Annotated in this window: 64 protein-coding genes and 1 pseudogene (1 of these 65 cut by a window edge); 8 read left to right on the forward strand and 57 right to left on the reverse strand. The window is 66.6% G+C overall.

Annotation, left to right across the window (positions count from 1 at the left end):
• The first annotated feature begins 204 nt into the window (after positions 1-204).
• Positions 205-672, forward strand: coding sequence for a hypothetical protein (locus tag AC1DJW_RS20925; protein ID WP_476902394.1), 468 nt, complete (start codon positions 205-207; stop codon positions 670-672).
• 28 nt (positions 673-700) lie between these two features.
• The gene (locus AC1DJW_RS20930; protein WP_476902395.1) at positions 701-1480 is read left to right on the forward strand and encodes a hypothetical protein; all 780 of its coding nucleotides are present in this window, start codon (positions 701-703) and stop codon (positions 1478-1480) included.
• A gap of 70 nt (positions 1481-1550) precedes the next feature.
• Here the strand turns inward: AC1DJW_RS20930 and AC1DJW_RS20935 are convergent, their stop codons facing one another.
• From AC1DJW_RS20935 to AC1DJW_RS21015, 17 genes are all read right to left on the reverse strand, one after another.
• Complete coding sequence (locus tag AC1DJW_RS20935) at positions 1551-1808, reverse strand: hypothetical protein (protein WP_056387422.1); 258 nt, start codon at positions 1806-1808, stop codon at positions 1551-1553.
• Positions 1805-2146, reverse strand: a complete 342-nt coding sequence (locus AC1DJW_RS20940; RefSeq protein ID WP_476902396.1) for a hypothetical protein — start codon at positions 2144-2146, stop codon at positions 1805-1807. Before AC1DJW_RS20940 ends, AC1DJW_RS20935 begins: the two co-directional genes overlap by 4 nt.
• Positions 2147-2200: 54 nt before the next feature.
• Positions 2201-2707 carry a hypothetical protein gene (locus tag AC1DJW_RS20945; protein WP_476902397.1) on the reverse strand — a complete coding sequence of 169 codons (507 nt, stop codon included), beginning with the start codon at positions 2705-2707 and terminating at the stop codon, positions 2201-2203.
• Positions 2700-3071: a hypothetical protein gene (locus AC1DJW_RS20950; protein ID WP_056387433.1), complete on the reverse strand. Its 372-nt coding sequence runs from the start codon at positions 3069-3071 to the stop codon at positions 2700-2702. Before AC1DJW_RS20950 ends, AC1DJW_RS20945 begins: the two co-directional genes overlap by 8 nt.
• A gap of 157 nt (positions 3072-3228) precedes the next feature.
• Positions 3229-3723: a phosphatase domain-containing protein gene (locus AC1DJW_RS20955; RefSeq protein ID WP_316963763.1), complete on the reverse strand. Its 495-nt coding sequence runs from the start codon at positions 3721-3723 to the stop codon at positions 3229-3231.
• Positions 3724-3751: 28 nt separating this feature from the next.
• A complete protein-coding gene (locus AC1DJW_RS20960; protein ID WP_256248814.1) occupies positions 3752-4036 on the reverse strand; it encodes a hypothetical protein in 285 nt (94 codons plus the stop codon).
• Positions 4033-4296, reverse strand: a complete 264-nt coding sequence (locus AC1DJW_RS20965) for a hypothetical protein (protein WP_256248813.1) — start codon at positions 4294-4296, stop codon at positions 4033-4035. The genes AC1DJW_RS20960 and AC1DJW_RS20965 overlap by 4 nt, the downstream gene beginning before the upstream one ends.
• A 2-nt stretch (positions 4297-4298) precedes the next feature.
• On the reverse strand, positions 4299-5000 hold the full coding sequence (locus AC1DJW_RS20970; RefSeq protein WP_476902398.1) for a hypothetical protein: 702 nt from the start codon (positions 4998-5000) through the stop codon (positions 4299-4301).
• A gap of 36 nt (positions 5001-5036) precedes the next feature.
• Positions 5037-5831 carry a hypothetical protein gene (locus tag AC1DJW_RS20975; protein ID WP_476902399.1) on the reverse strand — a complete coding sequence of 265 codons (795 nt, stop codon included), beginning with the start codon at positions 5829-5831 and terminating at the stop codon, positions 5037-5039.
• Between the two features lie 210 nt (positions 5832-6041).
• Positions 6042-6662 carry a hypothetical protein gene (locus AC1DJW_RS20980; RefSeq protein WP_142938885.1) on the reverse strand — a complete coding sequence of 207 codons (621 nt, stop codon included), beginning with the start codon at positions 6660-6662 and terminating at the stop codon, positions 6042-6044.
• A gap of 32 nt (positions 6663-6694) precedes the next feature.
• Entirely contained in the window at positions 6695-9451 is a 2757-nt protein-coding gene (locus tag AC1DJW_RS20985; protein WP_476902400.1) for an AAA family ATPase, read from the reverse strand.
• A gap of 328 nt (positions 9452-9779) precedes the next feature.
• Positions 9780-9989 carry a hypothetical protein gene (locus tag AC1DJW_RS20990; protein WP_476902401.1) on the reverse strand — a complete coding sequence of 70 codons (210 nt, stop codon included), beginning with the start codon at positions 9987-9989 and terminating at the stop codon, positions 9780-9782.
• Between the two features lie 107 nt (positions 9990-10096).
• The gene (locus AC1DJW_RS20995; RefSeq protein ID WP_476902402.1) at positions 10097-12031 is read right to left on the reverse strand and encodes an AAA family ATPase; all 1935 of its coding nucleotides are present in this window, start codon (positions 12029-12031) and stop codon (positions 10097-10099) included.
• A 149-nt stretch (positions 12032-12180) separates the two neighbouring features.
• Positions 12181-13872 (reverse strand): hypothetical protein, encoded by a 1692-nt coding sequence (locus AC1DJW_RS21000; RefSeq protein ID WP_476902403.1) that lies wholly within the window; start codon positions 13870-13872, stop codon positions 12181-12183.
• 103 nt (positions 13873-13975) lie between these two features.
• A complete protein-coding gene (locus tag AC1DJW_RS21005) occupies positions 13976-15220 on the reverse strand; it encodes an AAA family ATPase (RefSeq protein ID WP_256248805.1) in 1245 nt (414 codons plus the stop codon).
• 220 nt (positions 15221-15440) lie between these two features.
• Positions 15441-16520: a hypothetical protein gene (locus tag AC1DJW_RS21010; protein ID WP_476902404.1), complete on the reverse strand. Its 1080-nt coding sequence runs from the start codon at positions 16518-16520 to the stop codon at positions 15441-15443.
• 89 nt (positions 16521-16609) lie between these two features.
• Complete coding sequence (locus AC1DJW_RS21015; RefSeq protein ID WP_476902405.1) at positions 16610-17560, reverse strand: hypothetical protein; 951 nt, start codon at positions 17558-17560, stop codon at positions 16610-16612.
• Between the two features lie 171 nt (positions 17561-17731).
• Between AC1DJW_RS21015 and AC1DJW_RS21020 the strand changes: the two genes are divergently transcribed.
• Complete coding sequence (locus tag AC1DJW_RS21020) at positions 17732-18289, forward strand: LysM peptidoglycan-binding domain-containing protein (protein WP_476902406.1); 558 nt, start codon at positions 17732-17734, stop codon at positions 18287-18289.
• Between the two features lie 70 nt (positions 18290-18359).
• On the opposite strand, the gene AC1DJW_RS21025 is transcribed toward AC1DJW_RS21020, so the two are convergent.
• From AC1DJW_RS21025 to AC1DJW_RS21055, 7 genes are all read right to left on the reverse strand, one after another.
• Entirely contained in the window at positions 18360-18701 is a 342-nt protein-coding gene (locus tag AC1DJW_RS21025; protein ID WP_256248803.1) for a hypothetical protein, read from the reverse strand.
• Entirely contained in the window at positions 18694-18996 is a 303-nt protein-coding gene (locus AC1DJW_RS21030; protein WP_476902407.1) for a hypothetical protein, read from the reverse strand. Before AC1DJW_RS21030 ends, AC1DJW_RS21025 begins: the two co-directional genes overlap by 8 nt.
• Before the next feature lie 217 nt (positions 18997-19213).
• Complete coding sequence (locus AC1DJW_RS21035) at positions 19214-19741, reverse strand: hypothetical protein (RefSeq protein WP_316963748.1); 528 nt, start codon at positions 19739-19741, stop codon at positions 19214-19216.
• 169 nt (positions 19742-19910) lie between these two features.
• A complete protein-coding gene (locus tag AC1DJW_RS21040; RefSeq protein ID WP_142938874.1) occupies positions 19911-20318 on the reverse strand; it encodes a hypothetical protein in 408 nt (135 codons plus the stop codon).
• Between the two features lie 140 nt (positions 20319-20458).
• Positions 20459-21097 carry a hypothetical protein gene (locus AC1DJW_RS21045; RefSeq protein ID WP_256248800.1) on the reverse strand — a complete coding sequence of 213 codons (639 nt, stop codon included), beginning with the start codon at positions 21095-21097 and terminating at the stop codon, positions 20459-20461.
• Positions 21094-22215 carry a hypothetical protein gene (locus tag AC1DJW_RS21050; RefSeq protein WP_476902408.1) on the reverse strand — a complete coding sequence of 374 codons (1122 nt, stop codon included), beginning with the start codon at positions 22213-22215 and terminating at the stop codon, positions 21094-21096. The genes AC1DJW_RS21045 and AC1DJW_RS21050 overlap by 4 nt, the downstream gene beginning before the upstream one ends.
• Positions 22215-22748 carry a hypothetical protein gene (locus AC1DJW_RS21055; RefSeq protein WP_476902409.1) on the reverse strand — a complete coding sequence of 178 codons (534 nt, stop codon included), beginning with the start codon at positions 22746-22748 and terminating at the stop codon, positions 22215-22217. Before AC1DJW_RS21055 ends, AC1DJW_RS21050 begins: the two co-directional genes overlap by 1 nt.
• A 346-nt stretch (positions 22749-23094) precedes the next feature.
• On the opposite strand from AC1DJW_RS21055, the gene AC1DJW_RS21060 reads away from it, so the two are divergent.
• The gene (locus AC1DJW_RS21060; RefSeq protein ID WP_476902410.1) at positions 23095-24084 is read left to right on the forward strand and encodes a hypothetical protein; all 990 of its coding nucleotides are present in this window, start codon (positions 23095-23097) and stop codon (positions 24082-24084) included.
• A 20-nt stretch (positions 24085-24104) separates the two neighbouring features.
• Here AC1DJW_RS21060 and AC1DJW_RS21065 read toward each other — a convergent pair whose 3' ends face one another.
• From AC1DJW_RS21065 to AC1DJW_RS21210, 30 genes and pseudogenes are all read right to left on the reverse strand, one after another.
• Positions 24105-24764, reverse strand: coding sequence for a methyltransferase (locus AC1DJW_RS21065; RefSeq protein ID WP_476902411.1), 660 nt, complete (start codon positions 24762-24764; stop codon positions 24105-24107).
• Between the two features lie 177 nt (positions 24765-24941).
• Positions 24942-25160 (reverse strand): hypothetical protein, encoded by a 219-nt coding sequence (locus AC1DJW_RS21070; RefSeq protein ID WP_476902412.1) that lies wholly within the window; start codon positions 25158-25160, stop codon positions 24942-24944.
• 101 nt (positions 25161-25261) lie between these two features.
• Entirely contained in the window at positions 25262-25516 is a 255-nt protein-coding gene (locus tag AC1DJW_RS21075; protein ID WP_476902413.1) for a hypothetical protein, read from the reverse strand.
• Positions 25513-26810: pseudogene (locus AC1DJW_RS21080) on the reverse strand (replication-associated recombination protein A). The gene AC1DJW_RS21075 and the pseudogene AC1DJW_RS21080 overlap by 4 nt, the downstream one beginning before the upstream one ends.
• Positions 26811-26813: 3 nt before the next feature.
• Entirely contained in the window at positions 26814-27266 is a 453-nt protein-coding gene (locus AC1DJW_RS21085) for a hypothetical protein (RefSeq protein WP_142938869.1), read from the reverse strand.
• A 29-nt stretch (positions 27267-27295) separates the two neighbouring features.
• The gene (locus AC1DJW_RS21090) at positions 27296-27610 is read right to left on the reverse strand and encodes a hypothetical protein (protein ID WP_476902414.1); all 315 of its coding nucleotides are present in this window, start codon (positions 27608-27610) and stop codon (positions 27296-27298) included.
• A 29-nt stretch (positions 27611-27639) separates the two neighbouring features.
• Positions 27640-28050, reverse strand: a complete 411-nt coding sequence (locus tag AC1DJW_RS21095; RefSeq protein WP_476902415.1) for a WhiB family transcriptional regulator — start codon at positions 28048-28050, stop codon at positions 27640-27642.
• A 202-nt stretch (positions 28051-28252) separates the two neighbouring features.
• Positions 28253-28597 (reverse strand): hypothetical protein, encoded by a 345-nt coding sequence (locus tag AC1DJW_RS21100; protein WP_071416432.1) that lies wholly within the window; start codon positions 28595-28597, stop codon positions 28253-28255.
• A complete protein-coding gene (locus AC1DJW_RS21105) occupies positions 28594-29124 on the reverse strand; it encodes a hypothetical protein (RefSeq protein WP_476902416.1) in 531 nt (176 codons plus the stop codon). Before AC1DJW_RS21105 ends, AC1DJW_RS21100 begins: the two co-directional genes overlap by 4 nt.
• Entirely contained in the window at positions 29079-29420 is a 342-nt protein-coding gene (locus tag AC1DJW_RS21110) for a glutaredoxin family protein (protein WP_056387525.1), read from the reverse strand. The genes AC1DJW_RS21105 and AC1DJW_RS21110 overlap by 46 nt, the downstream gene beginning before the upstream one ends.
• A gap of 59 nt (positions 29421-29479) precedes the next feature.
• Positions 29480-30010: a hypothetical protein gene (locus AC1DJW_RS21115; protein WP_133830757.1), complete on the reverse strand. Its 531-nt coding sequence runs from the start codon at positions 30008-30010 to the stop codon at positions 29480-29482.
• A gap of 146 nt (positions 30011-30156) precedes the next feature.
• Complete coding sequence (locus AC1DJW_RS21120; RefSeq protein ID WP_476902417.1) at positions 30157-30426, reverse strand: hypothetical protein; 270 nt, start codon at positions 30424-30426, stop codon at positions 30157-30159.
• Entirely contained in the window at positions 30423-30623 is a 201-nt protein-coding gene (locus AC1DJW_RS21125; RefSeq protein ID WP_056387535.1) for a hypothetical protein, read from the reverse strand. The genes AC1DJW_RS21120 and AC1DJW_RS21125 overlap by 4 nt, the downstream gene beginning before the upstream one ends.
• Entirely contained in the window at positions 30620-30937 is a 318-nt protein-coding gene (locus tag AC1DJW_RS21130) for a hypothetical protein (RefSeq protein ID WP_476902418.1), read from the reverse strand. Before AC1DJW_RS21130 ends, AC1DJW_RS21125 begins: the two co-directional genes overlap by 4 nt.
• 104 nt (positions 30938-31041) lie before the next feature.
• Positions 31042-31560 (reverse strand): hypothetical protein, encoded by a 519-nt coding sequence (locus tag AC1DJW_RS21135; protein ID WP_056387540.1) that lies wholly within the window; start codon positions 31558-31560, stop codon positions 31042-31044.
• Between the two features lie 89 nt (positions 31561-31649).
• Entirely contained in the window at positions 31650-31949 is a 300-nt protein-coding gene (locus AC1DJW_RS21140; protein WP_142938863.1) for a hypothetical protein, read from the reverse strand.
• On the reverse strand, positions 31946-32119 hold the full coding sequence (locus AC1DJW_RS21145) for a hypothetical protein (RefSeq protein WP_156400143.1): 174 nt from the start codon (positions 32117-32119) through the stop codon (positions 31946-31948). The genes AC1DJW_RS21140 and AC1DJW_RS21145 overlap by 4 nt, the downstream gene beginning before the upstream one ends.
• A gap of 202 nt (positions 32120-32321) precedes the next feature.
• Positions 32322-33056: an HD domain-containing protein gene (locus AC1DJW_RS21150; RefSeq protein WP_476902419.1), complete on the reverse strand. Its 735-nt coding sequence runs from the start codon at positions 33054-33056 to the stop codon at positions 32322-32324.
• Positions 33057-33182: 126 nt separating this feature from the next.
• Positions 33183-33398: a hypothetical protein gene (locus tag AC1DJW_RS21155; protein WP_476902420.1), complete on the reverse strand. Its 216-nt coding sequence runs from the start codon at positions 33396-33398 to the stop codon at positions 33183-33185.
• Between the two features lie 98 nt (positions 33399-33496).
• On the reverse strand, positions 33497-35365 hold the full coding sequence (locus tag AC1DJW_RS21160; RefSeq protein ID WP_476902421.1) for an SNF2-related protein: 1869 nt from the start codon (positions 35363-35365) through the stop codon (positions 33497-33499).
• Positions 35366-35404: 39 nt separating this feature from the next.
• Positions 35405-35563, reverse strand: coding sequence for a hypothetical protein (locus AC1DJW_RS21165; RefSeq protein ID WP_476902422.1), 159 nt, complete (start codon positions 35561-35563; stop codon positions 35405-35407).
• Positions 35556-36191, reverse strand: a complete 636-nt coding sequence (locus tag AC1DJW_RS21170; protein WP_476902423.1) for a dATP/dGTP diphosphohydrolase domain-containing protein — start codon at positions 36189-36191, stop codon at positions 35556-35558. The genes AC1DJW_RS21165 and AC1DJW_RS21170 overlap by 8 nt, the downstream gene beginning before the upstream one ends.
• Entirely contained in the window at positions 36188-36517 is a 330-nt protein-coding gene (locus tag AC1DJW_RS21175) for a VRR-NUC domain-containing protein (RefSeq protein ID WP_476902424.1), read from the reverse strand. The genes AC1DJW_RS21170 and AC1DJW_RS21175 overlap by 4 nt, the downstream gene beginning before the upstream one ends.
• A 6-nt stretch (positions 36518-36523) precedes the next feature.
• Positions 36524-36973, reverse strand: a complete 450-nt coding sequence (locus tag AC1DJW_RS21180) for a hypothetical protein (RefSeq protein WP_476902425.1) — start codon at positions 36971-36973, stop codon at positions 36524-36526.
• Positions 36974-37138: 165 nt separating this feature from the next.
• Positions 37139-40363 (reverse strand): hypothetical protein, encoded by a 3225-nt coding sequence (locus tag AC1DJW_RS21185; RefSeq protein ID WP_476902426.1) that lies wholly within the window; start codon positions 40361-40363, stop codon positions 37139-37141.
• A 298-nt stretch (positions 40364-40661) separates the two neighbouring features.
• Positions 40662-40898 carry a hypothetical protein gene (locus AC1DJW_RS21190; protein ID WP_476902427.1) on the reverse strand — a complete coding sequence of 79 codons (237 nt, stop codon included), beginning with the start codon at positions 40896-40898 and terminating at the stop codon, positions 40662-40664.
• A 7-nt stretch (positions 40899-40905) separates the two neighbouring features.
• On the reverse strand, positions 40906-42834 hold the full coding sequence (locus tag AC1DJW_RS21195; protein WP_476902428.1) for a DNA primase family protein: 1929 nt from the start codon (positions 42832-42834) through the stop codon (positions 40906-40908).
• Between the two features lie 1119 nt (positions 42835-43953).
• Entirely contained in the window at positions 43954-44364 is a 411-nt protein-coding gene (locus AC1DJW_RS21200; protein ID WP_056387565.1) for a hypothetical protein, read from the reverse strand.
• A gap of 170 nt (positions 44365-44534) precedes the next feature.
• The gene (locus AC1DJW_RS21205; RefSeq protein ID WP_476902429.1) at positions 44535-45359 is read right to left on the reverse strand and encodes a lysostaphin resistance A-like protein; all 825 of its coding nucleotides are present in this window, start codon (positions 45357-45359) and stop codon (positions 44535-44537) included.
• Positions 45360-45378: 19 nt separating this feature from the next.
• Positions 45379-47304: a DHH family phosphoesterase gene (locus AC1DJW_RS21210; RefSeq protein WP_476902430.1), complete on the reverse strand. Its 1926-nt coding sequence runs from the start codon at positions 47302-47304 to the stop codon at positions 45379-45381.
• Positions 47305-47511: 207 nt separating this feature from the next.
• On the opposite strand from AC1DJW_RS21210, the gene AC1DJW_RS21215 reads away from it, so the two are divergent.
• Positions 47512-47847 (forward strand): histone-like nucleoid-structuring protein Lsr2, encoded by a 336-nt coding sequence (locus AC1DJW_RS21215; protein WP_056387574.1) that lies wholly within the window; start codon positions 47512-47514, stop codon positions 47845-47847.
• A 124-nt stretch (positions 47848-47971) separates the two neighbouring features.
• Here AC1DJW_RS21215 and AC1DJW_RS21220 read toward each other — a convergent pair whose 3' ends face one another.
• Together AC1DJW_RS21220 and AC1DJW_RS21225 are read right to left on the reverse strand one after the other, a co-directional pair.
• Positions 47972-48460 (reverse strand): SLOG family protein, encoded by a 489-nt coding sequence (locus AC1DJW_RS21220; protein WP_476902431.1) that lies wholly within the window; start codon positions 48458-48460, stop codon positions 47972-47974.
• Between the two features lie 168 nt (positions 48461-48628).
• The gene (locus AC1DJW_RS21225; protein WP_193593401.1) at positions 48629-48961 is read right to left on the reverse strand and encodes a hypothetical protein; all 333 of its coding nucleotides are present in this window, start codon (positions 48959-48961) and stop codon (positions 48629-48631) included.
• Positions 48962-51099: 2138 nt separating this feature from the next.
• On the opposite strand from AC1DJW_RS21225, the gene AC1DJW_RS21230 reads away from it, so the two are divergent.
• Both AC1DJW_RS21230 and AC1DJW_RS21235 read left to right on the forward strand, forming a co-directional pair.
• Entirely contained in the window at positions 51100-51567 is a 468-nt protein-coding gene (locus tag AC1DJW_RS21230) for a hypothetical protein (protein WP_476902432.1), read from the forward strand.
• Positions 51568-51619: 52 nt separating this feature from the next.
• The gene (locus AC1DJW_RS21235) at positions 51620-52933 is read left to right on the forward strand and encodes a hypothetical protein (RefSeq protein WP_476902433.1); all 1314 of its coding nucleotides are present in this window, start codon (positions 51620-51622) and stop codon (positions 52931-52933) included.
• Here the strand turns inward: AC1DJW_RS21235 and AC1DJW_RS21240 are convergent.
• Positions 52822-53199 carry a hypothetical protein gene (locus tag AC1DJW_RS21240; protein ID WP_476902434.1) on the reverse strand — a complete coding sequence of 126 codons (378 nt, stop codon included), beginning with the start codon at positions 53197-53199 and terminating at the stop codon, positions 52822-52824. The genes AC1DJW_RS21235 and AC1DJW_RS21240 overlap by 112 nt on opposite strands.
• A 164-nt stretch (positions 53200-53363) precedes the next feature.
• Between AC1DJW_RS21240 and AC1DJW_RS21245 the strand changes: the two genes are divergently transcribed.
• Positions 53364-53494 carry the beginning of a hypothetical protein gene (locus tag AC1DJW_RS21245; RefSeq protein ID WP_476902435.1) on the forward strand. Its footprint extends 343 nt past the window's final position, so the window shows 131 of its 474 coding nt (coding positions 1-131); the start codon lies at positions 53364-53366; its stop codon lies beyond the right edge, outside the window.

Raw genomic sequence — 53494 nt, forward strand, 5'->3', positions numbered from 1 at the left:
ATCTCCGGGAACCCCCGAAGCCGATCCAGCTCTTCATCCGAGAACACCTGAGTAGCCAAGAACGACCTCCACCAAGCCGACAAATTCCCAGCTCAGAAGCCTACCGGAGCCATATCCGCCCGTTTTTCGGCGGATACTACCGCGACCCCCACTTAGTGGCCCATTTGGGATCAGGCCTGTCCTCGTAGCTTCAACACGCTGGAGTTGACAGGGAAGATCAAGGGTGAAGGGCAGACGTACGAGCCCCGGCGAATTTGGCTGAAGGTCAAGAGCAGAAGCGCCCTTGATGTGGTTCTTGCGGCGGTCCTAGGTCCCATGGCGCACCCGCGGGCAGCGGTAGTGGGTTTGCCGGTTCACGGACGGCTGCGCATTGTCGGCCGGTCCACGTCCTTGACGGCTCGTGCGGGAAGGGATCTGGCCACATATCTTCGTCCTCCCCAGGGAAGGCATCCATGGCCGGAGGAAATCAGCGAACGGGTGCTGGACCGCTTTACCAAGGAGGGCGGCATCACTCGCCTGACTTTGGTGGAGCCGTTGGTGGTTGAAGTCTCGGCCGACATAGCCTGGTCGGGTCAGGCATTCCGGCATTCAGTCCGCCTCATGCGGGTCAGGCCTGAGTTGTCGCCGACGGAAGTATCCCTCCCGGAAGGCTTCCAGCGTGCCTGGCGATAAAGAATGTAGCCATGTGAAGAATGGAGTCATGCGACGAGAAGATGAACCTGAAGAGTTCGAGATTGCCGACTCGTATTTTCAGGAGCTGAGGACCTGGCTGGGCTTCCGGGATTCCCACGAGGCGTGGATCCCGGAAGCCGGAAGCCGTCTGGCGCAGGACGATGGGCTCATCAAACCCCACCAGGCGTCGCACAACATCGCCAATTCGGTAGTCAGCGCGATCGATCATTTGCACGCGCTGGACAGCATCATGCTTGGTGCCGGAGCATCACATACTCTTGCCCCGTTCTCGCTGGTCAGGGCAGCCATTGAGTGCGCCGCACAGGCCGCCTGGATTTCAGCGCCAGAAGAACAGGCGACCAGGATAGTTCGTTCGCTGTCTCTGTCGCTGAAGGTAGCCAAAGACCGCGAGACTGCGTACAGCGAACTGGCACGTCGCCATCCGAATCTTCAGGGAACGCTTCCGGACTTCGACAGCGACAAGGCGCAACTGCAGGCTATTCTCGATGCCTCCGGGGCCGCTGGAAAGTTGATTCTCCCCAGCAGCACGCACATACTCACGCAGGTCCGCGACCTGGTGCCCAGGACGTCCGCCTTGTCCGTATGGCAGCTGTGCTCGGGTTTTGCCCACGGCAGGCGCTGGGCCGCGGATGCCGTGCTGAAGCCGGCGCAGTCAACTTCTCTGCCGGATGATGTCATCGCCAAGGAAAACCGGCCGACCATGAGGCTGCTTGTCTGGGCCCTTACCCCGGCTATGGATTTGATCCGGTACAGCCTCGAGCGGCATTCCGAGCTGTCGCGGGCCTAAGCAGCCAATTTGTACCCGCTGAAGCAAGAATCAGCGGCCGGAGCGGGTTCTGCAAAAGATGCCGCGCGACTCAGTTATCCGCGATGGCGAAGATCACGACAATGATGATGATCGGGATGAGCAGCACGCCCGCGCCGGCGGCGAGGTGCTCCCAGCTGAACGGCGAGTTGAGGAAGGCGATGAAGCCATCCCACAGGCTACGGACGGAGCCCACGGCCCAGGCGAAGAAGCCGGTAGCCCAGCCGATGACGGCGGTGACCGAGACTCCGCTGAGCGCGCACAGCCCCACGATCGTTCTGGTGTTCCTGAGCATGGCCAGTCCCCTCATTTCCGGTCCTCGAACAGCAGGTAGTAGAGCCCGATGTGCGGGATGACGAGCACGGCGAAGGCCAGCCAGGCCCGTTTCGGGTCATCGATCACCCATGTGATCCCGTCTTTGACGGGTTCGGCGTACGCGAGCACCGGCGCAAGAACATCGGTGCGGAAGACCACATGGAAGATGCCGTAGGCCATTCCCAGGGCGATCGCCAGGGCAAGGCTCCGGCGGATTGTCAGCTGCGCCCGCGGGCTCATCCCCCGGCGTGGTTCCGCGACTGCCGGATCCCAGGTCTGGTGGTCCGTGTCGTAGTCGTGCATCACTTCATCCCGTCTCCATCGAATCATCATTCATGTCCATTCTATGAGAAAGGCTGAATGACGAACAGAAACGAGGCCCAATGGTCAGTCGAACTCGAAGTCTGCACCGACTGGTGCGGGTGTGTCGAGCCCCCTGCCCGCCTGCGGGGCATGGTTCTTCGCCGCGGATGCGCGGCGCTGGGCGGCGAGCTGGTCGAGGGTGACCCCGACGGGCCGCCCGAGGCGCTGGCCGGCTGTCCGGTAGACCTCACTGTCGCGGCGTGCGCCGATGGCGACGATCTCGCGCCGGGTGATGCCGCCGGGCGGCTCGGGCCTGACGTCGCGTGAGACGATGCGCAGCGGCGGCTTCTCATGGGGGTCCGCACCGACGTAGGTTGTGTCGCAGTCGGAGAGGTCGGCAAAGCGGGAGTCGTAGTCCAGCGGCTTAGTCGGGTGACGGCGGCCGTTGAGCCGGTGGAGCATGACGATGGTGGCCTCAAGGAGCGCCTCGTCCCGGCTGTGCGCATTCTTCAGGGCGCGCTGGTTGAGCCGTTCGATGTCCTGGCGGGCCCCGGGGCTGAGATGGACATTGATCCGCAGCCCCTCAGTCATCGTCGAGCACCTTGCGGATCATTGACCGGGCGGGTTCGCCCAGCTCATCGCCAAGCTCATCGAGGGTCAGGCCGGGCTCCTCGGAGGCGTCGGAGGCACGGATGCGGCGGGAGAGCTCCGCCTGAAAGGCAGTCTCGTCGGCGTGGACCCGCCGGAGCAGGTCGACGAAGTCGGCGAACGGGATCACGGCGGCCTCGGGGACGTTCCCGTCACCGAAGATCAGGGGCTCGGCATCCCCGGCGCGGAAGCGCTCTAGCAGGGTGCCCAGGTCGGCGGCGGTAATCTTCTGGGTCGGGGCGACGTTCACGGAGAACTTCGGCAGGGAGCCCTCGCGCGGGGCCTGGGGGGTCTTGTCGTCCGTCATGGTTCCAGTCTATTCGTGGTCGAATGGGATGCCAGTGCCTCATATTCCACCATTCCTGATGGACACTGAGTCGCTGGGGAATGGCGTAGCGGGGCAGTTGAAGAGAAGCAGGCCCGCGCCCTGCGGCCCACTGCGGGTCGAGGGCGCGGGCCATGCATCAGAACTCGCCCGAGCCGGGCTGGACGTCGAACACCGGCACGCCGAGTGCCTGCCAGGCGCGGATCACCCTGGGCCGGTCATCCAGCGCGAGCCGGACGTCCCACCGCCCGCGGATGAAGGCCTCGTAGATCTCGGGCTTGACGATGTCGTCCGGCCGGCGGTCGCCATGTCCGCGCATGAACAGAGGGCAGCTGGCAGTCCACTCCCCCACATGTTCGATGAGCCAGGCGTAGGTCGCGCGGCCGACGTCCCAGCCGTTGTCGTCCATGACCGGCCTGCCGGAGCAGAACACGATCTCAAGTCCGGCAGCGTGCAGGGCGCGCACGGTTTCGATCACTGGCGGGTTGGGCAGGTCCCAGGGGACGAGCCGGTACTCGTGGTGTCCCCTGATGAAGCGTCCGTCGGGAAGGGTGTGCGTTGCGACCGTCCCGTCGATGTCGACGATCACGGCCGGCGAGAGGACCGCGGCCGTAGCAGTGCTGATTTCTGTCATGGTGGGTCCCTCCTTCCGGGCGGTGAGGCTATTCAGTAAACGGACGCTCGGCCTCGACGTCGAGCGGGACGATCGTCCCGAAAAGTCCTGCAGCATGCTGTGACCCGTGCGGGACTGCCAGCAGGTCGGGACCATCGGGCATGACGCCGGACTCTCCGCATGTGGGACACGTCCATGTCCAGGTGACGGGCGCGTGCACAACGCGTCTGTCGATGATCACCCAGTCGAAGCGGTCAACCCAGTCCTCGCGGCCGAGAGGCTGGCAGAGATCGGCGTCGAAGAGCGCATCGGGCACTGGTGTCCGGCTGCTCATCGCACTCCTTCTTCGGCCGGTGCGGGACCGGGCTGGGCCACCCAGTACTCCCCGAGGGGCTGGATGGTCCCGTTCTCATGGCCATGGCAGGTCAGTTCGAGAGAGCCCGCCCATTCCTGGGGACCCTGGGTGATCGCGGTGCCAGCCGGCACCTGCAGCGGAGCGTGGTCGTGGCCGTGGTAGTCGCGGCAGGCCGACTCGTCGTCGTTCACGAGCTTGAGGGCGCAGCACGCGCAGAGGATGAAAACACCGCTGGCCAAGGTCAGTCCCCGCCTTCCTGGTTGTCGTACTGGCTGACATAGCCGATGAGAAAGTTGTCGTCGACCGGATCGAAGCCGTGCCGCTCCGTGAACTCCGTGTGGTACTCGGCAGGGTCCCGGTCTCCCGGGTGCGGCCGGACGGAGCCGATCGCGTTGGCGATCCACTCCAGTTCGTCGGCACCGGACCACTCCGGCTTGGTGCCGAGGCCGAGGGCAATGGCGTCGACGATGTCGGTGTCGGTCACAGGTCCGGGGTTGCCGTTGGTCCGGGACAGCGGCCTGCGGCAGTCGGGGATGAATCCCATGGCAAGCAGGACGGTCACCGGCAGGTGGTGGGCGTGCCAGATCGCGTCGGCGGCGTCGGTGGGGGAATCGCCCGAGGAGAGTCCGCCGGAGAGGTACAGCCGGTAGCCGGCGACCTCGATGGTGTCCGTCTCGCTGGAGTTCAGCGCCTCTTCGAGCTCGTCGATGACCTTGCGGCCGACGCGTTTGATGACCTCCGGGCTCGGCTCGCCCTCGGCGTCCAGGTGCATGTCGGGGTCGAAGTCCTCGACCAGCTCCTTGAGCTGGGACTCGGGGTCGTCGAACCGGAACGATTCAGGGTCCGCGGTCTCCTCGACCATCAGGCGGCCGCGTTCGAAGTCGATCGGCTTGGTGCGGTCGGCCGGGACGGCGATGGCCGCGGTGAGCATATCGGCGCTCATGGGTTCTCCTTGGGTCGGGATGTGGGTGGGGTCGGCTCAGGCGGCGGATTGCTGTGTCTTCGCGGCGGCGTGCTCGCGGTAGAGGCGCACAGCCAGGTCGACGCAGTAGCAGGTGAACAGGAAGTGGATGTCCCAGTCGCGCAGGTCCCACTCCCAGGTGTCGGAGCCGACGGTGTCCTCGTGCTCAGCCAGCCATTTGTGGGCCTCCGACTCGCTGTCGGCGTGCCAGCGGGCGTCTTCGATGATTTCCATGCGCCGCTCGGCAGGGGAATGTCGTGGGACCTCGATGTCGGCGAGCTCCATCCAGTTGTGTTCCTCTGTGAGCCGGTCGAACTTCTCGTCGGGGATGCCGTCGGTGCTCCAGAGCGCAGCGCGCGCGGCAGCGGCCGCGTTCCGGCGCTCGTGGTTCAGCACGGTGCCGGTGGCCGCGAGGTGCTCCTGGGCGTTCCAGTGGGCCTCGAAGAGCGCCAACTGTGCGTCCCCGTCAAGGCCGCGCAGTTCGTGCAGGCGAGCCAGCAGCGCCAACTGCTGATGGTGGACCTCCTGGGCCTCGGTGCCGAGTCCCTCGCTTTCTTCGAGGTGCTCCCGCACCAGCTGGATGAAGAGATCTGGGTCGTACTGCTTTACTTCGCGGGAGCGGCCGCCGCAGAGCTTCTCGGCCCAGTAGCGGAAGTCGATGCTTGGCGCACCGTCGGAGTAGTAGCCCTCGCTCTTGCCGGCCGACGCGAAGAACCCGATCATGTCTGGTTTTCGGGTGAACATGTAGCCGTCGGCGATGTCGCCGCTGGTGGCCAGGTGGCCGGGCCAGGTGGTGACGTCCCAGGACCACATGCGGGTCCCTGGGGCCTGGATCCTGAAGTGGCGGTAGAGATCCTCGTCGTGCAGAACGACGAGGACGTGCTCCCGGGTCTGGGCGAGAAAGTCGGCGTACGTATGGGCGTACGGGTTCTCGGGCTTTGACGGTGTTAGGTGCGGACATGGCGGGTCCCTTCCGGGTCTGCTGGTCAGGGTTGTGGTCGGGGCCGTCCGCTCGGGCGGTGCTCAGAGGATCGGCAGTGGCCGGCCGGAGGGCTTGTAGTGGCCGTCGGCCTCGTCGAGCACGGCCTCGGTGAGGAGCACGGTGGCGGGCATGAGGAACGCACCCACGAGCGCGGCGAGGCGCTGCTCGTCGGCCAGCACCCGCTCGGGGATGCTGCCGCGGGAGCTGAAGAACATGTCGGCACGCTCGATGAGGCTGGCCCGGCGGGCCTCTCTGGAGGTGAAGTGCTCGGCGACGGTCTGTCCGGGGCCGTACTCGGTGATCACCGAATAGAGCGCGGCGGGAACCTCGGTCTTCTTGCGGGTTGTGCTCACGTAGACCTGGACGCCCCATCGGCGGCAGAGCTTGGCGATGGCGTTAACCACGCTGTCCGGGGCGCTCTCCCACTGCCCGGAGCTGGACTGGTACAGCTCGTGCACTTCGTTCGCGGCGGAGGCGTCGATTGCGCCCAGGACGACGTCCGAGGCGGTCAGCAGCTGCGCGCACATGCGCAGCCGGAATGCTGGCGAGGGGTAGTGGTCGTGGAAGACGATCCGGTCGTCGTGGCAGATGACCAGGTCGTAGGCACTGTCGGGGCCCGGCACGAGCTCCTCTGAGCCGGCCTGGATTCCAGTGGCCGTCATGGCGTGCTCCTTCGAAGCTGCATTGGCTGTGTTTATGGGATGGGAAGTAGGAGGCGCGGGCGCTCCGACCTCTCGTGGAGGTGGAGCGCCTGCGCGTTCTTCTCGTCACGCTCGGTGAGGGCGTTGACGATCTGTTCGTAGCTGCTCTGGATCGGCGGGTTCTTCGCCGTGCCGTAGGAGAGCACGTACTGGCTCTTCATGGCGCGCGTGAACGCGACGTAGAACATCCGCTTGGTGTCCTGGGTCATCTTCGCGTCCTCCTTGTAGAGGACGACGACGTTGTCGAACTCGAGGCCCTTGGCACCGTGGATCGTCGAGACGACGAGATCGGCCTTGGACTCGAGGTTCTTCCGCTTGCGCTCCTGGTTCTTCTGCTTGTTCACGTTCAGCTTCTGCTGGTTGCGCGTGATCTCGAAGGACAGGAGGTTGTCGCGGAGCCGGTCGAAGAACACGTTCGCAGGCAGACTGCCCTGGTTGCACAGGGCCACCCAGCCGTTGATCGCGGCGCTGTTCTCGACCCACCACTCGGAGATGGTGCGCAGGATTGCCTTCTCGACGTTGACGTTTCCGGCATTCTTCGTCAGCTTGCCCATGTTGTCCTTGATCCCCTGGGAGACCACGAACGAGGCGTTGGCCGGCTGCACCTGCAGGACGTCGTTCCAGAAGAACTTGATGTACTTCGAGAAGATGTCCGTGGCGTAGACGCGGTCGCTGACGAGCGAGGCCACGTGCTTATTCGGGTAGGCCTTCTCGAGCACTTCCTGGATCAGCGCCACCTCACGGCGGGCGTAGGCCAGGAAGGCCACCTGCTCGCCGCGGTCCAGGCAGGCCTGAACGTACTCCGGGATCACCGTGTTGCGCACGAGCGGCCGCAGGTCGTTGGCGATGAAGCCGGTCAGGCGGGCCACCTCGTGGTAGTTGAGGGTGACCTTCTCCTGGAAGGAGTCGGCCGTGGGCACCGCCAGCGAGTTGGCCTGCAGCTGGATGTTGGCGAACTGGTTGGTCTCCAGACCGCCAAGCACGACGTTCGCGAAGTCGAGAATCTCCTGGTTGCTCCGGTAATTCGTCGTGAGCCGGAAGGTTGCGAAGACCCCCGAGCCCTCCAGCGTGTTGAGCGCCCTCGGGTTGGCCGAGCGGAACTCGTACAGCGTCTGGCTGGCGTCGCCGACGATGAACAGCGACTGGGCGTGCTTGGTGATGTACTTCAGCACGTAGATGAACTCGAAGACCGAGTTGTCCTGGACCTCGTCGATGATCAGGTACTTGCTCTGCACGTGGGCAGGCTCGGACATGTCATCGATCTTCTGGTAGCAGATGATGATCTGCAGCTCCAGCGAGGTCTGCTCGATGCGGTCGAGCAGCGCGATCACCTCGTCGAAGTGGTTCTCGACGAAGGTGTTTAGGGCCGTGAACGCGCCGGTCTTGTTCTGGTCGACCTCCAGCAGGCGGTGTCGGAACGTCGCCGCGAACTGGCTGTTCGGGTAGAAGATGTCGATTGAGTTGATGATCGTGTCGATGGCCGAGACCTTGTGGGTCGGGTGGTTCATCGAATAGATGTCGATGATCATCTTGGCGATCGTCATCGAGCCGACGTTCGGGTTCTTCTCCGTGATGTTGTCGGCGGCGGCGTTGGTGAACGACAGGACGGTGATGTCGCTGGCGGGCACCCCGCAGGTCTCGAGGTACTTGATGCGCTCGAGGATCACGGTCGACTTGCCTGTGCCCGCGCCGGCCTGCGTCATCACGAGCGGCTCGTGCGTGCTGAGCGCGTCGAGCTGCTGCTTGGACAGGTGCGGCGGGAAGACCGGGGCCGTGGCCGGCTGGGGCGGCGTGATGAGCTGGCCCTTCATGCGCTCCAGGTGGTCGAGGGTGTGGTTCATCAGCAGGCTGAGGTTCTGCTTGGACAGCTTCGCCGCGATCGGCGCGGAGAACGTGGTGTCCAGCTGCTGGTGGATCCGGCGGTAGGCCTCCAGCGGGACGTTGTAGTTCTCCAGGTAGCGCAGCTGCACCGCGAGCATGTTCAGCTGCTCCTCGGTGGGGCTGGCCGGCATGTCCTGCACGTACTGGCAGACGGTGTCCGAGATGGCCTCGGAGTCCCAGATCTGGGCCAGGCGCGTGATGCGCTCGTAGATCGGGTACTCGTCCATCCAGTCGCCGAGCTTGTCGAGGTTGGTGGCACTCAACCCTGCGGCCGAGAGCACATCCTCGATGACGTCGCGGGCATTCTCTGCGGGGCTGGTGTCCCACTGCAGGAACACCGCCGCGTCGTGGTTGCCGTAGCCGATGGAGCGGGACACCGATACGGCGCGCTCGGGCTCGGCCAATCCCTGCTTGAGGAAGTAGAGCTCCAGGCGGTACTGGATCACCAGGTCACGGCGGATCTTGTCGCCGGACTTGTCCTCGTACACGGTCAGGGCCTGGGGGGTCATGTCGAAGTGCACGTCCCAGGAGTTGGTCGGCGTGGCGATGTCGAGCTCGAAGCGGTCATCGACATGCGGTACAGGCAGCGTGAACGACCCGCCCGAGAGCAGGGAGCGGCGGGTGATCGGGGCCAGCGGCACCAGCGCGGTGGTGATGTCGTGGTGGGTCGAGCTCTGCTTGACCTCGATGTCGCGGTCAACCGCGTAGGCGGTGTTGGTCGCAGTGTTGATCGGCCGCAGGCTCTCATTGAGCAGGCCGGTCTTCTTGCCGGACCCGGTCAGGCGCGAGGAGAAGAACTTCGGGTCGACGGTCTTCTGGGCAGCGACGGCGGCTGCGGAAAGGTCGATGTCGTCAAGCAGAATAGGCATGGTGTCGTCTTTCTTCGAACGAATCAGTAGGCGGGTCGAGAGGGTTTGTCGAATGGAAGCCGCATAGACCATTCTCACAGGAGACGAATGGTCAGTCGAATGCTCGTAGACGAGCGCTTGGGTCACGGGCGCGGGCATGAGAGCGGGAGGGCTCGCCTCTGGCGACGAGCCCTCCCGCGCTCCTCTCAACCCACCCGTCAGGGGCCGTGAGGCCCCTGAATCCGGGCGCGGCGGCGTTAGCCCCGCGGACCCGGACACCGCGCGCTACCCATGCGCGCGGCGGTCAATCGCAGGCTCACCTCTTGGGTAGGCCCGGCGGGAAGCACCTTCAGTCGGCGTTCCAGGGATTGGCCTTGGTGACGGACCCGGAGGGGTCCACCTCGACAAGGCCGAGCATGAGTGCGAGATCACGGCAGTCGGCCGCGTCCGCCGAGTGGGCGGAGACCAGCAGCAGTGCGTCGTCGCAGATCTGCTCGCTCCTGTCTTCGGGCTGTGCCGCACGGACTGTGCCGACGGCGGTGGTGATCGTGGTGGTCATGGCAGTGACGTCCTTCTTCCTGTGTTCGAACGCGGTACGCGCACGCACGAGCGCCCCCACCCCGGGTATCCGGGACAGGGGCGCTCGAACGCAGTGTGGTGCCGGGATCAATCGACGGCCAGCGCCTCCGGCTCGTCGGAGACGGCGGCAGCGGGTGGGATGAACGCAGTCGACGCAGCCTGGGCGGCGAGCAGCCGGTCCTCGATCCACACGCGCACGGCCTTGCCGGCCGGACGCGCACCCTGGGAGTCGACGTAGGTTTCCTCGGCGACGGCACGCAGCTCGTCGTCGGGGATCGACGCGGGCAGTGTCTGGCCCAGGCGGGGCCTGGCGTCCAGGATCCGTTCGCGCCGGCGGCTGTACTCCGCCGCGAGGATCTCCCGGTAGGCCTGCTCGTCGACCGGGTTGAAACCCACGACGAGTGAGAACCGCCCGAGCAGCTCTGCGTCGAAGAACTGAGCCAGCTCCTTGGTCAGGGACCGGTGGGAGACCGCCGGCGGGGTCGAGCCGAAGCCGACCGGCTTGCGGTTCAGGGCTTCCCGCGCGGCGTTGGTCGTGCAGATCACCAGCGCCTTGGAGAAGTCCAGCACCTTGCCGTGGGCGTTGCGGATGTAGCCCTCGTCGAAGGCCGAGAGGAACAGCCGCTGCACGGCTTTGTCCGCCTTCTCGAACTCGTCGAGCAGGATCACCCGGTGGGGGTTGGACTCGAGCGTGTCGAACGGCAGCTCGCGGTTGGAGTCCGAGCCGACGTAGCCCGGAGGTGCCCCGACGATCTTCGCGGTGTCCGAGGGAGTGTGGAACTCCGTCATGTTCAGGATGATCGGCTCGGTGCCGGTCATCTGCTCGGCGATGATCTTCGCGGTCTCGGTCTTGCCCACGCCCGAGGCCCCGGCGAGCATCCAGGTCATCGGAGTCGAGGTCGGGAACAGGTCCAGCTCCTCGCGGGCCAGGCGGTCCACGAGATTCTCGAGCACGTCGTCTTGTCCCCGCAGGCGGCCCAGCAGGGTTGCCCGGAGGGTCGCGACGTCGAACTCAGGGCGCTGGGCGTTGCCGGTCATCAGGCGCTTGGCGACGTCCAGGACGCGCTTGGTGGTCAGCGGCACCTGCGGGATCGACCGCAGGGTGTTCACGAGTGCAGTGTCCCCGGCGGCCTCGGCCTGGACGATGAGCTTCTTCTGCTCCAGCACACGGTCGGCCATCGCCCGGTCCAGCAGCGTGATGGCGCTGTCGGGGCGGTGCTGCCCGGCACGGGAGTTCTCCTCCGCGATCCGGACCGTCTCCGCCAGGACGTCGTCAGAGACCGCGATCTGGTGGCGGTAGTGCGCCACCAGGCCCGGACGGACACTGCCGAGCACCGTGAGGGTCTGCTCGGCGGTCAGTTCGTCGACGATGAGCGGGGTGAAGCGCCGCGCGAAGGCGGGGTCGTCGTCGAAGGCCCGGGACTCGGTGGAGGTGGTGGCACCGATGACGCGCATGTCGCCGCGGGCCAGGGCAGGCTTGAGCACCTGCGAGACCTTGCGCAGCACCGAGTCGGTGTGGGAGGTGGATCCACCGGTGATCTGGTGGATCTCGTCCATGAACAGGATGACCTTGTTCTTGGGGTCTGAGGCGAAGTCGATGACGGTCTGGACCTTCTCCTCCAGCTGCCCGACGATGCCGGAGCCGGCGACGAGGTTGGTGATCGGCAGCTCGTAGACGGTGAAGCCCTTGAGCTGATCGGGGATGAGGGTGTCGCCCAGGGCGATCCGGCGGGCGATGTCCTCGACGATCCGGGTCTTACCAACGCCTGCGGAGCCCTTCAGAAGCAGGTTCGGCTTGTTCCGGCTGATCAGGACGGAGAGGACCTGCTCGATGAGCGCGTTGCGGAACATCGTCGGGTCGGCGTTCTTGAACTTCTCGTTGTAGTCGACGAGGAGCCCCTTGACGGCGTCGTCGGACTGGCTGCCCTGGCTGGGGATGCCGCCCATGGGCGGGAAGCTCGGAGGCGTGCCGCCGCTGTTCGTGTCGTCGTCGGAGCCCGACGTGAAGTTGTTGAGGCCCATCGCGGGGTCCCTCCTTCGGTGGGGTTCGCCGGGCGGTGCGCTGGGTGGGCGCGCCGGGATGCCTGGCAGGGTTACGGGTAGGTCTGAGGGAGGAGGAGACGCTGGCCGGTTCGGCCGGTCGGCGTCTCCTCCATGGCTGGAGGGCAGGGTTAGAGGACCATGCCCAGCAGCTTCTGCCGGATGCTCGGGTCGATGTGCTGCATGCCGTTCGCGTACGCCTCGGCGGAGCGGACCATGTACTTCCAGTCCATGGCCGAGCACGGGGCGTAGTAGAGGTTCGCCGGGTGCTCCTCGCGCCTGGACGGCGGAGGCCACTCGAAGTCGGTGATCATCAGCGACAGCCGGCGCTTGCGCTTCGGCGAGGCGTTGATGTAGTCCCAGATCTGCTTGAACTCCGTGCCGCCGGTGACCTTGGGCACTTTCCGGAACTCATTCCAGATCTGCCGCGTCGACTTGTTCTCTACTTTCAGCAACGTTTCCTGGGAGAGCATGTGGCTGAACGAGTTGAAATACAGGTTGACGTTGAGCTTCTTGGCGATCTTGATCAGCATCAGCACCGCCTCCTGGTAGTTCTCCTCGGAGATCGATCCGGAGGTGTCGATGTAGATGTGCAGGTCTGGCATGTACTGCACCGAGGTGATCCGGCCGGGCTTGTTGAAGTCGTCCGGGTTGCGTCGGTTGGCCTTGAGGAAGGTCGTCTTCATGGTCCGGTAGATGTTTTGCGACTTGTTGACCTTGCCCATGCGCTTGAGCACCCGGGTGATGTCCTTGAACAGGTCCAGCTTCGTGGGCGGGGCCTTGCGGAACTTTACCTGGGCCGAACGCGAGCCCGGCTGGCCCGGCTGCTGCCGTGCGCCCATGGCGGCAGCCCTGGCAGCTGCCCGCGGGAGCGAGGTCAGCTTGGACAGAGCGGCGTTGGAGACGACTTTCACGGGCGAGGCGAGGGACTGGTTGATGAGGTTCCACTCCCCCGTTACCTTCGCGGCGGTGGCGCGGGCGTGGGCCTCGACGTTGACCAGGACCAGCGACCGCGGGCAGAACAGCTCCCCAACGGTAAACGGCATGATGCCGGTGTCGAGGGCGGCCGCGCCTGTTGAGGCGGCCTTGCGCTGCTGGTCGACGTAAGTCATCAGCATGCGGATGACCAGCCGGGCGAAAGAAAACTCGTCGTTGCCGTCGGAGTCGTCCTTGCGCAGCAGCAGCGACTCGGTCAACCCCTTCAGCGAGAGGTTCGCGAAGTCGTTCAGCAGCCGGAGGGTGTCCGCCGGCATCGCGTTCGCGCCGGCCATCGCCTGCACCTGCTGGTTCAGCCAGATCTTGAAGCCGTCGAACGCGGCAGAGGACTGGAACCAGAAGCCGAGGGTATTCGGGTGGTAGGTGTAGGCGACGGAGGCGAAGAAGGCGCTCTCGTCGGCGGAGCCGGCGAGCAGGCCCTTGGCCGCGGGGATGACATCGTTCTGGGCTGAGTACAGGACCCGGGCTGACGGCGCGGGCCACTTGTTCTGCTGCCCGGCCTGGACAGCGAACAGCTCACCCACCGGCAGGGGCGTGCCCTGGTCATAGCTGACCAGGGTCTGTCCGAGCAGCTCCTTGGCGTTCTTCTCGGCGGCCGGGTCCATCGTCTCGCCGAGGCAGCGCATGACGATGTCCAGGACGTCGCCGGTGATGTCGTGGCCCGAGCCGTCGACGATGCTCGCCGGAGCGCTGGGGTTCAGCGGCTCCAGCAGCGGGTCGACCAGGACCTTCTGGATGGCCGGCATGGGGTCGTAGTCGCCCGTGCACGAGATCGTGTGCAGGGCGTCGAGCACCGCCGGCTTCTGGTTCGTGACGGTGATCGTCATCGTGGTCTCCTAATGCGGTCTGAGGCGACGGGTGTCGTGGGGTGGCGGGGAACGCTCCGGAACGGAGCCGGTGGCGTCCCCCGCCGCCCGGTGCCGGGTCGGCTCAGAGGAAGGCCGACAGGGACGGCTTGACCGCGGCCACGATCGGCGAGTCGACCTCGAGGAACGCCTCCAGGTTCTGCCGGTCGAACTGCCCGGTGGTCACCAGCTCGAACAGGGTGCGCGTGTGCTCCGGCTCAATCTGGACGGCCGCCTGCGCCAGCTGCTCGATGAGGCGCGAGTTGTCCTCCTTCTCCTTCATCGCGTAGAGCAGCGAGCCGGAGACCTCGTTCTGGGTCAGGCCCGAGATCTGCGCGGCGAGGTCGGTGACCGTGCCCGCGGACTTGAGGGTTGCGTAGCAATTCGGCTTGGGCACGTTGACGCGGTTGTGTGCCGGGCCGCCCGAGTTCGAGGCAAGGTCTTCGGCGATGACCGCCACGAGCTGGGTGGTGAACATGGTGTCGCCGGTGAATGCCTCGATGGCCTCGTTGAGCAGTGAGGTTTCGCGGCTGCCAATGTGGACCGGGGTCGCGAGGTGGCTCGCCAGTTCCTGGCGGTCGACCCTGTTCAGCCACCGGGAGAGGTGGTCGATGGTGCGCGGCGTGGTGAGCTGGTTCATCTCCTCGCCGCCGTCGAACAGCTCGGCCATGGTGACGTTGCCGTCGTCATCGTCGTCATCGCGGCCGTCGGCCACGATGGAGTTCGGCGTCGACTTCTGGAAGATGAGTCCGGGGTGCTGGGTGAGGACTTTCTTCACCCAGGGGTTGAGCGCGTCTCCGAGGACGGACATGAGGGTTGTCGCATCGGGCTCGACGTGGAAGATCGCGAAGCGCGACAGCGAGGCCTCGTCGAGAGTCGTGACGTTGCCCTTGTCGTTGCCCGCCACGATGAGGCGCACGTTCTCCGGCAGTTCGATGTGGCCCATGCGCCGCAGGGTCACCAGGGTGAGCGCGCCGGAGGTCACGTCGGAGGTCGTGCGGTTGATCTCGTCGAGGAAGAGGATCGGCCACTCGCGCGGGTTCTCCAGCGCGTAGTCGATGCACTCCTGAATGACCTGGTGCGGGTAAAAGACCTGCTTGTAGGACTGTGTCCCGTCGGTCTTCTCGTAGGGCACCAGGCGCGCGCCGGTGAGGTCGGCCTTGTCGGCGAGCTGGTTGCAGGGCAGGACGAAGGCTTTGGTGCCCATCGAGTAGGCGAGGGCCTCGACGAAGGAGGACTTGCCGATGCCGGGCTCGCCCATGAGCGCGGGCGTGGCCCCGACCTCGAGGGACTGCTGGATCAGAGTCGTCAGGGTGTCGTTGAACTTCATGGGAATGTCTTTCTGGTCGTGGGTGAGCTGTGAGCAGGTGAGACGGGAGACGGACCCACGGCAGGGCTGAGCGCCGTACGGGACATGTCGGAAGCAGGGCCACAAGGCCCGGTGACGGGGGCGGTCGGGCTCAGAAGCCCACCGCCTCCCCATCCCCGATCGGGCTCCGCCCGATCCAGTCCTTGTTCCACCGCCAAACCGATGGGCAACCCCCGAAGGTTCACCCCGCCTCGGCGGAGGCTTCCCGTGCCGCCACCAGGGCAGCGGCACGGTCCAGCAGGAACGGCCTGCCGTTGCGCATCTGGGCGTGCTTGGGCCGAGGCTCGATCACCGCCAGCGAGGTCTTGTACAGCAGCCAGGCCTCGTCACCGGAGGAGAACTGCGCGCCGAAGGACCGGTAGGTGCGCAACGGCAGCTGCATGCCGGTGTAGAGGACACCCAGGACGGAGAACTCCCAGCGGGAGCGGTCGTTGTCGAAGTCCTCGGGCGTCTTCAGCCGGTCGCGGGAGCCGGCGAGTGTCTGCTCGACGATGGCCTCGGCGTACGGGATGTCGGGCATTTCGCCGTCTGTGCCGACGGCGGTCGAGGGGATGCTGATGCTTGGCTTGGCCTTGGCGGCGAGGTCTGCATACAGGTCCGCCACCGAAGAGAACCGGTCGGAGGCTGGTCGCGCCGCAACGTGTTCGACGATCCGCTGCGGCACCGGGTTGCGGGTGAACGTGCACCAATGGTCCAGGAGGATCTCGTACCAGCCGTGCTCCTCACGCAGGACGCGCTTGTCAGCGGCGATCGGGAAGTCGTGGAGGTTGGCAGGCAGCGGGGCGACCAGGTGGAAGCCCCGGCCCGACATCGACAGCTCCGAGTACAGGATTCCGGGCAGGCGCAGGATGTCTGCGGCCACGTCCGGCGGGCAACCGGGCTCGACGTCGATCACGATCAGACCGTCGGAGGGGGCCTGCAGGTAGAAGGCAGCGTTCGCCGCGTTCGGCAGTGTGTCGGCCAGCTGGTCGAGGGTGAGCAGGCAGGTCGCGTCCAGGGCGAAAGCTCCGCGCAGGGGGCCTGCGTGGCGGCAGCCCGGATTGCAGCCGTCGAGCAGGTGCCGCACATCGATCGGTGCCTTGCGGCCGGAGTCCTCGTCGTCGAGCTCGCCGAGCCGGCCGGAGATGGTCCAGCGGCAGGCGGTCGCCAGGGCGCGAATCGCGGGGTTGTCATAGAAGCTGGGGAAGATCGCGCGGGGATCGACGGCGGTCACATCAATGCCTTCTTGTCGGGGGCGGATGAAAACAGGGCCGGGTTGCACTCTGGCCCTGAAAGACGAGACCCCCGTACGGCATGGATGCCTGCACGGGGGTCTCGTCTGGGGGTTCGGTCGGTCGGATCGGCCTTGGATCAGCCCTGGTAGGTGATTCCGGCCTGCTGGGCATCGCCGGAGCCGCCCCACGGGCCCTGGCCGGCGGGAGCACCCACGGCCGAACCCGCGTTCTTCAACTCGGCGTTCTCACGCTCGAGGCGGGCGAGCTTCTGCTCGGGCGTCTCCTGCTGCGGCTGCACCGCGGGGACCGGGGCGGGAACCGGAGCCGCGGGAGCTTCCGGAAGCACCGCGACCGGTGCGGTGGCGACCTGCGTGTGCACCTGGGCCGGAGCCGGTGCCGCGACTGAAGCCGCGACGGCGGGCTGCGGGGCCGGGAAGGACAAGCCGTCCTCGACCTCGGTGGCGACCGGCTCCTCGCCGTTGCCGACGGCGGAGCCCGAGCCCGGCTGGGCCTGGACCGCGCGGGGCGGGGCGTTGAAGACGATGCCGCGGGCCGCGAGCTCCCCGCTGCCGACGCCGCCGGCGTTGTAGTAGCGCGGGGTCTCGTGCACAATCACCTGGTCGAGCGACAGGCCGCGGTTGGCGAAGTTCTTCGGCTTGTAGACGCGGAGCACGAGCGTCACGTCCAGTCCCTGTGCCAGCTCCTGGCCGGAGGTGTCCTGGTCGTAGGTGCCATCACCCTTCTCGGACGGGATCGCGATGATCGGCAGGTTCGTGCCCTTGGAGTCGATCGAGTAGTTCGCGCCCGAGGCTGGGTTCTTCTTCGAGGTGTAGCGGCGCTCGGAGACGAACTGCTCCTCGACCGTGGGGTTAGCCGGGTCGGCGAACTGCACCTCGGCCTCGGTGATCGTCGCCGTGGTGTGCGGCTTGCCCACGGGGCTCATGCCGTTCTGGACCTTGCGCTGGTCGCTGGCGGCGAGAGCAGCACCCTCGATGAGGCTGGTCAGCCGGGCGAAGGCGAGCTTGCCGCGGATGAAGACGCTGGTGCCCTCGGTGAGCTGGTTGGCGGAGATGGAGTAGTTGGCCATGGTGGTGGGTTCCTTCTGTTGAGTGATTCGGTGGTTCGTGGCGGCCCGTCAGACTGGTCTATGACTCGTCTATCCCTTCTCCTATTCTATCAAGATGCACTGGACTACGAGTAGAATGTGCATGAGGACTCGAATGGTAAAAAATGGTGAGCTGGATAGAGAGGGACAGGGATGACGGATACGATGCACAGGCCCGAGGAGAAGGTCGCTGATGCGGCTCACCCGGCCCGGGTGGCGGTGCAGCGGCGGGACCGGCTTGGGCCCCTGGGCTATGGCGGTGGACCGGTGCTGGCGGCCGGGATCATGGCCGGTGGCGCGCTGCTGTTCGCCGGCTGGGGCGCGACGCAGCTCCTCACTGCTGACCGGAGCCCGGCGAGCGATGCGGCGGCAGCTTCCCAGCACGAGGAGGGCACCGTGACGGTGACCTTGCCGGACCGGGACCGCAACGGGGTTCCGGACGCCTTCGAGGCCAAGGCCGGTAACGGCAACTCTGCGGACGGCCAGGGTTCGGGCACCTCGGCGTCGGGCAAGGGCGACGAGGACAAGCCGGCGCAGGTCCCCGAGCCGAAGCCACAGCCGCGGGTGTATGTGATCCAGTGGGGTGACACCCTCACGGAGATCTCGGCGGAGACCGGAGTGCCGATCGGGGCCCTGGTCGAGAAGAACCGGATCCAGGATCCGAATCTCATCTACGCCGGGGCCTCGCTGCTCATCCCGCCCACGGCGTGAGAGCAGGCCTGGGGCCCGGACTGCGCCGACCTTCAGCGCAGTCCGGGCCTCTTGCTGTGTCCGGAAACGGTCAGTCGGCGGGTCCTGCAAGCATCTGCTGCAGCGATCGCAGCCGCGCTAGCTCGGCCTGCATGCGGGCGACGTCGTCCGGCGCGTAGTCCTGGGGGTAGTCGAGCTTGTACTCGGCGAGCAGCTCGATCTTGGCGGCGAGGAGGTCCGGCACGCCGAGTTCGTCGATCAGGGCCCGGGTGAAGGCCCGGAACGCGTCCTCGTGGGTGATCGCCGCGCCCTGGGCCCAGCCGAGGGCTGCGAGGGCGGACTCCCCGTCCTCATGGGTGAGGCCCCGGGAGGTGACGACAGCGGCTGCGGCCTTCTCGGTGAGGCTTGCCATCGTTCCGGTCGGGTCAGTCATCGGCACCGCTGCCTTTCCCTGCGGCGCTGTCGCCGGCCGGGGGCGACGGGGTCTGGATGTCCAGCCAGATCTGCATGGCCTCCAGGACGTTCGAGACCCCGTCGCCTTCGTCGAGCGTGATCAGCTCCGTCCATCCCGACTGCGTGAGTGTCGAGACGGCGAACTCTTCCCTGGCCGCAGTCACCTGGTAGAGCCCGGAGCCGGCGACTTCGTAGATGGTCCGGCCGTGCCGGGCGGAGCCTTCGGCCCGTTCGTACTTGACGGGCAGCTGGGCTGCGCGGAGAGGGACGGTCATGGGCTACTCCTGTGGGTCGTGGCTCTCAAGAACATACGATTCGGTAACGGTGGCCGCGCCGCGCACCGCGCGGCTGCGACCACCACGGAACGACCCCCGGGACCGGCGTGAGCCGGTCCACGGTCTTTTCCACCGGTTCCCCAGGGAAGCAAAAGACCCCGCCTCGGCCGAAGCCGGGCGGGGTCGATCGAGCGCCGGAAGAAGTGCTGCGCCGCGCTCAGGCGGCGTCGGTGTCGGCCTCACCGGGATCCTCGGCAGCGTCGTGCTTGTCAAACAGGAAACCCCGGGCCTGGCCGCTGGCCATCATGTCTCCGAGGTGCGCCAGGAGCACCGCGCGCTGCGTGGTCCGGCGGTCCTCCAGCGGGTCGTAGTCGCGCAGGGCATCCAGGTTGACCACCCAGCCGTTCTCGCGTTCGACGGCTTCCTCAAGTTCGGAGCCAGCGGCGACGGTCATACCGGTGAAGTCGTGGTCGAACTCGGGTGTGACGTCGAGCCGCTGTGTCGGGTCGTCGATGTAAAGCGTGTCGCCGAACAGCAGCCCGCCGGAGCGGTCGAAGGCGGCGAGAAAGACGCGGTCGGCGCGGGAGGTGTTCTCGACATGCACGGCGGCCACGGCGTCGTTGGCGAGAAAGTCCGTCTGGCTCAGACGGGCATAGGTGCGTGAGCGGGCTTCGTAGCACCACATGATCGACCGGGCCTCGTCGAATCCGCGGAACTCGTCGGAGGGGGGCTGCATATCGACCATCTGATGCTCCTTCACGGGCGTGATCACCTTAGTCCGGCGGGACATCACGATGTACGGAATCGCCGGGCTGTGGTTCCTATCCTGCCACAGGAGTGGAAAAGATTCCACTCAAATACCAAACGCCGGCACGAGGAAGACGTCCGCAGGGTGGTGGGACCCCGCGGCGGGATCAGTCTTGAGCGGAATCAGGGCTCTTGGGAGGGTCGTCGAGCTGCTCGCTCTTGCGCGCCAGTTCCACAATGGCCCGGATGCTGGCCAGTGCGCCGTCGCTGAGCCCGTGCACACGCAGGGCGATGGTGCGCTCCTGCGGGGTCAGCTCCTGCTCGGTGGCGCTGTCTGGCTCGTTCTCCTCCAGGAAGTAGGACAGGGGGACGTCGAAGGCGTCGGCCAGGGCTCGGAGGTGCTGCAGGCGGGGATTGTGGGCCTCCCCCTTGCGCAGTTGCTGCAGGTAGCTGAGCGACATCGAGGAGATGCCGCGCTGCTCCATTCTCTGGACGATTTCCTGCAGGGTGACGGGGCGACCGTGTGGTCCCGCCGTCTCCGCGAACAAGCGTTCTAGTCGCTGGGCGATGGTCACGGAGCTGGATCCTCCTCGTGATTTCAGACATGAAGTCATCGAGGCGAACGGTGCACGCGACGACACCTTCATACTAGTGGAAGATCTTCCAATGCGGTGGCATCGGCACATTTCCGGTTGCGCCGGAGCAGCGGGCAGTCCTAGCCGGCCGTGGGCATGTACGCACTGGCTCCGAGCATCACGGCGGCCGCCAGGCCGGATCCGAGTGTGAGCTCGAGGCGTGTGTGGTGCTTTAGCTTCAGCCGGGCGAAGGCGACCACGGGCAGCAGGGTTGGGAGGGCGAGCAGCCACCAGGGCGAGAGCAGCATCGCCGCGAGGACGACGAGGGAGGTGAAGCAGAACGCGTGCATGGAGACTTTCGGTCCCAGGAGGGTCACTCCCCCGGCAAGGACGAGCCCGGCAACCATCGTCGGCAGGATCCACAGCAGCGTGGGCGGTGCGTCCAGCAGCACCGCCGTTGCCATGCCTCCAAGCACAGACGCCACGCAGACCAGGAAGACCCACCAGCGTTGATCGCGCCGGGTGACGTGTCGGTCGGTAAGCTGCTCGCGCCGCACCGCGACATGGATGGTTGCTGTCGGGATCACTGCGCAGAAAGAGCCGATCAGGATGCCCCATCCGAGACCAACCCATGTATGCGGGTGGCCTGTGACGCCGCAGAGGACGCAGATGAGGAATACGGACACAGCGGGCGCGAACACGTCACTGAGGATCCGGGCGGCCCGGGTCGCAGGATCGCCGGCCGCGGGGATGCGGATTTTCGTTCCGTTCCCGGTCATCGCCCGTCCGTCCCATTCATGGCACTCATCGCCACTCGGATCTCGTAGAGGCTCTGCACAGAGGCGGCCAGGGTTTCGTCGTCTTTCAGCTTGAGCGTGCGGAGCCGGCTCAGGGCGAGTGTGAACCACCCAAGGCTGGGAACGGCGTTCTCGCCGCTGAGATGGCGCACCAGCCCCGCCGACAGGTGCGGATCCTCGGGGTGCTGCCTGTGCAGGGGTTCCAGTGCGGGGTCGTGGTCCTCGCGGATGAGTCTGAGCGCGTCGTGGGTTTCGATGGTGAGCCTTGAGAGCGTCATCAGCTGATCGAACCCCTGCCTGTCTTCAGGCGGAAGCTTTACGTCGGGATGAAGAGTGGTGGTCGTTCGCCACAGAGGTACGACGACCTCGTGCGCGAGGCGGAGCGCGAGCCTCACCTGCGTTTCTATGCTGATGCGGCGGATGACCCCTGTTGCGAGTCCCAGGAAGAAGAAGCTGACAACGGTGACGAGGAGTTGTGTCCTCAGTTCAGTTCCGCCGACGACCGGACTGCCAAAGAGGTCCAGGAGTGATGAGCCGATGAACAGGGCAGATCCGATGGCCCCCGTAAAGACGAATGCAATCGGAAGGCGGGCGGAGAAGGGTTGGTTCTTCTGCGTCATGGTCCGCCAACAGCCGACGGCAACTACGGCCGTTGCCGCGGCGAATGCAGAGAGGTACAGGAAGTTGTAGGAGATCAGTGCCCAGGCCTGGCTGTGGGCAAGGGCGGCGTCGATGTCGACCCGGTCGTAGATAGTGCCGTCGGTATGGACGGGGATGAACCACACCAGCACGGCCTCGCCCAGGGCGATGATCCCGGCGAAGAGGTAGATGAACCGGGTTGCACGTCGTGAAAGCGGAGTCGCGCGGAACGTGAGGATGAGCAGCACCACGGATACCTGGGCGGTCAGGATGGCAAGGCGCTTGAGGAGGTCGACGGCAGGTCCGTCTAAGGGAGGCTCCATGCCGCGGCAGACCGTGGCGATGAAGAGCGCGACACAGGTGACCCTGAGAAGGTTGACCCGGCGTCGGCGTCCTTGGTACAGGGCGGAGACGATGATGATCAGGCCCATGGTGATACCGACAATGATGATCTCAGTCATCAGATCTCACCGTCCTCGTTTGATCCGGACAGGAAGGCGAGCACCTCGCTCTGCTCCTCGGATGTCCGCCGCCGACGGTGCAGGGCCTCCATCAGTCGCATGCCGGTTGTCTCGGCCCGCTTTTCCACGGGGTTGTCGAACATGCTGCGCAAGTGCGTGCAGTCGGTGTCTGCACGGACGTCGCCGTGCAGGATGTGGGCGTACTCGTGAAGGATCGTCTGCTCCTTGTTGAGGGGCGGGAGTTCGGGGTCGTAGAAAACGTGGGCTACTCGTCCGATTACAGTGGTGAGGCCGCTGACCTCGTGGTGGCGCATTTCGTCAGGGATGGGCCGGATCACGATCCCGAGGCCACATGCTGCGGCGATGGCTTTGCCGAGGGCCTCGAGAGTGGTCTCAGACGGCCAGTCGAATGCGTCGAACTGATGGCGGTCCGGGTCGCAGCGCGCAGGCTGGTTACCGTGACGGCCGGAGGACCGGCGCAGGTGCGCGAAGAGCCGGATAGGCTCGACAAGAGTCGAAATGAAGGCAGGCATCAGCGATCCTCTGTAATGAAGAGAAAAGAGACACCGCCAGTCGTTTGCCAACGAAGGGGTTCGAGTCTCGTAACTTGGTTGTAAAGGATATTATCGCATGGCGGGGATCAGCGTGACGGAATTGTCTCAAGCACGACAGCCTGAGGGCAGCGCACGGGTGATCGGCGCAACCCGTCCCATCGGCGGGTCGACAGGCCCGACATCAACGATCCCGGTATTAGGAGGCGTCTAGCCTGTGGGAGCATATTTCGACGTTGGATCATGGGGCCTGTTTTGCGGCCAGGACGGCAAGCAGCTTGTGCTGGTCGGCGGCCAACCCTGCGGTCCAAGTTCGGCCAGAAAGCAGATGCGACGGATCCCGAGGGAACTGCTGCTGGAGGAGGACAGGCTCGCCCAGGTTTACCGGACCAAGACAGGCATCGCGGAGAAGGTGTTGCACGACGGCCAGGAGTGGTCCGTGGTCGTGCAGCCCAAACTGTCACCCCGCTCCGGAAGCGTCGTCGGCGCATTCGCCCTCGTTTTGCCGGCGGGGGCGGCCATCCCGGAGCGGCCTTTGGTCGGCGGCTGGGAGTGGGAGATCGAGCTGGACGGAAACCTCCAGCCCACACAGCAGCGACGCACCTACTGGGACCGGGCGCTTTACGACATTTATGCGGTGGAGCCCGGCGTGGACCAGCAAAGCCGGGGTTACTGGCAGGCAGGCGAATGGGCCAACGAACTCATCAGCAAGTCGGATCAGATGCGCGTCAACAGCTTGGTCCGGGACGGTATTCAGGAAGGCCTGACCGGCGTGGGCGAGATGGGCGTTACGGGCACCATCCGCTGCCTGACCTACGACGTGGTCACCGGGTACGGCTCCGAATCGCGGGGACGCAGGCACCTGCGGCTGGTCGGCCAGATCGTGCCCGTCAAGCCGGGCGATGAGAAGATCCTGATCCAGGGCTTCAGCTACGAGGTGCCGGATTCATTCCATGACATGGCGTTCGTGCGGGACGTCAAGGCCGGGCGTGTGGACGACGTACTGCGGGGTGTCATGTCACTGACGCGCGAGCCGATGGCCGTTGTCGACGTCGAGACCTTGGAACTGCTGATGACCTCGACCTCGTGGCGCGAGGGCGGCTTCCGCCATGTCGGCGGTCTGGGCCAGTTCACAGTCGACAACTGCGGCGAGGTGCAGGCCTTCATTCGTGCCGCTGCGGAGGACACCGAGAACTCACGGTACATGCAGGTGGACCTGCGCCGGAGCGACGGTTCGGTCCAATCCATCGGGATGACGGTCCTGGGTGTGCGCTCCGGCGTGCAGGGACGGGATGCGGTGCTCCGGCTGGATCTTTAGGCGCTCGGGAGTTTTCTCCTTCAGCGGCGTGGTTCGCGCGCGCTGAACACCGCGACGGTTCCCACGACGTTGACCTGGACTTCCCGGAAGGCACCTTCCAGCGCTGCCCGTAGGCCCTCGGCGTCATCCTGGCGGTTGTGGAAGATCCCGAGCCGGTTGTAGAGCGCCATGAGGCCCTTGCCTCCAAGGTTGTGCCGTACGCCGCTGCCCAGGATGGTCGCACCGAACAGAACTCCGTCGTCAGCGAGCCTCTCGGCAAGATGGCCGAAGGCTGCGCCCTTGTCGGCCCAGGTGCCGGGGACGCAGTGGAACAGGTAGTTCACGCCGATTGAGTCGAACAGGCCGATGTCTTCCGGGAGGGGTTCGAGCACGTTGGCGACCAGACGGCTGTGTGTGACGCCGACGATCCTGGCGGAGGCGCTGTCGAGGCTGTTGGAGTTGAGATCCATCAGCACGACGTCTGCGTCCTCGCGCATCTGCGCGTTTGCGAGATACCAGCCCGTGCCGGGCCCGACGTCCAGGTGGCGGCGTCCAAGGAGGCGGTCGTACTGGGCCAACATCAGTACGCTTGGGCAGCGCCAGGCCAATGAGTTGGAGAGCCGGACGACCACAAAGTCGTAGATCCCGAGGATCGGCTTACTGTAGACGCCAGCGCCGCGGCGCACTTCCTGGTCGTTCATTCAAGGGAACCTATCGATCGTTGGTACGTGTGCAAGGGAACGGAGACACTGGCGGCGCTGGTACGCAGCGCTCCTTGCGAAAGGCCGCCGGTCTCCGGCGCGCGCTTCGTGCGAATCGGTTCAATATGTGATCCTAGTGGAATCTGTTCCACTGTAGAAGTCGCGCCGACACCCGTGTCAGGGCAGGATGACCTCGCGTGAGGCAAGGTCGGAGAGGGTGGCCGGATCCGGGACAGAAGTGTCGAGGCAGTCCTCCTTGCAGAGCGAGTCGATGAGCGTGTGGGACCCCCTCGCCCGACGGGCCTCGTCCGGCGAGGCGAAGACCACCGCCGCATTCGGATGGTGCCGGCGGTTGAGCAGGACATATCCCAACTGCCCGGGCTCCCCCCGCTGCATGCGCAGCAGGTCCAGGCGCAGCCGGGCGTGGGCCTCGACCGTCGATGCCCAGCTCCCTCGACAGCCGCTCGTCGACGCTCCCGCTGGGGTCAGGGGTCCGGTCAGGCATGGGAAGTCGATCCTTCCTGGTCCGATCCGCTCCTGTGCTGCGGGCAGAGCGTTGGCCCGACGGACCACCCGCGCCCGGCGAGCACGGCAGTGATATCTTCGTCGGTCATGTGTGCGCTGCCCTCGACGCGCTCCCTGGCACTGCAGGTAAAGTCGTCGCCGATGCACTTGACGAGGGCGTACTCCGGTCCGCGGTCGTGGTCGGCCAGGATGGCTCCCAGCGCGGGCGGCATGTGGTTGGCGCTCATGGCTGCTCTCCCATCTCGTCAGTGATCCGGCGGATTCCCGCCAGGCGGTTGGCGACCGTTTGCTCGAAGCCATTGGCGGTCGGCCTGTAGTACTGGGTGCCGAGGGCCCGGTCGGGCAGGTGTTGCTGGGCCACGACGCCGTGCTCGTGGTCGTGCGGGTAGAGGTAGCCCTGGCCGTGCCCGAGGCCCTTCGCACCCGGGTAGTGCGCGTCGCGCAGGTGCACCGGCACGCTCCCGGTCCGGCCGCGCCGACGTCTTCCAGCGCTTGGTCGATGCCGCGGATGACGGCCGGCGACTTGGGGGCCGTGGCGATTGCGACAGTTGCCTGAGCGAGGTTGAGCCGTGCCTCGGGCATACCGATCAGCTGGACTGCCTGGGCGGCGGCCACTGCAATGCCCAGCACCGAGGGGTCGGCCATGCCGACGTCCTCGGAGGCGTGCACCACCAAGCGCCGTGCGATGAACCTCGGGTCCTCCCCTGCCTCGATCATCCGGGCCAGCCAGTGCAGGGCCGCATCCGGGTCGCTGCCTCTCATGCTCTTGATGAATGCGCTGACGACGTCGTAGTGCTGGTCGCCATCGCGGTCGTAACGCTGCAGCGCAGCGCCGGTGACCTGCTCCAGCACCTCGCGGTCGACGACGCTCTTGCCTGCGGCCTGCGCAGTTGCGACAGCGGTCTCCAGCCGGTTCAGCGCCTGGCGGACGTCGCCGCTGGACAGCCCTGCAATGATCTGCAGCGCGGGGTCGGCGAACCCGATCCCGGTGGCTGAGAGGACCGGGTCCTCCTCTAGGGCACGCGAGAGCAGGTTCACGACCTCGCCGTCCTCCACAGGGCGTAGGACCAGCAGGATTGAGCGCGAGACCAGTGCCGAGTTGACCGAGAAGCTCGGGTTCTCGGTGGTCGCGCCGATGAGCGAGATGACCCCGGCCTCCACGGCGGGCAGGAGGACGTCCTGCTGCGCCTTGGAGAAGCGGTGGATCTCGTCAATGAACACGAGCGTCTGGAGGTCGTCGTCGAGGGCCTTCTGGGCTCCGGCGAGCGTTTTGCGGACATCGGCTACGCCGGCGCTGGTCGCAGAGAGCTCGACGAAGCGGCGGCTGGTTTGGCGGGCGATCACCGAGGCGATGGTAGTCTTGCCGACGCCGGGCGGACCCCAGAGCAGGACCGAGGTCGCACCCTCGCCCTGGGCGAGCAGCTCGAGCGGCGAGCCGGGAAAGACCAGGTGCTCCTGGCCCACGATCTGGTCGAGGGAGGTGGGCCGCATGCGGGCGGCCAGGGGTTGGATGGCACTCATGGTCTACTCCTTGTTTGGTTCGAGGCGGGCGATCTCGGCCTCGACCCGGGCTTCTTCGCTCTGTGCCGCGGCGGTGCGCGCCCTGGCCTCGGCGAGCCGGGCACGCGCCTCGCGCAGCGCCTGCGCGTCCGACATGGCCTCGACGGCGTGGATCGCTTCGAGCACCGGTGCGGCTGCGTACGAGGGCACCCGGACGCTGATCTGCAAGTAGAAGTCGTCACCGTCAGATGCGTGACCGACGCTGGGCGGCCGGCCGAACGCTGTCGTGCACTCCTCGTTCTTGCGCGTGTGGATCCGGCCGGCGAAGACCTGGGCGGCGGTCACGCTGCAGTCCGCGACGGCGGCGTGGATGGCCCGGAGCACCGGCTCGACGAGCTGGGTGTCGGTGCGCTGCTGTGGATTGACGGTCGGCAGGAGTCCGGGGTCGAGGTGGCTGTCTTCGATGCGGGGGTGCATGGTTGCTCCTTTTGCGGCGGGGGTGGCCATCAGCAATCGATGCGCGTGAACGGGCCGGAGTTGTGGACGAACAAGGCGATGATCGGCGCGTACCGGGCGTCGCGGTGTACGCCGCCGGCGTCGGTCCAGCCGCCTTGGGCGTCGAGAGTCCAGCGGTCGCCCGTTGCGTCGAAGTACTCTCCCGGCTCGGCCGGGAGCCGATGCTGTTTCACCATCCGGCGGAGCTTGCGGTCAATGGCGGCGCGTTTCCTGGCCGGCATGGGCGCGCCTGTAGTCCGTTCAGGGGGATAGGCGTCCCCGGGCAGCAGGTTCTGCTGCCTGAAGCGGCGCGGGAACAGTGGCATGGCGGTCCTTTCAATTGACGGTGCTGCGCTCAGGCGGAGACGGCGTCCTCCCGCTCCTTGTGCCGGGCGAGCACCCGGTAGACGGTGCGGTCGGTGACCTCGGCCATGTCGGCGATGGTCCGGGGGTCGATCCCTCTGCCGGCCATCGCGACGATGAGGGTGTCGCGTTCCTGCTTTTGCGCCTGGGCGGCGCTACGGTGTGCCACCGGTGAAGTCTTGATAAGGCGGTCGCGTTCGGCGGTGCTGAGTCCGCCCCAGATGCCGAAGCGCTCGTCGGCTCTCAACGCGTAATCCAGGCACTGTGCGCGCACCCCGCACTGGGCACAGACCTTCTTGGCGTCGGTGGTGTTGCCGCCCTCCTCCGGGAAGAACGCGTCGGGGTCTGTTTCTGCGCACAGGGCATCCCTGCGCCACTTCTCGTCGGGGTCCTCGCCGCTCATGACGGTGCGGCCGGGAGGCGGGTGTTCTGCTGTGCGTGCACCGTGGCTCCTCCTAGAAGTTGTCGTGCGTGTGTCGGTACTTCGTTCTCGGGGTGTGCGGGCACAGAGCCCCGGAGGATCCCATTCCTCCGGGGCTCTGTGCGCGAGGCTTCCGTCCTGTACTCCGGGGCGGCTGCGCCGCGCGCTGCTCCCGCTGTTCCTTTTAGTCACTGAAAAGGTGCGCGAAGTGTTCGTCGCTGAGGTCAATCTCGACACGCTGGCCCTCACGAGAGACCGTGAAGACGCAGCCCTCGTCAGCACTGGGCTGCCATGGTCCGCGCTGGAAGACCTCCCGCCAGACCTTGCTGGCGGCCTCAGCGGGCGATGCAGCATCCTGGTCGATCGTCCATCCGACGAGGTACTCCTCGCTGCCGGTGCCCTCAAACGGGTCGAGCTGATCCCGGGGGAAGACCTGGTCGAGCGCACGCTCGAAGTCTTCCCGGGTGGTGTCGCCGCCGGACACAGCTCCGCGGACGAGGTCGGCAAGGCTGTCGATGTGCAGGCTCATGGGGTTGCTCCCTGGGTTTTGGTTCGGGTGGGGTCTGCTGCGACCAGCGCGGCGATGAGCTCGAGGTCGTCTCCGGTGTCGGGGTCGATGAGGGTCCCGGCGGATCCGATGTCGGCCAGCGGCTGCTCGTGCGTCTTGCCTGCCGTGTCCCGGTAGACGAGCGTCACGCCGGACAGGTCCACGGCCGTGGTGCTTACCGGGGAGGACTCGGAGGCCTCGAACGCCGGCACGATCGCCTCGATGAGCGCGATGAGGTGCTGTACCTCTGCTTTCCGTTCGAGCAGCGCCTTGCGCTGGAGTGCGCGCTGCTCGAACCGGGCCAGGTGCGCGTCGCAGCAGGTGTCGGTCTTGTCGGGTTCGTCCTTGGGATAGGACAGCAGGTAGTGGTCCGTCTCGACGGATTTGTCGACGAGCGTATCGAGCAGGATGTCGGCCTGCCGGGCGGTGATGCTGAGGCCGAGGCGCTGCTGCGCCGCTGCCATCAGGACGCCGCCTTCCGGTCCTCCGGGACGATGCCCTTGGTGCACAGCCGGACGAGGGCGGTGAGCATGTCCTGGCGGTGCCCGCCCCAGTGGACGGTGCGGCCGGAGGCCAGCTTGACGACGATCACGGGTGCCTGGGCATATCCGAGGTCTTCGGTGATGTGGCGGTGGTTTTCATCGCCCTGCTCGATGTCGATTTTGGTGTACTGCATCGCGGGCTGCTGCCGATCGAACAGGCTCTTGGCCTTGTCGCAGTTGGGGCACTCCGCCGGCCCGTAGATGGTGATTTTCGGCGCGGTGTGGGCGGTCCGGGGCAGGTCGCCGATCGTGGTGGGGGTCATGGGACTTGGTTTCCTTCTCTCCCCTGCTGGGGGTCGTTGTGGTGTGGAGGCCCTGGCTCTCAGACGTCGGGCTCCAGGTCGAACAGCCCGGGCTGGGCCACACGCTCGCGCAGCTGCCGGGCGGGTTCCTCGCCGAGGCGCTCGACGGCCTTGTCCAGGTCGCGGTAGGCCTCGGACTCGCCGAGTCCACCCATGGCCTCGATCTGGAAGTACAGCTCGGCGAGCTCCCGCTCGCTCAGGCGGTGGCCGAGCACCTCGGGGGCAGCGAGGTCGGTGTACGAGGCGCTGTAGCCCAGCTCCCAGTCGGACTCGGTCTGCTGCTCGGCTGTAAAGGCCACGAGGATGCCGTGGTCGGGCACGAGCGCGCCGACGAGCAGGTCCGCCAGCTGGTCCGGTGTCGGGCTCCACGGCTGCGCCTGCTGGAGGACTGCGCGGACCTTGGTCCGCAGCACTGAGTCGGCGTACAGCCCGGGCTTCCCGCACGGGCAGGTGCCCGCGAGGGGGCCGCGATCGATGGGCACCCAGAGCCCGTGGTCGTGCTCGAGGTGTTGGTCGGCGTCGTGCCGGGCGATGGCTGCTGGTGTCGACATGACCGTGCTGTGCTGCCAGCTGCACCCGATGCACGCCATGCCGTCTGCGCGCTGCTGGCCGTAGACGTAGACCTCGTGCTTGCCGGGGTGCTTGGCGCGCTTGCCGTCCGGCGTCGCGTCGACCCACCAGTCGGGCAGGGGCGCGTTCACGGCTTCACGTCCTTGGCTGTGCTGTGCATCTCGGCGAGATGGGCGATGGTGCGCCGGCGGAGCCCGTCGTAAAGCGCCCAGAAGGCGTCGTCGCGCCCGGCGAGCTCGTGTATCCAGCTGTTGATCTGTCCGTCCGGGAGCGCTGCGATCTCCGCCGCCTGCTCCGGGTCGAGGCCGTGGGCCTCCGGGGCCTCCCGCAGCTCGGCGCGCAGTGACTCTGCGTCGAGCGCGATTCCGGTTGCGGGCCCTCGGTTGTTGTCGGTCATGGGTGGTCTCCTCGGTGTCGCTGCTGGTCGCGGATCGCCTGTCGCTCCCGCTCGCGGCGGGTGCCCTTGCGGGGCTTGGGGGTGTGCCGCTGCGTCGCACTGGACTTGCGGAGTTCCCGCATCCAGTGCGCCTGTTCGGGATTCGCCGACGGCCGGAAGCCCTCGGTGGAGTAGTGCTGCCTGCGCTTTCGGCTCATGGGTTCTTCTCCTCCGCCACGCGGGCGATGTGGCGGGCGCAGCCAGCCGCCCACGTGCGGGCATCGGCGGTCTGCGCGGCGGCCACCGCCTTCGCGGCGCGGTCGGCGTCGATGGGCAGCCGATGCCGGATGAGCAGCGCCAGGGTGACGTCGAGCATCACGGTGCGCTCGTGGTCGCTCAGCTCCGTCTGCTCGGAGTGCTCGTGCACCCCATGGCGTTCGTGCAGGGCACGGTCCGCCCGCGAATCGAGCAGGGTCTGCTCGATCTCAGGGACGAGCTCTTCTGCGGTGGTCGTGGTGGTCTGGGGCGTCATGCGGTTCTTTCCGCCGGGCCGCTTGGCCCGGGATCGAGGAGCCCCGTCGCGCCGCCGTCCCACAGGGACCCGGCCGCGGCGAGGCTGCGGTCGTGTGGTCTGGGTCAGTCCTTCGAGCCGTCGCGGAACTGGAGGTACTCCCGCAGGGTCGGCGCGTCCGCGCCGGGAAGCGAGATCCGGTCGAGGGCTCCGTACAGGTCCTCGTCTCCGATCAGCTCGCCCTCGTGGGCGACGACGGCTTGCGCCAGGCGGACCAGCAGGACCTTCATCTCCTCGGCGCGCTCCTCGTCGGCGGTCCGCAGGCGCTTGATGTCGATGAGGCGCTTCTCGCAGAGGCTCTTGAGGTAGAGCGCGCCCTTGCGCCACTCGAGGAACTCGATCAGCTGTGTGCTGTGATCCAGCGGGGACAGCCGCCAGATCTCGGCGTCGTCCTGGCGGAATGAGAGCTGCTGGTCGATGCTTGAGGCGGTGGTCTTCAGCCAGTGCTCGGTTTGGTTGAGGCCGGCCGGCGTGGTGGTGACCTCGGCCCAGACTGCGTCATCGCGCAGGCAGCTGCGCATCACGGCGTCGAGCGGGTCCTGCAGGCGTGGAGGTGCGGGGCGGGCGGTGGTCGTCATGGTCATGGCGGATGTCCTCGTCGGTCGTGTCGTTGATGGTCTGCGGAGCGTCGGCCCCGACAGCGCGCCCGTGGCGCTGGTTGTGGAATTAGGTCTCAGTTCCTGGTGCCGAAGCGCAGGTCGGGCCAGATGGGCTCGACCGAGACGCGCAGCAGCTGGATACGGGGGTCGCGGTCCTTGGCGCGTTTCCAGGCGCGGCGAACGGCTGCGGCCTTGTTCCGGGCCTTCTTCTGGTCGTCGAACGGCCCAATCAGGTGCGAGTAGGTCTGGGGGCTGGCGGACTTCAGGCTCTCGGCCTGCATCATCACCACGACGCCGTAGCCGTTGGCCTCCTCGGCCACCAGGTCCTCCCAGGAATCGTAGGTGCGTTCGGTCTGCGTGCTGTACGCCTTCATGGCGAGACCTCCTGGTCGTCGTGACGGATGTCGATGGGCCGCTCCCAGAGCGGCATCCCGTCCTCGCCGGTCTCGGCCGAGAACTCGAGGCGGACCTCCGGCTGGTCTATGTGTGCGCCGAAGTCCGACCAGCCCGCAGGCGGGAGCCGGTAGATGGGCTGCTCAGCCATGGGACTCGCTCCTTCTCGTTGTGGTGTCGTGGCAATGAGGGGGGACCGGGCCGGGACCCGACCCCCGGCATCACTGCCCCGGCACCCGGGTCGGCCCTGCCGACCCCGACGCTGTGCCCTCCGGTGACCAGCACCCGCAGGGTGCCGGTCACCGGTCGGTCATGAACCAGCTGCGATGCGTTCCGTCCCGGTCATCCTGGTCTCAGCCATGGGGCTGTTCTCCTGCGTTTCCGGGTTGGGTCTGCCGACGTTCGGCGGCCCAGGGGAGGCGGGAGTCCTGGTCAGCGGAGCACCAGAGCCCGCCAAGCGAGGCGCTGCGGTGGGTGTGGGGCAGGTGGTCCTCCCGGTCTCCGCACAGCCCGACGGGCAGACCGGCCGGGTCTCCAGTCAGCTCGGCGAAGCGCAGGCGGTACTCGAGCTCGGCAGCATCCGGGCTCCAGGCCTGGATCTCGATCCCGAAGGGCTGACCTGGAACCTCCCAGTCCCCCGCCGGCTCGCCCAGCAGCGCCGCGCGCTCGTCGAGCAGGATCCGCGAGTCGGCGTGCTTCACCTCGGCGGGCATGGCGGGGTCGATGCTGAACTTCTGGGCGATGGCGACCATGACGCCGTCCTCGACGGCCCGGTACTCCGGCATGTGAAGCTTCAGCGGGCGGACCATGTCGCCCACGTATGCCTCTGTCGCGTCGTGCAGCAACGCCCAGAGCGCATGCTCCGGGGCGACGAGTCGCGAGAGGAGTACGCAGTGCTCGGCGACGGACATGAACCGGCGGACGTGGCCGTTGTAGCGGCACTGCATGGACAGCGCGTGTGCGATGTCGGCGATGTCCACGTCCTCGGGCCGCGGGTCCAGCGGGTAGAACCGGCGACCCGTGTAGGTCTGCATCCAGTTGCCGCGCGGAACTACGGTCGTGGCGGGCCGGGCTCCGGCTGTGGCCATCCCTGCTCCGTGATGGCGAGTGACGCTCCTTGTCCCCCGGGTGGGGTCGAAGCTGGCCGGCAGCTCGCGGTCGAAGAGCTCCTCGAGCAGCGCGACGTCGGGGTCGACGGGTTCGTGCTCTGCGCTCTAGAGCCAGAGCACGCCGTAGCGTTCCCCGGTCTCGCGCAGCACGACGTCGCGCAGGCCGTCGTCGGTGTTGTCGATCGTGTAGTCCGTGTTCGGCCCGAGGGCCGGTGCGCGCAGCGGCTTCGTTCCGGGCCGCGCCTGCATGGCTTCCCTGGCCTCGGCGGTGAAGCGCACGCGCGCTCCGTCGGGCCAGGCCTGGTGCTTCGGGTCATTCATGGATCAGTCCTCCTCGGGCCGGGTGGCACTGGGGTCGGGGTGGTGCGCCGCGGAGCGCCGGCGTGTGGCTGGCGCTCCGCGGCGTCGGAATGGGTTGGTCAGACCCGTTCGGAGACCCACAGGTCGTTGAGGTCGTCCTGGATCTCCTCCTCGAGGGCGACGAGGATCGCCTCCTCGCCGGACACAGCCGAGATGAGGTCGTCCTGGACCTGCTGCTTCTCTGCCAGGACTCCGGGCATCCGCTCGTCATGAGTGCCCTTGGTGATAATCCGGTGGATCACCACGGGCTTGGTCTGCCCCGTGCGGTAGAGACGGCCGTTGGTCTGCAGGTAGTGCTCGAGCGAGAACGGCAGCGTGTACCAGATCATCGTCGAGCCGCCGTCCTGCAGGTTCAGGCCGTGGCCGGCCGCCGCGGGGTGCAGCAGCATCACCTGGATCTGCTTGGCGTTCCACCGGCGGACCATCTCCCGCGAGCCGTCAAAGACCTGCGCGTCGATGCCCGCCTTCTTGAAGCGCGCCATCAGCTGCTCCAGGTCAGAGCGGAAGTGGTACGCGACCAGCACGGGGTCTCCCCCGCTGTTGCGCACCAGGTACTCGGCCATTTCGAGCTTCTTGTCGTGGATAACCTCGTACTGGCCCTTGGTCGCCGGGTCCTCCGGGTCGGCCGTGTAGAGCGTCCCCGAGGCGAACTGCATCAGTTTGCTGGTGAGGACCGCCTGGTTCTCGGCGACGATCGACTCAACGCTCTGGGTGAGCTTGCCGTCCTCGTCCTGGTAGGTCTTCATGACGTCGAGCACGAGGTCGCGCCTGAACTCCTTGTAGGCCTGCATGAGGTCCGGCGGGAGGGTGACGTTGGCGTCCTGGATCGTCAGGCCCGGCAGGTTGAGGTTGGTGTTCTGCGCGCTCATCACCAGGTGCCTGATGGCCTCATGGATCTCGGCCTCGGCGTTCGGGGTCGGGATCCACTTCGCCGGGGTGGTGGTGCCAGGCACCATCTTCGGGATGAACCACCGGTTGCGGAACTCCGTGATGGTCCGGCCCAGGGCCTCGCCCTGGTCGAGCAGGTAGATCTGGCTCCACAGGTCGTGCAGCCCGTTCGGGCTCGGCGTGCCGGTCAGCTCGATGAGCCGCGTGATGGCCGGGCGGACCGCCTTCAAGGCCTTGAACCGGGCGCTGCTGTGGGACTTGAAGCCCTGCGACTCGTCGATGATCACCGTCTGAAACGGCCAGATGAGGGTGTCCTGTCCGTTGATGGACTGGATCGGCATCTGGTCGACCAGGCCGTAGCGGCACTGCGCGCAGCCGTCGCCGCCGCAGCTGCGACAGTCGTGGCTCTCGCGCTCCAGCGCGCCGCGGGTGACGAGCTCGCTGATCGCCTCCTTGACCGCGGTCTTGGTGGGGGCTTTGGTTCCGGACTGCCCGGCAGCCAGCTGCAGGAAGTGTCCGATCAGCTGCTCCTGGGCCATTGGTCCGATCGTCTCGATGAGCCCGCGCAGCCGCACGGCCTCCGGTGAGATCCCGGCGGCGATGGCATCGCCGGTGGGGTCGCCGGTCAGCTGGAGCAGACGCGCACCCCGGGAGGGCTGGGTCAGCAACTCCTGGTTGACGAAGTACATCGTCGGCGGGTCGGAGAAGACTTCCCGAAAGCGTTCCAGTCGCTTCTCCTTGGGCAGCTTCCGGTCGTTCTCGTTGACGATGAGCGACTTGGTTCGGATCGGGAATCCCCATTTGTCGATCTCGTCGAGCCAGGTCGAGCGAGCGATCGCGATCGGTGCGACGACGAGGATGTGGCCCATCGGCCGGACTGTCTGCAGGACGCTGAGGGTCGAAAGCGTCTTCCCGGCTCCGACACCAAGCCAGGCTCCGGCGAAGGGGCGGCTGACGAGGAAGTCGTGGATCTGCTGCTGGTAGGGCTTGAGCACGATGGGCGCGGGTGACGGCTGCGGTGGTGCGATGGTCGTGGTCATGGTGTGCGGCCTCCTCTCGTCGGTTGTCGGTAGTCGGGATCAGGCATGGAATGCCTCGCGGATAAGGCCCAGGCGGACCTCGGCGTCATCGGCCCGGCGTGTCTGGGCGGCGAGCTCTGCCTCCAGCCCGACGATCCTGCGCTGCAGGGCGGTGACACGCGGGTCCTCACCCAGCGCGGTGCGTACGCGCTCAAGCACCGCTTCGGCAGAGGCATCTCCGACGGCCGCATCGGGTATGGGCGTCGCAAACGGCAAATCTTCCTTGGCCTCGGCGGTCATGTCGTCCTCTGCTTCCTGCCCGGGCTCGGGCGCGATCATCAGGTGTCCCCGGCGGCGGGTGGGCCGGGCCGTCGCGGGCTCCGGCTGGTCTTGTTCCGGTGCATCGGGCTGTGCGGGCGCGTCGACAGGCACGGTCTGGAAGGCCGGCTCCCCGGCCCCGTCGAACGAGACTTCGATGAGCTGGTCCGCAGGCAGGCCCTCGGGCTGGGCGTCGAACCAGCGGGAGAAGGCGGCTGGGTGCTCCCATCCACTGCATGAAGTGGCGGAAGGCGCTGGCGCGGAACTCCTCCATCTCTGCGGCAGTGCTGGCCTGCTCCCAGTCGCGCGAGTCGTACTTGCGCGCTCCACGCTCCACGAGCGCGGCCGTCCTTGTGAGCAGCTGGTCCTGGTAGGGCACCTGAAGCGGTACGAGCAGGTCGAAGCGGGGCTGGCCTGTCTTCACCTCGCGCTGCATGCCGGAGGCGGTGACCCTGCGTGATCCCGAGTCTTTCGTTTCGTAGTCGCGGGCGGCTGTCTCCGGGCCCGCGGCCGTGGCTGTTGCGGTCATGATGCTGCTTTCTGCTGGCTCTCGATCCGGCGGTAACCGAGCACGTGGGTGATGAAGGCGTCGACGGCCTGCTCGTCATCCACGACGTGGATCTCGGCACCGAAACGGCGCATCTTGGCGTGCATGACGCGCTGGCGCTTCTCGAGGTCTCCGCCGGGTCGCTTGACCTCGACGAAGACCGTGCCGGTGGGCGTGAGGACGATTCGGTCGGGGACGCCCCCGCGGGCCGGGGACACGAACTTCAGGCAGAACAGACGGTGCCGGCGGCACTGCGTGAGCAGGTACTGCTCGACGGCCTTCTCCCGCTGGTTCTTCTTCCTCGGCATGGGGGATCAGTCCTCGTCGGTCCCGGCAGCGTCGGAGGCGTCGCCGTCAAGGAAGTGCCCGAAGCCGACGATGTCCTCGTCGTCGATGTAGGCAGCGATGGCGTCCGGGTCGTAGACGAAGCTCGGGTCGTCAGGGTCGACTACGACCCAGCGCTTGGCCGCATTGCCGTAGTTGGAGAAGCCGTCGGTGTCGGCGACGGTCACCAGGCCCTGGTGGGCGAGCTCCTTGAGCCGGGTGCGGATGCCGGAGTCCGAGGAGCGCGGCACCTCGCCGAGGCTGGTGACGACGCGGTCGTGGTCAGCGGCGATGAGCTCGTCGTGGGTGAGCGGGCCCTTCTCGCGGACGATGTCGAGCACGATGGGACGGACGCGGGATGCGCCGAGCGCGGCCTTCACGGCGGCGGCGTAGGAGGTCTCCGGATCAGTGGAACGGACGGGGAGTGTTGACTGGGACATGATGGCCTCTCGTGGTCGTGTCGTGACGAGTCTCAATTGCCTTTCATACTCAATTATGACTCGAAGTGAATGATCTGTGCGGAACCATTCACAATGGTGCACAGAAGTGAACAAGGGGAGCCGCGGCATGCGCGGCCCCCCTCGTTCGGGCGTTGACGGATTGGCTCAGGCGGCCTCGTTCATCCAGTTCTTGGTGAACGTCTCCTCGAGCATCCGGACGTAGGTGTCCAGGTCCAGCGAGGCGATGAGCCGCTCGATCCGGTCGGCCGGCAGCTGGTGCAGATCGTCGTTGACGACGACCATCGACCAGGTCGGGTCAATGGCGTTAATGCGCCGCACCACGACGTCCTGGTCGTCCGGGAGCACGGCGAGCCCGTCCGACATGCTGGCCTCGGCGCGGGAGCGCGCCCAGCCGTGGTGACGCAGCACCTCCAACGCGACCGGGTCGCGCTTGGTCCGGCCGATGTCCTCCTCGCGGCGCTTGGCCTGGCTGGCCGCGGTGACCTTCCAGGCACCGGCGTTGAGCAGGCTCCGGGCGTTCTCGGTACCCTCGCGGACGATGAACACCCGGTTGACCATCTGCAGCACCTGCGGGTCGCGGACGTTGGTCACGTGACCCTGCTCGCTGTACTTCACACCCACGGCGGGGTCCATGGGCTCAGCCGAGAAGGGGTAGGTGATCGAGCCGCGGGAGGCCGCGATAACGTTCTGGAACAACAGGAGCGACCGGATCGGGTCGTCCTCCAGGACCGCCTCCTCGATCACCTTCCGGCCCAGCATCAGGTCGAAGGGCTCCGCGATCGCCGACTCTCCCCTGCTCGCCACCGTCTGCAGGTAGCGGGCCAGGGCGAAGTCGATCACGGCCGGGTGGGCCAGCGACTTCGTCGGAGTCGGGCCCGCGTGGCAGGCCAGCGTGCCGCCACCGGCGGCGATGATCGGACTGTCTGCCACGGACCGCCCCGGCTCCGGGGCCTCCAGCTCCAGGCGGTTGTTCGAGTCCTTGCTGATGAGGAACATCGGCTCAGGTTCGATGTCGACGCCGATGGCCTCCTGCTGCTCGGCGAGCACCCGGTTGTTGGTCGCTTCGTCGAATCCGTTCTCGCCGCCGACGACCGAGTAGAGGCCGTCGGTGTTGGTGGAGATGATCCGCGCCCCGGCCAGGGTCTGGGCCTGTCCGATCCGCCAGCTGAACAGCTGGCCAAGGATGCGCATCGAGATGATGCGGTTGTTCATCCGGATCGGCGTCCGGTGACTTGCGTCGCCTGCGCCCGAGGCCGAGTTGAGGATCAGCTTCGTGCCGTTGCGCAGCACGCCGAGCCCGGCGATCTGAGCCTTCAGCCGCGCAGCTTCAGGGCTGTCGCCCGGAAGCTGCGCCAGCTGCTTCTTCAGCCCCTTGATCTCCTGGCCGTAGCGCTCCTTGTCGAAGAAGATCTTCGCGTAGCGGTCCTCACCCAGCTCGGGGTTCCAGAACGCCCGCATGTTGCGCAGCAGGTTCGGGTAGTAGCTGGTGAAGTCCTCGTGGATCACCAGGCCAGCCGAGGTGCGTGCGAACTTCGTGTGCAGCTTGTCGGAGCCGTCTTCCTTGGCGATGAACAGCTCCGGCTTCTTCTTGGCCGGCTCATCGCGGTAGGCGGCATTGGTGGCCGTGCTGTTGGCGAGTACCACCTTGCCTTCCAGGACACCGCGGTCGGGCAGGACGACGTTCAGCGCCTCCGCCTCGGGCCGCTGGGTGGTCAACAGGTCCGCCGGGCCAGGCACCTGGGCCTGGGCCCGGGCGAGCTGCCCGGCCTGGTCAGGGTCGTCCTTCTTCGGCTTGCGGTACTTGACCTTCTCCGGGTCCGAACCCAGCAGGACCAGCCGCTTGTCGACGAAGGTGCCGTCGGGCAGGCGGAGCATGGCGTGCTGACGCTTGGTTTCGGCCACGAAGTCCTTTGCGTCCGGGAAGGCCTGCGCTGCCCGGATGAGCATCATGGTCTGATCGTTGTGCTCGACCTTCTCGGCGTTGAACACCGACAGGTCGGCTTCGGCCCCATGGATGCCGCCGGTGGAGAACGTGGCGAAGCAGGACGACGGCGAGGCGTCCGCCCGGAAATACGGCACGTTGTTTGGGGTCTTGGGCACATCGCGCAGAGACCGGGCCGGAAGGCTGAACTTGTCGCGGTACTCCTCGGAGTCGTTGAAGTTCTGCCCCTCGATCGAGCGGTAGTACGCCACGACTTGCAGGAACTGCCGGTGGGCCTCGCGCTGGGCTGCAGTTACTTCGGAGTGGGTGGCCGGGTCGGGCGCGACGTTCTCCTCGAAGAAGCGCACGCACTCGTCGAGCACGTTGACCGGCTCGATCCCGCGTTCTTTAGCGACCTCGGGGTGCGGATACACGAAGGACACCGCCTCGATGTCATCCAGTGAGGCGTAGGGTGCGAGGATGCGGCCCACGAACTTTGCCGATGAGGAGTCGACTGCCAGCCGGTCCTTGCGCACCGCACCGTTCTTGGTGAACACCGTTTCGGTGAACTGGGCGAGCAGAGCGGCCTTGAGATCGAAGTTGCTCGCGTACGCCGGGTGCCGGAACAGCTGGGCCAGACCAAGGCAGTCCGAGACGTTGTAGGCCAGCAGCTCATAGAGATCCTCTACCGCCTCGATGCTCGTGTCATGGCTGAGCTTCTCGGATTCCTTGATCTGGCGGCCGAGCATCCCGAGCAGGCGCTTGAGGCTGACCTTGGACTGCAGTTCGTTCAGCCGGGCCACGTCCAGGTGCCGGCCCGAGTGAAGCATGGCGCGGCGGATCTTCCCAGCCGCCCCGTCCCAGCCGAGGTAGCCAGGCATGTACTCGATGTGCTGGGACGAGAAGAGCTGGTCGTTGTGGTCGCGCAGAGTACGGGCCGTGGTCGGCTGAAACGGCCGACCGCTGCCCGGGGCCGGAAACGCCTCGTTGAGGTAGAGCGCGACCATGGTCGTGTCATAGTTCATTGAGTTGTAGCCAGCAAGGAACGGATGCAGTGCCGGGTCGTACTCGGGGTCTGTGTCGCAGACCGGACGCAGCGCCGCGGGGTACCCGCCTGTGTCGGAGTGGTTGCACACCTGGTCGGCGTTCGAGAGGCCCATCAGTTCGGCGAGCCGGAGGCTGCCCCGTTCGCCGCCGAGGTTCCAAAGCTGGACGCTGACCGCGGGCAGCCCCGGGTTGGAGCGGATCACGGTGTCGTAGAGGGCCTGGGGGTCGACGGAGGCGACCAGCGCCGGGTTGTCGGCCAGGAAGAAGATCTCCAGGTCATGGACGGCGCGGCGCGGCCGCGGGGTGTAGGCGCACAGCGTGAAGACGTTCGACAGCGATTCGATGTCGTAGAACGTGAAGAGCGCGGTCTCAGCTGTGACGGGGGTGCGCTGGGTGGTCATGGGTCTGGCCTTTCGGTCGTCACCGGCCGTCACGGCCGGGGTATGCAGTTATCTGGTCGGGGTGCCGGGCGCTGCCGCGGATGGCCTTAGGCGGCGCTTCTTCCTTGTGACGGGCGCGGGGACCGGCCGGGCACCGCGGGCCCATCGACCTCCCACCAGGGAGTAGCCGAAGTGCTCACGCTGGCCGGTGCAGTCGGCGCATTCCTTTCCGGGTGAGACTCCCTCTCCTGCACATCCGTCTTTCCAGTTCGGTTCGTTCGGGTGCGGCTGCGTCATGTCCTGTTTTCCGTTCTTGTCTTCAGTCGATCGGGTTGTGTGGAGAGCGGCGGCGCGGGGCGTCCATCCGGCTGGAGGCCTCAGCCACGAGCCGCCGCTTCTCCTCCGGGTCGGCACTGATCTGCGAGCGGACGATCAGGTTGGTGATCCGCTGTTCGCGGGCGACATCGGCCAGCGCGGTGCTCGCCCTGCCTTGTTGCTTGGCGAGGTCGGTCACCGCCCGGGCGAGCTCGGTGATGGCCCTGGCGATTGTGGTCATGGTCGGATCAGTCCTCTCCTGTGGTGTCCTCGTCGTCGGCGTCCACCTGGGCGGCGGGACCTGTGTGCCGGAGCAGGCCGCGGTAGTTGGCCTGAAGGACCGGCTGCGACTTCTTTTTCGGGTCCGAGCCGCTGTAGTGCGGGTTCATCCACTTCTTCAGCTCGTACTCGGCGATGGTCGTCTCCGGGGTGGCCATCATCTGGCCGGGGCGCATCTTCTTGTTCTTGTCCGGGCAGTGCCACAGCGGGTCAGGCCGCACGATCGCAACCAGGTCCGTGATGAACTGCTTGTTGCTCACCGGCGACCCCGAGGGCGAGACGTCTGCGAACCAGGCCTTGTAGAGGTCATAGGTGAAGGTGAAAGGCACTAGGTCCCACACCAGCCGCTCGCGGAACTCTTCCCAGAAGGCGCGCACGGGGTCGTTGGCCTCCTTGTACTCGGCCAGGACGTCCTTGGTCGCCACCGGCTCGGAGAGCTGGTAGTAGTTGCCCGGGTCGGCTGCGCCGGCGCGGTTGAGCACGTACCAGAGGGCGTACTCCAGGACCTCGCGGCGCTGGAGGTAGTCGTCCTTGATGTACTTGCGCTCCATGCCGGTGAAGCTCTTGTTGAACGGTACGAACAGCTGCCGGCGGTAGAAGCTTTCGGACTTGTCCTTCACGCGCGGGAACTCGTTGAGGCACTGGACCATGAAGCCGAAGAACTGGTAGGCGATCGGCATCCGGTACTTCCGGTTGATCTGGATGACGTCGTTGGTGACGATCGCCTTCAGGTTGGCCGCTTTGTCGATGAAGGTGCCCACGTCGTTCTCGTCGACGATGATCGCGTTGGCGCGCACGAGCGGCTCGAGCGCGAAGTCCTTGCCGAAGTCGCTCAGCGGGATCGAGGTGTGCGAGCGTGGCCCGCACAGGTTGCGCATGAGCGAGCACAGCGTGCCCTTGCCGTTGTTGCCCTGTTCTGAATAGAACCAGGCAGTCTTACCCCAGCTGACGTGCGGCCGGATGATCGCGCCGATGACCTCCCAGAGCAGCTCGGGGATACCCTCCTCGTCGGAGAGCTCGCGGATCCAGGACTCGATGTCCCAGACCGAGCCGTCGACAGGGTGGACAATCACCGGGTTGTCCGGGTCTTCGACGTAGTCGATGTGGCACTTGGCCAGGAACACCAGTGCCGGGTCGAAGGGTACGAGCGACTTGGGTTCGAAGTGGAAGGCCTTGCCGCCCTCATGGATGTCCCGGGCCTCGCGGCCGTAGTGGAACACGCCGTTGTTCACGGCGATGAGGTCTCTGTGGCTGCACTGGTGCCGGCGCGGGCTGTCCTCGCGGAGTACTGCCAGGACCTCGGCGAACTCCTTGAGTGTCAGCTGCGTGTTGTAACGGCGTGCCGTGGTGCGGATGTCGTCCTCGCTGGTGGTGTACGTGCCGCGGCCCGGGCCGGTGGCCTGGTACATCGCCAGCAGGTCGTACTCGCGGTCAGTGTCCTTGGCGCTGGGGGCGATGCGGATCACGTGGTGCAGACTCAACAGGATTTGCGCCACTTGCCAGTAGGTCAGGTGCCGGGCCAGGGGCAGCTTCTCGGCAGCCACCTTGGTTTTGCTGTTCTCGGCCTTGGAGACGCCGTTCACGATCGCGAGCAGCTGCTTCTCGAGCAGGCGCGGTGCCGGCGGGTCTGACGGGTCGATCAGCTGGAGGTAGACCTCGGTCGCGCGCGTGACTATTTCGTTTTGCGGGGCGATGTCGCCGCCGTCGGCGAAGTACGTCATGACCTCGGTGAAGGCGTCGGCGACAGGGTTGGTCGAGGGGGTGTCGAAGTCCTCGTCGAAGACGGGCGTTGGGTCGTCAGGAGTCGTCATGCTGCTGTCTTTCTCGATCGCGTCGAGTACCTGCCGGCAATGAGTGGGAAGCCGATTGGTCTCGTAATCGAATAGGAACGTGCTCACGACTCTATGCCATCCGAATGGTCTTTCGCAACGAGTCGACTGATAGCCGACTCATGGTCCGACAGAGGTCCCGGGTGGTACCCGGGTGGGGCTCGGAGGGGTCGCGCGCGAGACCCGGAGGCCACGGCGACACGACGAGAGCGTGCGGTCTGGAATGAGAAACAGCGGCTCCGGGGGCGTATGCCCCACGGAGCCGCTGGCTTCTCGTGCTCGAGCACTCCCCCGCGGGCGGCGTGAGCCGCCCGACCCCCTGGTCGGGGTTCGGGGAGTTCTTCCGACCGGCCGGCCGGGAACCTCCAGAGCTGGGATCCGGCTGCAGCAGCGAGCCGGTATACCCCCTATGGATATCGGAAGGTGTACCACTTGACGTGGTACACCTGTTTCCCCTGGTCAGTCGGGATTTCAGGACTTCTCCAAACGGGGTGTACCACATGGAGATTTGCACGTGGTACAGGCGTTTGCCCTGGTCAGACGGGCTTTATATACCCCCTGTACCACTTGTACCACTAAATAAAGACTAGATATACGCGCATGGGGACAAGAGCTCTTACTGGCTGGATGACCGATCGGAGGCGTCCTTCGCGCACATATGTAAACGCTCGGAATCTGGTGGTACTCGTGGTACACCTGCCGAAAACGCTGATCTACTAAGGCAAAACGGCGTACCACGTCCGCTCGGGCACGTGGTACAGACTCCCTCGGCCGCGGTCGCCTGACCCGCCGTTTGAGCAGGCCAGCACTGGGATCGGGACGTGTACCACGACACGTGGTACACCTCGGCGCTGCGTCCTCCCGCGCAGCGGAACATCAGGCCCTGACGGCCCTGACGGGAGCGATCGCGATGGGTCCGGCGTCCTGGTCGACCGGGCTTCCGAGTGATACCGAGTGATTCCGAGACAGACCTTCGAATGGTCGCCGGAATGGGATGCCAACTGCATTGCACATGATGAATCGACACTGATAGAGTGGGCATTGGTGTTAGGGCCAGGAACCGTCACCAGGCGTTGTTGTCACAGGAACGTGAAAACAGAAAGGCCGGAGAAGCATCCCCGTGGGAAGGGAGCTCTCCGGCCTTTCTGCGCGATCACGCTGGTGCGAGGCCCAGGGTGCGCCGGCCGCCTAGAAGGCGGCCGCGCTGCGGCCTCGCCGGTATCCCGCATTGGGGGACTCGGGTATGTGGGCACGGACCCGGTGGCCGTCCTCGACGGCGTACAGGATCTCGTAGGTGATGGAGACGTTGCGGTTGCAGGGCATCACACCCTGCCTCCGGCGCATCTCGAGCTTGCGGAAGCCGGCGACGGACTCGGCGCGTTCGAAGAAGCGGGCGAGCATCTCGCGGGCGCGTTCGTGCGCCTGCTCCGCCGTGCGGCCGCTGGTGCTCATGGTGAAGAAGTGCATGGACCCTCGATCGAAGGTCGGCCTCTCACCGGTGTCGAAGTCGCTGGCGAACCGCGCACGGCGCACTTCGCTGCCGCTGGGGCGCACGAGCCGGCCTTGCGCGTCATACGCGCACTTGTTGACGACTGCCATGGTGGATCCACCTCCTCTCAGGTCTGGCTGACGAAAATCCTTCAGCCAATCCCCCGGTGACCGGATCACCCCGGTCACCCGAGAGCAGGCCCTCCGGAGCGACCGTCGGCCCACGGCCGAAAGGTCGCCCGGAGGGCACCAGCGTCAGTCCTGCACATTGAGCCCGGCCGCTATGCGGCCTGTGGTTCGCTTTCCCTGCCTTCTTCCCCGCCGGCCTCCCTGTCGTCTTGTGCAGGCCCGGGCGCGGGTGCCGCCATGCGGTACACCGCCAGGGCGCACGCGAGGAACCCCGCGGTCATCAGCAGCGCTGAGACAGGGTTCGCCAGTGCGCCCAGCAGCTGGGCGGGGACAAGGACGGCCGCCAGGTTGAAGGCCAGGTGGAGCAGCACGCACGGCCACAGGACGCGGGTGCGTTCGTAGACCAGCGCCAGCAGCACCGCCAGGGGCAGCGTGGCAGCAAATTGGACGACGTTGGCGTGCAGCAGGCTGAAGCCCGCGGCGGTGACGAGCACCGCCGCGACGATGCCGACCCTGCGCCGCAGTAGCGGGTAGAGCAGGCCGCGGAAAAGCATCTCCTCGGCCACCGGCGCTGCCACCAGTGCGAGCAGGAGTGCCACGACGGGACCGGCGTCTGTCCTGGCTCGGGTCGATTCATCGAATCCCGCCGAGCCGCCCAGGGTATAGAGCCACAGGGCCAGGGACTGGCCGGCGAAGAACGCCAGAGCCAGGCATCCAAGCACCGTTCGGGTAAAGCGCGGTGTTCCGGACATCGGTCGGACCGTTGGCGCGTTGGCGAACCACCGGGGCCGGAAGAGCCTGGCAGCGCCGACGAGCAGCGCCACCAGGCCTCCGAGCACCGCCGTACCCAGGACGGGCTCGCCGACCACGGAAACTACGGCAAGGCCAAGTCCCAGGTAGGCGGCGAGCACGCCGAGGGGCACGAGGACACACCACGCGATGGAGACGAGCCGGGACTTGATGGGTGGAGCGGGCATCCCCGCCTCCTTTCCGTGGTCAGACAGACGCGGGGATCTGCTCTTCGATGACGGCCTGGACGCGGGTCTCGCCCCGGAAGGTGTTTAGCTGCAGCTTCGCGATGAAACGCAGCGTTCCGACCTCGGTGCGGCTGGCCGACCGCGTCAGAGCCAAAATCTCCGGCTCCTTCTCCTCGGCGACGTTCCACCACAGGCAGGACAGCCCGGACCTGGTGACCAGCCGCAGGTGCTTCTTGCACAGGCGGCACACGCGGTAGCCGCGGGCGTTGGTCATCAGGTTGGCGTCGGTGCGCTCATGGCCGCAGTCAGTATCGGAACCGATCCGGTCCACCCGCAGCCCGAGGGGCTCGACAGCGATTTCGACCACCGGCTCGACGAAGCCGTGGCCGAAGGGCCGCAGCGCTTCCACACGCCGGACGAAGCCGACCAGAGGCTCCAGGTCGTCCAGGCCAGCATCGCAGTCCCGGTCCGGGCCCAGGACCAGGTCGGCCCGGCGCTCATCCTGGACGACAGCCAGCAGGGCAACCTGCGTGGCCTCCCGCAATGCTTCGACCAGACCGTCGAGCAGTTCCGCCCGGTCGACCTTGACGCCGCAGGCCTGCTGGTGGCCGATGGCGCGCATGCCGTCCTGGTGCTCGAGCGTGTCGATGATGCCGAACCACGACGGTGCCCGGCCGGAGCCTCCGACGTAGTCATCCGGCCCGGCGGGACGGTTGAGCACGACGACCGGGTGGCCGTGGCGCTCCATCAGCCGGTTGGCGAGCAGACCGTACATGCCCGGGTAAGCCTCGGAGAAGTAGACCCAGGGGGCCAGCGGCTGATCACCCTCCTCGAGCTCCCGGGTGTGGACCTCGACAAGCTCCTTGCGGCTCTCGTTGGTCGCGATGACCTGGTGTGCCGCCTCGAGCATCAAGTCCTGGTCAGGCGCGGTGAACACGCCGAAGCACGGTGCGAGCGGGTCGCCCGTGCGGCGCGGGGAGTTCATCGCCGGCGCGAGGTAGAACCCGTAGAAGCCCTCGTCGATGCTGTCGATGTCGCGGACCTTGCCTGCCTGGCCGAAAGCCTTCAGCAGGACCGCGAAGCCCTCGAAGGCCCGGACGAAGGCCGGGTGGTGCGGGTCGACGCGCAGCAGCTGCATCAGCGTCGACTGCCCGACGTCGATCGCCTCGGGGTCCGGGTCGAAGCCCCAGGGGGTCGGGACCGTGCGCGGCGCGGGCGCGTACAGCAGCCGTGCGATGGACAGCGAGTCGCGCACCAGCTGCCGGTTCTCGTACAGCACGGGCATGACGTCGGAGACGGTGCCCAGGCCGGCGAACAGGCGCAGCAGGCGGATCTCCCAGAGCTTCTCCGGCCGGTGGACGCGGGCATAGGCCTCCAACACCTGGTAGAGCACGTGCGCGCCGCAGATGCCGGTGTTGGCGTAGGTCTCGTCCATCCGACAGGGGTCGACGGTGACGTCGGCGCTCGAACCGGGTTCGAGCTCCTCGTGGTGGTCGGTGACCAGGGTCTTCCATCCCAGAGCCCGGGCGGCGGCGATCCCGCGGTGGGAGTTCACTCCCCCGTCGCAGGTCAGCAGGACCTTGGTGTCCGGCCACGTCGCGGCGATCTCTGCGATGTCCTCGGGCGTGAGGTCGTGGCCGCGGCGGTAGTCGGGCACGTGCAGCTCGACGTCGAAGCCGAGCTCTGACAGTCCGGCGTAGCCGAGCACACCGGAGGAGATCCCGTCCATGTCGAAGTCAGGGGCGATGGTGACCTTGTGGCCGGCGGCCCGGGCGTCTTCCAGGGCCTCGACCATCTCGGCCAGGCCCAGGAGCTCGTCGTGTTCAGCTGATTCGATCTCGCGGAGGTACTCGTCGGTCCAGCCGCGGCGCTGGCACATCAGGGCGAACAGGTCGACGCCGTCGCCCGTCAGCGGATGGTCGTCGACGGTCTGGAGAATGGTCATGGTGGGGGGCCTCTCGATCGTGTCGAATGGTCGGTTTACAGGGGTGGGGAAAGGCACGCACTGGCAGTGTGATTTTAGCAGTGTGGCAGGTGGATTATGCTGGTATTGCAGTGTTTTCGGCCTATGATGAAGGCATTCGAAAGATCTGTCGTTCTGGCGCGCCCAAAGACTTCTCTAAGGTGGTTCGGATCGTCTACCATTCAAGACATGGCTATTCGAAATATTGTGGAGTCGGACATCAGTGGCAAGCCGGATGCTGCCACAGTCACCTTCGGACTGGGCGACACCTGGTTCGAGATAGACCTGACCGACGAAGAGCGCAAAGAGCTTGAGAAGAATCTCAAGGAATACATCAGTAAGGGTCGAAAGGCCACTAAGAAGGGCGAGAAGAAGCGACTCGTGCCCGAGACGACGCCCGAGGAACGTGAGGAGATCCGTAAGTGGGCGCGCGAGAACGGTCATGAAGTGCCCGAGTTTGGTCGCATTCCGAAAGCTGTCATGAAGGCCCACGATGAGGCACACGGCATCGAGCGGACTCTCTAGCCTCACCCTTTCCGCAGTCTTTCGGGCCATACCGGAGAGATTTCCGGCCGCCTATTCGAATCAAGGATCAACAGCCCTGCAGCACCAGCTGCAGGGCTGTTGTCATGTCCGGGGTGTGCACTTGTCAGAACGGAGGCAGGCGCGGGTGGATGATGTCTTCGACCTCGATGCTTGCAGCCAGGGCGCGGGAGCGGGCGTGCACGGTGCCATGTGAGAAGTGCCCTGGCGTTCCGGGCATCAGCTGCTGCTGGCCGGTGCGTTGGTCGCACTTGCTGCAAAGGTCCAGGAAGGCGGCGACACGGACCTGCGTTCCCCCGGCGCGCATGGCGACGAGGGCATCGACCATCCGTTGGTTCCGGGTGAAGCCCGCCGCCCTGGGCTCAGCGCTCCAGTCGGCCGGGAACTCAATTACTTCGAAGCCGGCAGCCCGCCACAGCCGCTCGGCCATGGCGTCAGCACCCTTGGGACAGTGCCCTGACAGGAGCACGGGTCGGGCGACCGCAGACGGTCCCCAGGCTCTCCAGGCCTCGTTCAAAGCCGCCTTCATGGCCTCCGCGGCGTCCCAGGTTCGGGAACCGGTCACGAGCAGGGCATGGCTGAATCCACTGGTCATCGTGATGCCTCCCGGCTGGTCATCTTGGTCATCGGCATAGATCCCGCCGAGGCCGCCGCGGTGGCAGTCCGGATTGTGATACTCGTCTGTCGCTGCATCATTCGCGTCCTCTTTCGCCGCAATGTTTTCCGGAATGATTCCCGGTGTTCCTTCTCAGTCGGCAGGTCACTACGCGGCAGCTGCCGACGCCTGGGCACCATTGACCCTGGCAACGCCGCGTTCGTAATGGATTGCCACCCGGACCTTCCGGTCCTCGCTGAGCGGTGCGACGTGAAGGGTGTATCCACCGTCCATGTCGCGCTCGAGGTAGGCGACGCAGACCGTGCCGCTCTCTTCATCGTCGAAGTCGACCTTGCCAAAGCTCTCCGCCGGAGTCGCCGCAGTGACTCGCTCTCCGTAGGGGATCCACGGCTTGGCCTCGCACCTGGCTCCGGTGTCGTAGGGCGAGAGCTGCGGCTGTGGCCGGCGTGCGGACCTGGATGCCTTCCGGGCGTGTGTCATGACGATGCCTCTTCTGTTTCTCGGGATGCAGGTGTCGGGCATCGAGTGCAGGTCCCGCCAGGGGTCCGCGGAGACTCGATGTACGGTCCAGCTCCCGTGCCAGCTCCGCTGGCCTGACGGCCCACTGGTGAACCGTGTCGGGAACTGCTCCGACTGGGCCGCGCAGCGGGCCGGCCGACGGGCCGTCCTCCTCGGACAAACCTGGTGCGCAGCGCCAGGTGATCCACCGCCTGGCTGCACCCTTTGCCGCGTCGTCCACCTGTGGACAAATGCGGCGGGGCAGGCGGGGGCGTCCTCCACTCAAGCGCAGCGCTGGGCATAGCCGGAGGGAGCGCAGCGACTGACGGACCGGCGAGCGAAGCGAGCGGTGGAACCTGTCGGCTATGCCGACCAACAGCGTCTCGAAGCGCAGCGAGAGACCGGAGCGAAGCGGAGGGTCCGCAGGACCGCTGTTGCCAGGTTCCCTTATGCCCTTTTCCTCTCTTGCTGCCATTTCGCCATTCCACGGCTGGAGCGTTAGCGGAAGCCTGGAATATCAGGGGAAACGACCCGTACACCCTTGACCCGTACACCCCCTCTCCATCCGCGCAGCGGGTGTACGGGTCACGTCGTTTCCGCTGGATTTACGGGCTTTTGGGTGTACAGCCCTTTTGCCGTCCGCTGCAACGCCGTACGGATGCATCTTCCGCACCACCGCGAGGCACGAGCAGGTACCCGTACGGGTCCTCACACGTAGCGTCAGCGACATCGGGCGCAGCCCGGTCCGCGCCCCCTGGTGCATCCTGCTGCCGCAGGCGCATCAGACCCGGCGCGCAGCGGTCCACACTCCCCGCGACCTGTCGCGTCAGGCTGTGGAAAACTCTGCTGTCACAGCACTGCACTGATCTGTCGGTGCGCTTGTCGCACCGGTGTGCGGGCGCTCACTCTCCGGCTCTGTTTCACGGTCGCGCCAGCACCTGTCGCACCGCGTCCGAGGCGGGCCCACACCGCTTCCTTGCCGGGGTCCGTTCCGGGCCGGCCGGCTGCCCCTCCTAGTGGCAGCTGCACCCCCGGATGAGCGACAGCGAGTCCTCGACGGCCACCGCCCGGCCTGTCCCTCGTGGACGCATCAGAAGAGGAGCTTTCCCGGGAAGCATGAAGCCTCCCTGGATCCAACGGGAGCCCCCGCTTCCACAGCGTCACGGAGCCGTCCGGGTCTCCCACCAGGTCCAGCTTCCTGGAGAGGCTCACGGGTTCTCACCTTCTGGACCCCCACCGCCCGTGAGACACGGAAGGAAGCGGAGTTTTTGCCCTTTCGCTCCATGCGGGGCCCTACTACCCAGTTCGCCTTTTCCCTTCGCTCTCCTTGCGGCCCCCGGGCGGGTCGGTGACGCCACAGGCGCAACCATAGCTGCTCCACCCTGCTCCGATAGCTCCTCCGCTCGCTCCAGGACTGCCTAGAGGTGTCGCCGGCGGGTGTTCCAGGTACCGGTCCGGGCCCGCATCGCTGGATCCCTTCTGGTCCCGGAGTGGACAGATCATTGCATCGGCATGGCCAGACAGTGACACAGACCAGACCCATACAAGACCCGAGAGAGTCCAGAAAGGCCATTCAGACCCCATTGAGTGCCGGATGGCGCTCCTCGGGGCCGCTTCGGGCACACTACTGGTCTCATGATGGTCTCTTACAGGTCTGCTCTGGTCCAGCTCGCGACGGTGGACTGTTGCTGGTCTCTTCGAGGGCGCTTCTGTGCTTCGTGTGGGTCCACCGAGCGCCCTCCAATGTGCCGTGGCCTGATCGAGGTCTCCTGCTGGTCCGCAGCGGACCGCGTGCCGGTCCCGGGTGAGCCCTTGATGAGTCCTGTGTCTTCTGGTTCCCCGGCTGACCCGTGGCCTTCTGCTGGTCCTGCCGGCGGCTCCCACGGGTCCCGCCGCGGCCAGGGGTCGCTCACGGTGATGCAGGCCTGATCTGCTGGTGGCCTTTTGCTGGTCTTGGCATGGCCCTTGCAGAGACCATTTAAAGACCAGTAGAATGATGGCTGATACATGAGTCGAAAGGTCCCCGACTGGCAGTAGCGCCTCGGGGACCGCGCATGAGAGGGGGCCGCAATGACCGAGGACAGTGTCCATCAGCACGAGGGCGCAAGGGGGTGCTCGCGATGACCGATAAGGCCGAGCCGCGCCGTCTGCGCTGGAGCGTCCCGCGGGCCGACGAGTCGACGAACCGGTGGCTGGACGAGCAGTACGACATCTCGCGCTCGCTCCAACTGCTGATCCGCGAGTCCATCCAGCGCGACGGCTACATCGACGTGGTCAACCGTCCCGTCGAGCAGCTTCCCCGGCGCGGCCGCCCGCCGCAGGGCGAGCAGGACCCTGGGCGCAGCGAGGCCCATGAAGGAGAGGAACGCGGCGATGACGGCCGTGACGGGAGTGAAAGCCAGCACGAGAGTCGCGAAGGCCGTGACGAGGCTGCCGTGCCTGTTGCTGTTCCTTCAGAGCCCGTGCAGCGCGTCGAGGCAGCCCAGGCTGTTCAGCCGCCGCCCACGCCTCCTGTCCGCGAGCCCCACCCTGTTCCCGCCGAGGAGCCTTCTGTCCCTTCGGGGCTGGACGCCTTCCTCACCCGCTGATCCGCACCGCACTTCCTGAGACACCGACTTCCTGACCGAGAGGGACACAACCATGAGCAACACCCGCACCGCCGAGAAGACCATCCAGCTCACCGGCGGCATCGACGTCGGCAACGGATACGTCAAGGGCGTCATCCGCGGCGAGGTCCACGGCAAGGAGGTCTTTGACACGATCGACCTTCCTTCGGCCGTGGTGAGCACCTCGCGCTCCACGCCCAAGGTGCCCGAGGCTGACTCGGATGCCTTCAAGATCGTGGTGGAGGACGACTTCTACAACCGCGTCGCCGCCTCGTTCACCACTCCCCTGATCGGGCACTCGGACCTGCGCACCTTCGGCCGCGCGGCACTGAGCACCCCGGGGTCGAAGTTCACGCAGTTCGAGGTCGTCGGATCCCGCTCGAAGGCTGACCAGGAACTGAGCTCGGTGCTTGTCCTTGGTGTCTTCGCCGCCAAGGCCCTGCGCGACTATGTCCGCGAGCACGGCGCGCTGCCGGACCGCGAGCTGCGCGCCACGGTGCGCGCAGGCCTGGCTCTGCCGATTGCCGAGTACGTGCAGCGCCGCAGCGCCTACGCTGCCCAGTTCGTGGGACTTCTGGGCGCGGCTGACCCCACGGTGCACCTGGTGACCGTGAAGAACTTTTCCACGCCGGTCACCGTGCGCCTGCAGTTCGAGGATGTGCAGGTCCTGCCCGAGGGCGCGTCCGCGCAGTTCGCGATCACCGACAAGGGCGCGCCGCTGGCGCAGGCTCTGCTGGACGATCTTCGGGCCTCGGACCCCGAGGAGGCCGCGCGCCTGCAGGGTGTCACCGCCGAGCTGCTGGTCGGTGTGCGCAACACCGTTGGCGTCGACGTCGGCGAGGGCACCGTGAACTTCCCCGTCTTCACCGACGGCGCGTTCAACTCCGAAGCGGCCAGCACGCTGGACCAGGGCTACGGCACCGCGCTGACGAACGCGCTGGACCGCATGAGCACCAGCGGAGACAAGGACCTGCGGTTCAAGAACCGCAAGGCGCTGGCCGACTTCCTGCAGCAGGAGCCCAGCGTATTCCTCCAGGGCAGGTTTGACCGCGCCAAGGGCTACGTCGACGAGGAGGCCGAGTACCTCGGCGAGGAGATCGGCGCACGCTTCGAGGACGTCCTCGCCGGGGTCGGCGGCACCACCGAGGTGGTGTACGTCTACGGCGGCGGTTCGGGCCCGATCAAGGAGATCCTGCGCCCTGTCCTGCAGAAGGCCGCCGGCGGCATCCCGGTGCTCTACCTCGACGCCGCGTACTCGCGCCACCTGAACCGCGAGGGCCTGTACCTGGCGGCGAAGGCCGTCGAGGTACAGAAGCCCGAGGGCAAGCGCAGCAAGGCCGCGGCGTGATTGTCGCGCCTGGCCCCTCCGTGGCCGTGACCGAGCTGCTGGCCTTGCAGGACGAGCAGGGTCAGCTCCTCGGTCGGCTGGCTGAGCTCGATGCGCGCCGAGCCGAGCTTCTCGGCTCGCTGGCCGGGGCTCCGGCCCCGGCCGCCGGGACCCACGCCGCTGACTGTGACGACGAGGCGGAACAGTCGCCGGAGGTCGTCATGCACAAGGGCGTCGAGCTCGGCGGCCGCGTGATGCTCGATGAGGACGTCTACGAAGGCGTGCACGCGCCGCCGCGGGTCTACGTCTTCGAGGAGTATGACTCGGAGCCACCACCGGGTCGAACTGCAGGCTCGTCAATGTGGCGAGCGGCGACTGGACGGTCCGTGGCATTGGCGAGCTGGTGCCCGTCGACGATGCCGCCGTGGACGACGACCAGGAGAGCTGAGTCGTGGCTGCGCCGGTCAACTACTCCACGAAGATCTCGGCGGCGCAGACCGTCGCCGAGATGCAGGCGCTGCTCGCGCAGCACGGGGCCCGCCGGATCAGCGTCGACTACGACGCCTCCGGCGTGCCCAGTTC

Source organism: Arthrobacter sp. 05L417 (assembly GCF_056397865.1).

Bases quoted from the DNA above. Each gene is read 5' to 3' on its own strand.
- AC1DJW_RS21190 (WP_476902427.1), bottom strand. From the start codon at position 40,898: ATGACCACAATCGCCAGGGCCATCACCGAGCTCGCCCGGGCGGTGACC.
- AC1DJW_RS20970 (WP_476902398.1), bottom strand. From the start codon at position 5,000: ATGAGCGCCGATATGCTCACCGCGGCCATCGCCGTCCCGGCCGACCGC.
- AC1DJW_RS21180 (WP_476902425.1), bottom strand. From the start codon at position 36,973: ATGTCCCAGTCAACACTCCCCGTCCGTTCCACTGATCCGGAGACCTCC.
- AC1DJW_RS20945 (WP_476902397.1), bottom strand. From the start codon at position 2,707: ATGACTGAGGGGCTGCGGATCAATGTCCATCTCAGCCCCGGGGCCCGC.
- AC1DJW_RS21225 (WP_193593401.1), bottom strand. From the start codon at position 48,961: ATGACACACGCCCGGAAGGCATCCAGGTCCGCACGCCGGCCACAGCCG.
- AC1DJW_RS21030 (WP_476902407.1), bottom strand. From the start codon at position 18,996: ATGACCGTCCCTCTCCGCGCAGCCCAGCTGCCCGTCAAGTACGAACGG.
- AC1DJW_RS21155 (WP_476902420.1), bottom strand. From the start codon at position 33,398: ATGAATGACCCGAAGCACCAGGCCTGGCCCGACGGAGCGCGCGTGCGC.
- AC1DJW_RS20990 (WP_476902401.1), bottom strand. From the start codon at position 9,989: ATGACCACCACGATCACCACCGCCGTCGGCACAGTCCGTGCGGCACAG.
- AC1DJW_RS21075 (WP_476902413.1), bottom strand. From the start codon at position 25,516: ATGAGCGCCAACCACATGCCGCCCGCGCTGGGAGCCATCCTGGCCGAC.
- AC1DJW_RS21065 (WP_476902411.1), bottom strand. From the start codon at position 24,764: ATGAACGACCAGGAAGTGCGCCGCGGCGCTGGCGTCTACAGTAAGCCG.
- AC1DJW_RS21005 (WP_256248805.1), bottom strand. From the start codon at position 15,220: ATGAAGTTCAACGACACCCTGACGACTCTGATCCAGCAGTCCCTCGAG.
- AC1DJW_RS21090 (WP_476902414.1), bottom strand. From the start codon at position 27,610: ATGCCACTGTTCCCGCGCCGCTTCAGGCAGCAGAACCTGCTGCCCGGG.
- AC1DJW_RS20935 (WP_056387422.1), bottom strand. From the start codon at position 1,808: ATGAGGGGACTGGCCATGCTCAGGAACACCAGAACGATCGTGGGGCTG.
- AC1DJW_RS21150 (WP_476902419.1), bottom strand. From the start codon at position 33,056: ATGGCCACAGCCGGAGCCCGGCCCGCCACGACCGTAGTTCCGCGCGGC.
- AC1DJW_RS21060 (WP_476902410.1), top strand. From the start codon at position 23,095: ATGCGACGGATCCCGAGGGAACTGCTGCTGGAGGAGGACAGGCTCGCC.
- AC1DJW_RS21070 (WP_476902412.1), bottom strand. From the start codon at position 25,160: ATGCAGCGGGGGGAGCCCGGGCAGTTGGGATATGTCCTGCTCAACCGC.
- AC1DJW_RS21160 (WP_476902421.1), bottom strand. From the start codon at position 35,365: ATGACCACGACCATCGCACCACCGCAGCCGTCACCCGCGCCCATCGTG.
- AC1DJW_RS21045 (WP_256248800.1), bottom strand. From the start codon at position 21,097: ATGACCGGGAACGGAACGAAAATCCGCATCCCCGCGGCCGGCGATCCT.
- AC1DJW_RS21140 (WP_142938863.1), bottom strand. From the start codon at position 31,949: ATGAAGGCGTACAGCACGCAGACCGAACGCACCTACGATTCCTGGGAG.
- AC1DJW_RS20995 (WP_476902402.1), bottom strand. From the start codon at position 12,031: ATGGGCCTCAACAACTTCACGTCGGGCTCCGACGACGACACGAACAGC.
- AC1DJW_RS21115 (WP_133830757.1), bottom strand. From the start codon at position 30,010: ATGTCGACACCAGCAGCCATCGCCCGGCACGACGCCGACCAACACCTC.
- AC1DJW_RS21035 (WP_316963748.1), bottom strand. From the start codon at position 19,741: ATGGTCGATATGCAGCCCCCCTCCGACGAGTTCCGCGGATTCGACGAG.
- AC1DJW_RS21085 (WP_142938869.1), bottom strand. From the start codon at position 27,266: ATGCACCCCCGCATCGAAGACAGCCACCTCGACCCCGGACTCCTGCCG.
- AC1DJW_RS21145 (WP_156400143.1), bottom strand. From the start codon at position 32,119: ATGGCTGAGCAGCCCATCTACCGGCTCCCGCCTGCGGGCTGGTCGGAC.
- AC1DJW_RS21230 (WP_476902432.1), top strand. From the start codon at position 51,100: ATGACCGATAAGGCCGAGCCGCGCCGTCTGCGCTGGAGCGTCCCGCGG.
- AC1DJW_RS21095 (WP_476902415.1), bottom strand. From the start codon at position 28,050: ATGAGCGGCGAGGACCCCGACGAGAAGTGGCGCAGGGATGCCCTGTGC.
- AC1DJW_RS20960 (WP_256248814.1), bottom strand. From the start codon at position 4,036: ATGAGCAGCCGGACACCAGTGCCCGATGCGCTCTTCGACGCCGATCTC.
- AC1DJW_RS21110 (WP_056387525.1), bottom strand. From the start codon at position 29,420: ATGACCCCCACCACGATCGGCGACCTGCCCCGGACCGCCCACACCGCG.
- AC1DJW_RS21210 (WP_476902430.1), bottom strand. From the start codon at position 47,304: ATGACCATTCTCCAGACCGTCGACGACCATCCGCTGACGGGCGACGGC.
- AC1DJW_RS20985 (WP_476902400.1), bottom strand. From the start codon at position 9,451: ATGCCTATTCTGCTTGACGACATCGACCTTTCCGCAGCCGCCGTCGCT.
- AC1DJW_RS21125 (WP_056387535.1), bottom strand. From the start codon at position 30,623: ATGAGCCGAAAGCGCAGGCAGCACTACTCCACCGAGGGCTTCCGGCCG.
- AC1DJW_RS20980 (WP_142938885.1), bottom strand. From the start codon at position 6,662: ATGACGGCCACTGGAATCCAGGCCGGCTCAGAGGAGCTCGTGCCGGGC.
- AC1DJW_RS21100 (WP_071416432.1), bottom strand. From the start codon at position 28,597: ATGAGCCTGCACATCGACAGCCTTGCCGACCTCGTCCGCGGAGCTGTG.
- AC1DJW_RS21020 (WP_476902406.1), top strand. From the start codon at position 17,732: ATGACGGATACGATGCACAGGCCCGAGGAGAAGGTCGCTGATGCGGCT.
- AC1DJW_RS21000 (WP_476902403.1), bottom strand. From the start codon at position 13,872: ATGACGATCACCGTCACGAACCAGAAGCCGGCGGTGCTCGACGCCCTG.
- AC1DJW_RS21200 (WP_056387565.1), bottom strand. From the start codon at position 44,364: ATGGCAGTCGTCAACAAGTGCGCGTATGACGCGCAAGGCCGGCTCGTG.
- AC1DJW_RS21015 (WP_476902405.1), bottom strand. From the start codon at position 17,560: ATGGCCAACTACTCCATCTCCGCCAACCAGCTCACCGAGGGCACCAGC.
- AC1DJW_RS21025 (WP_256248803.1), bottom strand. From the start codon at position 18,701: ATGACTGACCCGACCGGAACGATGGCAAGCCTCACCGAGAAGGCCGCA.
- AC1DJW_RS20950 (WP_056387433.1), bottom strand. From the start codon at position 3,071: ATGACGGACGACAAGACCCCCCAGGCCCCGCGCGAGGGCTCCCTGCCG.
- AC1DJW_RS21055 (WP_476902409.1), bottom strand. From the start codon at position 22,748: ATGCCTGCCTTCATTTCGACTCTTGTCGAGCCTATCCGGCTCTTCGCG.
- AC1DJW_RS21120 (WP_476902417.1), bottom strand. From the start codon at position 30,426: ATGACCGACAACAACCGAGGGCCCGCAACCGGAATCGCGCTCGACGCA.
- AC1DJW_RS21235 (WP_476902433.1), top strand. From the start codon at position 51,620: ATGAGCAACACCCGCACCGCCGAGAAGACCATCCAGCTCACCGGCGGC.
- AC1DJW_RS21135 (WP_056387540.1), bottom strand. From the start codon at position 31,560: ATGACCATGACGACCACCGCCCGCCCCGCACCTCCACGCCTGCAGGAC.
- AC1DJW_RS20955 (WP_316963763.1), bottom strand. From the start codon at position 3,723: ATGACAGAAATCAGCACTGCTACGGCCGCGGTCCTCTCGCCGGCCGTG.
- AC1DJW_RS20930 (WP_476902395.1), top strand. From the start codon at position 701: ATGCGACGAGAAGATGAACCTGAAGAGTTCGAGATTGCCGACTCGTAT.
- AC1DJW_RS20940 (WP_476902396.1), bottom strand. From the start codon at position 2,146: ATGATGATTCGATGGAGACGGGATGAAGTGATGCACGACTACGACACG.
- AC1DJW_RS21205 (WP_476902429.1), bottom strand. From the start codon at position 45,359: ATGCCCGCTCCACCCATCAAGTCCCGGCTCGTCTCCATCGCGTGGTGT.
- AC1DJW_RS21185 (WP_476902426.1), bottom strand. From the start codon at position 40,363: ATGACCACCCAGCGCACCCCCGTCACAGCTGAGACCGCGCTCTTCACG.
- AC1DJW_RS21130 (WP_476902418.1), bottom strand. From the start codon at position 30,937: ATGACGCCCCAGACCACCACGACCACCGCAGAAGAGCTCGTCCCTGAG.
- AC1DJW_RS21215 (WP_056387574.1), top strand. From the start codon at position 47,512: ATGGCTATTCGAAATATTGTGGAGTCGGACATCAGTGGCAAGCCGGAT.
- AC1DJW_RS21175 (WP_476902424.1), bottom strand. From the start codon at position 36,517: ATGCCGAGGAAGAAGAACCAGCGGGAGAAGGCCGTCGAGCAGTACCTG.
- AC1DJW_RS21170 (WP_476902423.1), bottom strand. From the start codon at position 36,191: ATGACCGCAACAGCCACGGCCGCGGGCCCGGAGACAGCCGCCCGCGAC.
- AC1DJW_RS21050 (WP_476902408.1), bottom strand. From the start codon at position 22,215: ATGACTGAGATCATCATTGTCGGTATCACCATGGGCCTGATCATCATC.
- AC1DJW_RS21220 (WP_476902431.1), bottom strand. From the start codon at position 48,460: ATGACCAGTGGATTCAGCCATGCCCTGCTCGTGACCGGTTCCCGAACC.
- AC1DJW_RS20975 (WP_476902399.1), bottom strand. From the start codon at position 5,831: ATGTGGTCCTGGGACGTCACCACCTGGCCCGGCCACCTGGCCACCAGC.